General features: G+C 56.8%; 46 protein-coding genes (2 of these 46 cut by a window edge). 24 read left to right on the top strand and 22 right to left on the bottom strand.

The genetic code is table 11. The annotated features are described in order from the left end of the window. Positions 1-622: the 5' portion of an alpha/beta hydrolase gene (locus OHL22_RS15380; protein WP_263339148.1), read on the bottom strand. The gene continues 86 nt to the left of window position 1, outside the view; the window shows 622 of its 708 coding nt (coding positions 1-622); the start codon lies at positions 620-622; its stop codon lies off the left edge, out of view. A gap of 72 nt (positions 623-694) precedes the next feature. Then, positions 695-1,093, bottom strand: coding sequence for a preQ(1) synthase (gene queF, locus OHL22_RS15375; protein WP_263339146.1), 399 nt, complete (start codon positions 1,091-1,093; stop codon positions 695-697). Between the two features lie 205 nt (positions 1,094-1,298). Here queF and OHL22_RS15370 point away from each other — a divergent pair, with 205 nt between their 5' ends. The 6 genes from OHL22_RS15370 to OHL22_RS15345 all read left to right on the top strand — a co-directional run bounded on the left by OHL22_RS15370 (position 1,299) and on the right by OHL22_RS15345 (position 7,506). Beyond that, on the top strand, positions 1,299-2,543 hold the full coding sequence (locus OHL22_RS15370) for an efflux RND transporter periplasmic adaptor subunit (RefSeq protein WP_263339144.1): 1,245 nt from the start codon (positions 1,299-1,301) through the stop codon (positions 2,541-2,543). A gap of 41 nt (positions 2,544-2,584) precedes the next feature. Further along, positions 2,585-3,532: a tetratricopeptide repeat protein gene (locus OHL22_RS15365; RefSeq protein ID WP_263339141.1), complete on the top strand. Its 948-nt coding sequence runs from the start codon at positions 2,585-2,587 to the stop codon at positions 3,530-3,532. Next, entirely contained in the window at positions 3,529-4,932 is a 1,404-nt protein-coding gene (locus OHL22_RS15360) for a TolC family protein (protein ID WP_263339139.1), read from the top strand. Before OHL22_RS15365 ends, OHL22_RS15360 begins: the two co-directional genes overlap by 4 nt. 63 nt (positions 4,933-4,995) lie before the next feature. Then, on the top strand, positions 4,996-6,471 hold the full coding sequence (gene hpnJ, locus OHL22_RS15355) for a hopanoid biosynthesis associated radical SAM protein HpnJ (RefSeq protein WP_263339135.1): 1,476 nt from the start codon (positions 4,996-4,998) through the stop codon (positions 6,469-6,471). Between the two features lie 250 nt (positions 6,472-6,721). Continuing rightward, positions 6,722-7,087 (top strand): EamA family transporter, encoded by a 366-nt coding sequence (locus tag OHL22_RS15350; protein WP_317890902.1) that lies wholly within the window; start codon positions 6,722-6,724, stop codon positions 7,085-7,087. Then, positions 7,084-7,506, top strand: coding sequence for an EamA family transporter (locus OHL22_RS15345; protein ID WP_263339133.1), 423 nt, complete (start codon positions 7,084-7,086; stop codon positions 7,504-7,506). Before OHL22_RS15350 ends, OHL22_RS15345 begins: the two co-directional genes overlap by 4 nt. A gap of 72 nt (positions 7,507-7,578) precedes the next feature. On the opposite strand, the gene OHL22_RS15340 is transcribed toward OHL22_RS15345, so the two are convergent. From OHL22_RS15340 to OHL22_RS15305, 8 genes are all read right to left on the bottom strand, one after another. Further along, complete coding sequence (locus tag OHL22_RS15340; protein ID WP_263339131.1) at positions 7,579-8,904, bottom strand: MATE family efflux transporter; 1,326 nt, start codon at positions 8,902-8,904, stop codon at positions 7,579-7,581. 32 nt (positions 8,905-8,936) lie between these two features. After that, the gene (locus OHL22_RS15335) at positions 8,937-9,188 is read right to left on the bottom strand and encodes a hypothetical protein (protein ID WP_263339128.1); all 252 of its coding nucleotides are present in this window, start codon (positions 9,186-9,188) and stop codon (positions 8,937-8,939) included. Positions 9,189-9,429: 241 nt separating this feature from the next. Further along, positions 9,430-9,999, bottom strand: a complete 570-nt coding sequence (locus OHL22_RS15330; protein ID WP_263339126.1) for a hypothetical protein — start codon at positions 9,997-9,999, stop codon at positions 9,430-9,432. Positions 10,000-10,121: 122 nt separating this feature from the next. After that, positions 10,122-10,841 (bottom strand): hypothetical protein, encoded by a 720-nt coding sequence (locus OHL22_RS15325; protein ID WP_263339124.1) that lies wholly within the window; start codon positions 10,839-10,841, stop codon positions 10,122-10,124. A gap of 85 nt (positions 10,842-10,926) precedes the next feature. Continuing rightward, the gene (locus tag OHL22_RS15320) at positions 10,927-11,991 is read right to left on the bottom strand and encodes an aldo/keto reductase (RefSeq protein WP_263339122.1); all 1,065 of its coding nucleotides are present in this window, start codon (positions 11,989-11,991) and stop codon (positions 10,927-10,929) included. 90 nt (positions 11,992-12,081) lie between these two features. Next, on the bottom strand, positions 12,082-14,496 hold the full coding sequence (lon, locus tag OHL22_RS15315) for an endopeptidase La (protein WP_263339118.1): 2,415 nt from the start codon (positions 14,494-14,496) through the stop codon (positions 12,082-12,084). A 239-nt stretch (positions 14,497-14,735) separates the two neighbouring features. Beyond that, complete coding sequence (locus OHL22_RS15310) at positions 14,736-16,088, bottom strand: S53 family peptidase (RefSeq protein WP_263339114.1); 1,353 nt, start codon at positions 16,086-16,088, stop codon at positions 14,736-14,738. A 345-nt stretch (positions 16,089-16,433) separates the two neighbouring features. Then, on the bottom strand, positions 16,434-16,952 hold the full coding sequence (locus tag OHL22_RS15305; protein WP_263339112.1) for a gamma carbonic anhydrase family protein: 519 nt from the start codon (positions 16,950-16,952) through the stop codon (positions 16,434-16,436). Positions 16,953-17,085: 133 nt separating this feature from the next. Here OHL22_RS15305 and OHL22_RS15300 point away from each other — a divergent pair, with 133 nt between their 5' ends. Continuing rightward, a complete protein-coding gene (locus OHL22_RS15300) occupies positions 17,086-19,695 on the top strand; it encodes a M1 family metallopeptidase (protein WP_263339110.1) in 2,610 nt (869 codons plus the stop codon). Positions 19,696-19,903: 208 nt separating this feature from the next. On the opposite strand, the gene aspS is transcribed toward OHL22_RS15300, so the two are convergent. The 3 genes from aspS to OHL22_RS15285 all read right to left on the bottom strand — a co-directional run bounded on the left by aspS (position 19,904) and on the right by OHL22_RS15285 (position 23,889). Beyond that, complete coding sequence (gene aspS / locus OHL22_RS15295) at positions 19,904-21,802, bottom strand: aspartate--tRNA ligase (RefSeq protein WP_263339108.1); 1,899 nt, start codon at positions 21,800-21,802, stop codon at positions 19,904-19,906. A 12-nt stretch (positions 21,803-21,814) separates the two neighbouring features. Beyond that, positions 21,815-23,122, bottom strand: a complete 1,308-nt coding sequence (gene hisS, locus OHL22_RS15290) for a histidine--tRNA ligase (RefSeq protein ID WP_263339105.1) — start codon at positions 23,120-23,122, stop codon at positions 21,815-21,817. A gap of 116 nt (positions 23,123-23,238) precedes the next feature. Beyond that, on the bottom strand, positions 23,239-23,889 hold the full coding sequence (locus tag OHL22_RS15285) for a YopT-type cysteine protease domain-containing protein (RefSeq protein WP_263339103.1): 651 nt from the start codon (positions 23,887-23,889) through the stop codon (positions 23,239-23,241). Between the two features lie 264 nt (positions 23,890-24,153). On the opposite strand from OHL22_RS15285, the gene OHL22_RS15280 reads away from it, so the two are divergent. Then, a complete protein-coding gene (locus tag OHL22_RS15280; RefSeq protein ID WP_263339101.1) occupies positions 24,154-25,206 on the top strand; it encodes an aldo/keto reductase in 1,053 nt (350 codons plus the stop codon). Between the two features lie 186 nt (positions 25,207-25,392). Next, positions 25,393-26,397, top strand: a complete 1,005-nt coding sequence (locus OHL22_RS15275) for an acyl-CoA desaturase (RefSeq protein WP_377819512.1) — start codon at positions 25,393-25,395, stop codon at positions 26,395-26,397. Between the two features lie 114 nt (positions 26,398-26,511). On the opposite strand, the gene clpX is transcribed toward OHL22_RS15275, so the two are convergent. From clpX to tig, 3 genes are all read right to left on the bottom strand, one after another. After that, on the bottom strand, positions 26,512-27,789 hold the full coding sequence (gene clpX, locus OHL22_RS15270; protein ID WP_263339099.1) for an ATP-dependent Clp protease ATP-binding subunit ClpX: 1,278 nt from the start codon (positions 27,787-27,789) through the stop codon (positions 26,512-26,514). A 40-nt stretch (positions 27,790-27,829) separates the two neighbouring features. Further along, positions 27,830-28,420 carry an ATP-dependent Clp endopeptidase proteolytic subunit ClpP gene (gene clpP / locus OHL22_RS15265; RefSeq protein WP_263339097.1) on the bottom strand — a complete coding sequence of 197 codons (591 nt, stop codon included), beginning with the start codon at positions 28,418-28,420 and terminating at the stop codon, positions 27,830-27,832. A gap of 214 nt (positions 28,421-28,634) precedes the next feature. Then, entirely contained in the window at positions 28,635-30,065 is a 1,431-nt protein-coding gene (gene tig, locus OHL22_RS15260; RefSeq protein ID WP_263339095.1) for a trigger factor, read from the bottom strand. Positions 30,066-30,306: 241 nt separating this feature from the next. On the opposite strand from tig, the gene OHL22_RS15255 reads away from it, so the two are divergent. Further along, positions 30,307-30,708: a (R)-mandelonitrile lyase gene (locus tag OHL22_RS15255; protein ID WP_263339092.1), complete on the top strand. Its 402-nt coding sequence runs from the start codon at positions 30,307-30,309 to the stop codon at positions 30,706-30,708. Positions 30,709-30,720: 12 nt separating this feature from the next. Here the strand turns inward: OHL22_RS15255 and OHL22_RS15250 are convergent, their stop codons facing one another. From OHL22_RS15250 to OHL22_RS15240, 3 genes are all read right to left on the bottom strand, one after another. Beyond that, positions 30,721-30,969 (bottom strand): CPCC family cysteine-rich protein, encoded by a 249-nt coding sequence (locus OHL22_RS15250; protein WP_263339089.1) that lies wholly within the window; start codon positions 30,967-30,969, stop codon positions 30,721-30,723. 215 nt (positions 30,970-31,184) lie between these two features. Continuing rightward, positions 31,185-32,858: a neprosin family prolyl endopeptidase gene (locus OHL22_RS15245; RefSeq protein WP_263339087.1), complete on the bottom strand. Its 1,674-nt coding sequence runs from the start codon at positions 32,856-32,858 to the stop codon at positions 31,185-31,187. 276 nt (positions 32,859-33,134) lie between these two features. Next, complete coding sequence (locus tag OHL22_RS15240) at positions 33,135-34,313, bottom strand: aldose 1-epimerase (RefSeq protein WP_263339085.1); 1,179 nt, start codon at positions 34,311-34,313, stop codon at positions 33,135-33,137. Between the two features lie 171 nt (positions 34,314-34,484). On the opposite strand from OHL22_RS15240, the gene OHL22_RS15235 reads away from it, so the two are divergent. The 4 genes from OHL22_RS15235 (at position 34,485) to OHL22_RS15220 (ending at position 38,197) form a co-directional block, all read left to right on the top strand. Further along, positions 34,485-35,192 (top strand): uracil-DNA glycosylase, encoded by a 708-nt coding sequence (locus OHL22_RS15235; protein ID WP_263339082.1) that lies wholly within the window; start codon positions 34,485-34,487, stop codon positions 35,190-35,192. 152 nt (positions 35,193-35,344) lie between these two features. Next, entirely contained in the window at positions 35,345-35,728 is a 384-nt protein-coding gene (locus OHL22_RS15230) for a DUF2314 domain-containing protein (protein WP_263339079.1), read from the top strand. A gap of 57 nt (positions 35,729-35,785) precedes the next feature. Further along, positions 35,786-37,093, top strand: coding sequence for an amidohydrolase family protein (locus OHL22_RS15225; RefSeq protein ID WP_263339076.1), 1,308 nt, complete (start codon positions 35,786-35,788; stop codon positions 37,091-37,093). A gap of 48 nt (positions 37,094-37,141) precedes the next feature. Beyond that, positions 37,142-38,197, top strand: coding sequence for an isoaspartyl peptidase/L-asparaginase family protein (locus OHL22_RS15220; RefSeq protein WP_263339074.1), 1,056 nt, complete (start codon positions 37,142-37,144; stop codon positions 38,195-38,197). Positions 38,198-38,215: 18 nt separating this feature from the next. Here OHL22_RS15220 and OHL22_RS15215 read toward each other — a convergent pair whose 3' ends face one another. From OHL22_RS15215 to OHL22_RS15205, 3 genes are all read right to left on the bottom strand, one after another. Continuing rightward, positions 38,216-38,776: a BON domain-containing protein gene (locus OHL22_RS15215; protein ID WP_263339072.1), complete on the bottom strand. Its 561-nt coding sequence runs from the start codon at positions 38,774-38,776 to the stop codon at positions 38,216-38,218. Positions 38,777-38,912: 136 nt separating this feature from the next. Continuing rightward, positions 38,913-40,367 (bottom strand): nitrilase-related carbon-nitrogen hydrolase, encoded by a 1,455-nt coding sequence (locus tag OHL22_RS15210; RefSeq protein WP_263339070.1) that lies wholly within the window; start codon positions 40,365-40,367, stop codon positions 38,913-38,915. Beyond that, complete coding sequence (locus OHL22_RS15205) at positions 40,351-40,947, bottom strand: TetR/AcrR family transcriptional regulator (protein WP_263339068.1); 597 nt, start codon at positions 40,945-40,947, stop codon at positions 40,351-40,353. The genes OHL22_RS15210 and OHL22_RS15205 overlap by 17 nt, the downstream gene beginning before the upstream one ends. Before the next feature lie 230 nt (positions 40,948-41,177). Between OHL22_RS15205 and OHL22_RS15200 the strand changes: the two genes are divergently transcribed. The 10 genes from OHL22_RS15200 to OHL22_RS15155 form a co-directional block, all read left to right on the top strand. Further along, a complete protein-coding gene (locus OHL22_RS15200) occupies positions 41,178-42,443 on the top strand; it encodes an efflux RND transporter periplasmic adaptor subunit (RefSeq protein WP_263339064.1) in 1,266 nt (421 codons plus the stop codon). Positions 42,444-42,466: 23 nt separating this feature from the next. Further along, positions 42,467-43,177 (top strand): ABC transporter ATP-binding protein, encoded by a 711-nt coding sequence (locus tag OHL22_RS15195; RefSeq protein ID WP_263339061.1) that lies wholly within the window; start codon positions 42,467-42,469, stop codon positions 43,175-43,177. Positions 43,178-43,294: 117 nt separating this feature from the next. Continuing rightward, entirely contained in the window at positions 43,295-45,769 is a 2,475-nt protein-coding gene (locus OHL22_RS15190) for an ABC transporter permease (RefSeq protein WP_263339058.1), read from the top strand. A 3-nt stretch (positions 45,770-45,772) separates the two neighbouring features. Beyond that, entirely contained in the window at positions 45,773-48,280 is a 2,508-nt protein-coding gene (locus OHL22_RS15185) for an ABC transporter permease (protein WP_263339055.1), read from the top strand. A gap of 18 nt (positions 48,281-48,298) precedes the next feature. Beyond that, positions 48,299-50,848, top strand: coding sequence for an ABC transporter permease (locus OHL22_RS15180; RefSeq protein WP_263339053.1), 2,550 nt, complete (start codon positions 48,299-48,301; stop codon positions 50,846-50,848). Positions 50,849-50,868: 20 nt separating this feature from the next. Continuing rightward, the gene (locus OHL22_RS15175) at positions 50,869-53,406 is read left to right on the top strand and encodes an ABC transporter permease (RefSeq protein WP_263339050.1); all 2,538 of its coding nucleotides are present in this window, start codon (positions 50,869-50,871) and stop codon (positions 53,404-53,406) included. Between the two features lie 38 nt (positions 53,407-53,444). Continuing rightward, positions 53,445-54,146, top strand: coding sequence for an ABC transporter ATP-binding protein (locus tag OHL22_RS15170; protein WP_263339048.1), 702 nt, complete (start codon positions 53,445-53,447; stop codon positions 54,144-54,146). A 134-nt stretch (positions 54,147-54,280) separates the two neighbouring features. Next, positions 54,281-56,212 (top strand): TolC family protein, encoded by a 1,932-nt coding sequence (locus OHL22_RS15165; RefSeq protein WP_263339046.1) that lies wholly within the window; start codon positions 54,281-54,283, stop codon positions 56,210-56,212. 3 nt (positions 56,213-56,215) lie between these two features. Further along, complete coding sequence (locus OHL22_RS15160) at positions 56,216-57,637, top strand: sigma-54-dependent transcriptional regulator (protein ID WP_377819505.1); 1,422 nt, start codon at positions 56,216-56,218, stop codon at positions 57,635-57,637. Further along, positions 57,627-57,671: the 5' end (the start) of a sensor histidine kinase gene (locus OHL22_RS15155; RefSeq protein ID WP_263339043.1), read on the top strand. The gene runs 1,464 nt beyond the window's last position; the window shows 45 of its 1,509 coding nt (coding positions 1-45); it begins with the start codon at positions 57,627-57,629; its stop codon lies off the right edge, out of view. The genes OHL22_RS15160 and OHL22_RS15155 overlap by 11 nt, the downstream gene beginning before the upstream one ends.

The following is a 57,671-nucleotide window of genomic DNA, read 5'->3' as shown; positions in this document are numbered from 1 at the left end:
TCTGAAAAAGAAACTGCGCGTGCGCCGAACCCTCCAGCACAATCAACCGCTTCGGCTCCGGAGCCTTGCCAAACTGCTTCTGAATCCCCGGCAGGCGCAGCTCCTTATCGCCATCGGCATCCTGCCGCGCCACAATCCACAGAGTCGCCGAGTGCAGCTTCTCCGCTGGTTCTTCCGGCGCGGCACCCAGCATCACCACGCGCTCTATTTCGCCCGGCTGCGAGGCAATAGACGCGTCGCCCACCGCCCATCCACCTAGGCTCCCGCCCACTGCTGAGATGTGCTTTGCCCCGCTCGCCCGTAGGTAGCGCACCGCCGCCAGCACATCCAGCTTGAGCGGAGCACTCATAACATCGGTATCGCCCGGCCCATGCGATTTCCCATATCCGCGAAAATCGATCGCCAGCACGCGAAATCCCGCCGCCTTAAGCCGTTTCGCCTGCGCAGCCCAGCTTTCCTTGTTAAATTGTCCGCCATGCGCCAGCACCACGGCCCGCTCACCATTTCCGTACAGATCGGCGTATACCACGCCGCCATCCGAGGTCGGAAACGAAACCGTAGTCTGCGCCCCGGCAAAACCGGCGCCTGCCAGCATTACGAAAAGAACACACAGTCGTAGCACGCAGCCACTCTACCACTGCTTCCACAAACTAAATCGAAGCTTTAGGAGCAGCCGCGCACTTCATAAGAAAAATCAGCTCTGCGGCCTCGGCCACCGCGCTTCAACCGTTGTCGAAATCCCACCGCGCGGCCGGAAGATTCCCTTCACCACCGCCCACACCGGGTCGCACGCCTTCACCATGTCCTCCAGCACTTGGTTCACCACGTTCTCCTGAAAAATTCCCAGGTTCCGGTAGCAAAACAGATACTCCTTCAATGACTTAAGCTCGGCGCAGCGTTCGCGCGGCATATACCGGATCGTCAGCACCCCAAAGTCCGGCAGTCCTGTCTTCGGACACACCGAGGTAAACTCCGGGTCGTCAATTTCAATCTCATATCCCGGAAACTGGTTCGGCCAGGTTTCAATTGCAGGAAAATTAAAATCGAGCCCTGCCCGGGCATGCTCATCCGTATAGCGTTTTTCAACTGTCATGATTCGATTGTATGTGTCCTTCGATTTCCAGGAAATCTTCACAACTCCAGCTCATGACTACTGCAGTGTCTAAAATGCAACCCTCGCGCAATCTCCTGCACCCAAACCCATGGGAATGAGTCCTATATACTGACCTTCGGCTGATTTACTTTGAACCGAGCCCTAAACGCAACGTCTCTCGAACCGTACAGGATCGTCGTTTTACATGGCAGAGACAACCAGTAGACAGATAACGGGCCGGGTTTGGCTCTGGATCGGCGCGGCAGTTTTGCTCGTCGTCATCTTCTTTGTTGCACGTAACATGACACGTGACCGCACGCCTGTTCACGCAGCTACCGCTTCCCGGACCGAGCTTTATAGCACCGTGCCAACCAACGGCATCGTTGAGCCAGTCGAGAATTACGAGTACCACGCTCCAGCCGCGACGTCCGTTCGTGTCATCTATGCCCAGCAAGGGCAGGCCGTTAAGGCGGGTACAGTTCTCATGCAGCTTGACGATGTCTCCGCCCGAGCTCGCGTCGCCACCGCGGAGAGCGCTCTCGCCGCCGCCCAGGCTACGCTTGACGCTACGCGCAATGGTGGCAGTTTTCAGGAACAGCAATCGCTTGACTCCAGCATCTCTCGCGCACGGCTGGATCTTGCGGATGCGCAGCGTCAACTCGCCGCCCTGCAGAAACTCCAGGCATCCGGTGCAGCCTCGGCTAGCGAAGTAGCTGCCGCGCAGCAGCGGGTCGCCCTCAATCAGGACAACCTCAATTCCTTCCAGACCCGCCAGCAGGCGCGCTACGCTCCCGTTGAGCTTCAGCGAGCGCAGTCAGCAGTTTCCGATGCCCAGGCCAACCTCACCGCCGCCCGCGCCATCCTCAACCAGATGTCCTACAGTGCGCCCATCGACGGGACCGTATACTCCATTCCAGTTGGGCGCTCCGATTACGTTGAAGAAGGCAAACTGCTCCTGCAGATGACCAACCTAAGCCATCTCCGCGTCCGCGCCTACTTCGACGAGCCGGAAATCGGCGGCCTCAAGATCGGGCAGAAGATCGCTATCGTATGGGACGCTCGCCCTGGCCGCGAGTGGCACGGTCACATCACCCAGGTCCCGTCAACCATCATCACCTACAACACGCGAAATGTTGGTGAGGTTCTCGTTGCTATCGATGATCCAGATGGCGGCCTGCTTCCAGATACCCACGTTACCGTCACCGCAACCACCTCCAGCGCGCCCAATAGCCTCACTGTTCCGCGCGAGGCTCTGCACAGCGAAAATGGCAAGCCGTACGTCTACCGCATCGTGAACGATAGCCTCGTGCGCACTTCGGTTGTAACCGGCACGCTTAATCTCACCGATGTCGCAATTACCTCCGGTCTCAAAGACGGAGACGTCGTCGCGACCGGCAGCCTCAATGGCCTCCCACTCGAAGATGGCCTGCCCATAAAGGTTGTGCGGTGAGGGACATTGTATCCATTGCGTCGTGCGTTCGCTGCGTACGTTTGTCAATTCTTATCCTGCTTGCTTTACTGATTCGGCCTCTTCGTGCGGCAGATCTGGTCACGGCCGAAGCGGATCTCCAGGCTGGCAAAGCGGACGACGCCATCTCGCTCCTCAGTGCAGCCCTCCGCGCCAACCCGAGCGATCCGGAAGCCAACAACCTTCTTTGCCGCGTCGATTTCACCCTGAAGCAATTCGACCAGGCCTCCTCATACTGTGAAAAAGCTGTCCAGCTTCGTTCCGAGGACAGCAACTACCACCTCTGGTTTGGCCGTGCTCTCGGCGAACGCGCTGACCGCGCCTCCTTCATGAACGCCTTTTCGTTAGCCAAACGTACTCGCGCCGAACTCGAAACCGCCGTCCATCTCGATCCACATAATGGCGACGCTCTATCTGACCTGGGCGAGTTCTATAAAGAGGCTCCCGGAGTCGTTGGCGGTGGTATCGACAGGGCTGAAGATATTGCTAGACAACTCGACTCCGTTGAGCCTCCGCGTGCCCACATTCTCCGCGCCGAGATTGCAGAGAAACAGAAAGACCTCGCCACCGCCGAGCGCGAATACAAGGCCGCTGCCTCCGGTGCACATCCCGCCTTCGGCTGGATGCAGCTCGGTAGCTTCTATCGTCGCCAGCAGCGCTGGGAGGATATGCTAGATGCCGTCAAAAGCGGCCAGTCCGCAGCTGCTCATGACCGTCATGCCGGCGAAGCCCTCGTAAACGGAGGCTCTGTCCTGTCACGTGCCAAACGTAATCTAGATCTTGCGATTCAGCTCTACGAGACCTATCTCTCGTCGTCCATCAAGGTCGAGCAGGCCCCGGCATTCGATATCCTGATTCGTCTCGCCAAACTTCGCCAGCAGACCGGCGATGCAGCCGGAGCGCAACGCGACAGGTCCGCTGCTCTGGCCCTCGCACACGACTATAAATCCGCTCAGGAACTGAAGCCTTGAACGCAAGACAGCAGAGGACAACCCGCTCCACGTCAAGCCTGCCCTCAACACACAAGGCTACGCTCCCTTGCGTCTGTTTTGCTTTGTTTCTCGTCTCCGCCGCATGGCCCGCTTCGGCCCAGGTATCGCTAGGTACAGTTATCGCCCTCGCCCAGCGCAACAGCACCTCGGTCCGCATCGCTCAAGCCGATCTCGATAAGGCTAACGCTGTTCTCCGTGAAACCAAAGACGTCTACATTCCTAACTTCGTCATTGGCTCCAACGTAGGTCCGCCCTCCATCGGCTTCACCTTTGGATCGCCCTCCATCGCGAGCGCCACCATGCAATCGTTAGTGTTCAGCTATTCGCAGGGTCAGTACATCAAGGCGGCTCGTGTCGGCATTGAGGCCGCAACCCTCGGCCTCAAGGACGCAAAAGAGCAGGTGGCTCTCGACGCCTCGACGTATTTCATCGAGCTAGACACTGTGAATCGCGAGATCGAAGCCGCCCATCAGCAGGCCGAGTTCTCCCAACATCTCATTGAAATTGAGCAGCAGCGGACCGACGCCGGCGTTGATCCCTACAGTGACCTGCTTCAGGCGCGTCTCACAGCTGCTCAGCTCAAACTGATTTTGCTGCGTTTGGAAACCCGCTCGGAGACAGACCGTGCGCAGCTGGCAGCCCTTACCGGCCTGCCTAAAGACACTATCGTTCCTGACCACGCCAGTATCCCAGCCATACCCGCCATCAAGGCAGACGAAGCTCAGCCAGTCAACTACGGCGTTCTGTCCTCGCAGTCAGAAGCCCACTCCAAGGCCCTCCAGGCCGAAGGCGACGAGATGGCCACGCGCATCCGTCCTCTCATTGGTTTCGGAGCCCAGTACAACCGCGACGCGACCTCGCTCAATAACTACAACACCTACTTCGGCAAAGAAGGTCAGAAGTTCAAGGCTGACAACTTCAGCGCGGGATTTTCCATCCAGATACCTATTTGGGATTTCTCCAAGCGTTCCAAATCGCGCGAAACAGCCGCAGAATCTCTCCGTGCCAAAGTAGAAGCCGAACAGGCTCAACGTCAGAATGACGTCCAGATCGCTACGCTCGACGCAAACATCCGCGAATTGGATGCCATGGCCGAAATCGCTTCGCTCAAGCAGCAAATCTCTGCTGAACAGCTCAAGGCCGTCCAATCGCAGCTCCAATACGGCAACGGCGCAGGCTCCGAGCCCGGGGCAACACCCCAGCTTTCACCAAAGGCCGAGCAGCTCGCCCGCATCGACCAGAGCCAGAAGACCATCGACTCCCTCGACACCGGTTTCGACCTCGCCAAAGCCCGGCTCGGCTTGCTTCGCGCCCTCGGCCACATCTCTGAATGGCTCGATGAGTTGCAGATTCGTGAACCTGCAGCCCCTGCGAAGTAATCAAAAGACAAACACGATTCCGCCCTCAAAATTCGCCAAACTGGTAGAATAATCAGGATGTCTATGCCCTTGAAGACGCTGTTTCTCAATCCCCCTTCGTTCGAGAATTTCGACGGCGGCGCAAGTTCGCGCTGGCCTGCAACCCGCGAAATCGAGTCCTACTGGTACCCCGTGTGGCTCGCCTATCCGGCTGGCATGCTTGAGGGTTCGCGACTGCTCGACGCCCCGCCGCATCACGTAAGCGCCGAGGAAACCATCGAGATTTGTAAGAGTTACGAGTTTCTCGTTCTCTTCACCTCGACCGTGGGTTGGGAAGGGGATCAGCGCCTCGCCGAGGCCATCAAGGCCGCAAACCCCTCCATCAAGGTCGCTTTTGTCGGACCGCCGGTGACCACTTCGCCCGACAAAGCCCTCAACGAGTGCAGCGCCCTCGACTTCATCTGCCGCCGCGAGTTCGACTACTCCGTCGTCGAGTTCGCCCAGGGCAAGCCTCTGAACGAAATCCTCGGCATCAGCTACAAGGTCGACGGCAAGGTCGTGCATAATCCCGACCGTCCGCAGGTCGAAGACCTCGACGCCATGCCCTGGGCTACCAAGATCTACAAGCGCGACATGGATGTGACCCGGTACAACGTACCGTTCCTTCTGCACCCCTATATCGCGCTTTACTCCACTCGCGGATGCCCCGCGCAATGCACCTTCTGCCTCTGGCCGCAAACCCTTTCTGGCCACGCATGGCGTAAGCGCTCCACCGATGACGTAGCCGCTGAGCTCGCCTGGGCCAAGCAGAACTTCCCCGAGGTCAAGGAATTCTTCTTCGACGACGATACCTTCAACATCCAGAAGGCCCGCACCGTCGAGCTCTGCGCCAAGCTCAAGCCCCTCGGCCTTACCTGGTCCTGCACCTCGCGTGTCACCACTGACCGTGAGACTCTCAAGGCCATGAAGGAAGCAGGTTGCCGCTTGCTCATCGTCGGTTTTGAGTCCGGCGATCCGCAGATCCTCAAGAACATCAAGAAGGGCGCCACCGTCGAGCGCGCCCGCCAGTTCGCCAAGGACTGCAACGATCTCGGCCTCGTCATTCACGGCGACTTCATCCTCGGCCTGCCCGGCGAAACCAAAGAGTCCATCCAGAACACCATCAATTTCGCCAAGTCGCTGGACGTTGAAACCATCCAGGTTTCCATCGCCCACGCCTATCCCGGCACCGAGTTCTTCGATTATGCCGAGAAGAACGGCTTCATCACCAACCATGACGCCATGAGCGACGCAGGCGGCCACCAGATGGCCCACATCGAGTATCCCGGCTTGCCCAAGGAATACGTCCTCGAGATGGTCCACAAGTTCTACGACGCCTACTATTTCCGTCCCAAGGCGGCCTTCCGCGTCATCTGGAAAGCCGTCGTCAACCGCGATGTGCCGCGTCTCTACGTAGAAGCCAAAGCCTTCCTCAAGCTGCGCGCCCAGCGCAACAAGATGGTCAAGGACGCCAAGAAGCTGCAGGGCAAATCTCCCGACCCCGTCAGCGCAGGCGCGTAGGACCCTTCAGAACTGAACCTCCGGGCCTGGGTATCGCATCAGAAACCCAGGCCCGGTAATTTTTGGCCTGCTAGTACGTCCCATACATGACAATTTTCGGCGCTTCGCCTGCGGCCCTGTTCCTACTCGTTGCACGCAGCCATCCGCCAGGAGTTTTTCGCTGAAACACGCCCTCAAACCGAGCCAGTACTTCATCCTGTTCCTCGTCGCCATCTGCGCGCCTCTCGGTGATACCTGTCTCTCGCGCGGCATGAAGCCGCTGCCTCCCATCACCCTATCCCACCCGCTCGACCTCATCTCCGCAGTCTTCACCCCATGGATCGCCGCAGGCATAGCGCTCCTCATCGGCTTTTTCGCCAGTTACCTCACCGCGCTTTCGTGGGCCGACCTCACCTTTGTCCTTCCGGCCACCGCCTTCGGCAATGTCATTGTCGCCCTGCTTTCGCGCTTTTGGCTGCATGAATCAATCTCCCCAACCAGGTGGGCCGGCATAGCCCTCATCACCATCGGCGTGGGATTCGTCGCCCAGGGGCCATCCCGTACAGAAACGGCGATTGAAAAGTCTCTTAATTCTCACGCACATCCAACTGAAGCCAGCGAGGTTCACACCCGATGATCCTCGCGCAGATTGCAAGTCAGGCAGAACAGACGTCCCCCAGCGCGCTTATGGCTACAGCCATGATCGCTGCCGTAGTCCTTTCGTCCACCACGGGCGAAGTTCTCACTGCTGCTGCCATGAAATCAATTGGCGATCTCGACGATATTCGCGCCCACTCCGGTCTTAAAGGGGCCATCCGCGCCGTTGTGACGTGTCCGCTCTTTTTCGCAGGGGTCACTTTTCTTGCCCTGGCCTTTTTTGCGCTTCTTTTTGCGCTCAATCACCTGAACCTGAGTCTCGTCGCCCCGGCCTCCGCATCACTCACCCTAGTCACCAATGCCATCGCGGGCAAAATATTCCTCAAAGAAAACGTAGACCGCCGCCGCTGGACAGCCGCTGCTCTTGTTTGCATCGGCGTATATCTCCTCGCCCACTGATTTCCGGAGTTCAGAGAGTCGGTCTCAAAATCAATATCTTCTGATCTCATGAGGACTATTTCTTCATGGATCTCATGCATGGGCTGCTTCAACTTTGGAGAAACATTTGCGTTCAATGGCAGGAAGACGCAAGGCGAGAGTAACAGCGCGGAGGGCCATGAAGGCGAGCATTGCGGCCCAGAGGCCGTGATTGCCGAAGCGGGCTGAGAGGAAGATGGCGAGCAAGAGGTAGCCGAGGAAAGAGAGCAGCATGCTGTCGCGCAGCTCGGGGGTGCGGGTGGCGCCGATGAAGACGCCGTCGAGGAGGAAGCTCCAGACGGCGATGAGCGGCAGGGCGATGAGCCAGGGCAGGTATTGCGCTGCGAGGATGCGGATGGGTTCCTGATTGGTGAAGAGGGCGATGACCTGATGGCCGAGGGCCAGGTAGGCAAGCGAGATGAATGCGGCGACGGTGAAAGCGGAGACGGAGCAGGCTTTGAGGACGGAGCGGTAGTCGGTGAGGCGCTGTGCTCCGATGGCCTGGCCGACGAGTGCTTCGGCGGCGTTGGCGAATCCGTCGAGGCCGTAACCTGCGATCCAGAGGAAGTTGATGAGGACAGAGTTGGCGGCGAGGATGGCGTCTCCGCTGCGTGCCCCGGTGCGTGTGAACCAGACGTAGGCTCCGACGAGCGAGAGGGTACGGAGAAGGATGTCGCGATTGAGCGCGAAGAGGTGACGCAGGCTGGGGCCGTGGATGAGCTGGGTCCAGCGCAGGTGGGAGGGATGCGCTCCTAAGGCGAGCATGAGGGCGATGCCGATCAGGAAACCGGACCACTCGGCGGTCATGGTGGCGGTGGCGATGCCAGCTACTCCCCAATGCAGGTGGAGGACGAGTGCGAGGGCAACGGCGACATTGACGACGTTGATGGTGGCCTGGAGGATGAGGGCGGTGCGGGCGTGCTGGCGACCTAGAAGGTATCCGAGGATGGTGTAGTTGGCGAGTGCTGCCGGGGCGGACCAGATGCGGATAGTGCAGTAGATGAGGGCGTTGTGGCGGACTTCGGAGCTGGCTCCGAGGAGGGTGAGCGCGAAGGAAATGAGTGGGCGCTGGAGGATGAGGATGATGGCTCCGATGAGGAGCGCGGTGAGCAGGGCGCGGCCGAAGTGATGGATCTGGGCGTCTTCGTCTTGTGCGCCGTGGGACTGGGCGACGAGGCCGGTGGTGGCCATGCGGAGGAAGCCGAAGGTCCAGTAGATGGAATTGAAGAAGATGCCGCCGATGGCGACTCCGCCGAGGGCTGCGGGACCGGGGAGATGGCCGGAGAGCACGGTGTCCACTGTGGAGAGCAGTGGTTGGGTGAGGTTGGAGAGGATGAGGGGGATGGCGAGGAGGAAGACTCGCCGGTACCAGTAGGGCATTGGAAAGATTGTAAATATCGATAACCTCGTAATTAAGAGGAGAGATATTTACTGTAAGCGAGTGATTGTACCGTTGAGGTAGCGAGGGATTTAATGAATGATTCAAACTCTGCGAGGGCAGTAAATTGACGGATTAGAGTAGGCGGTGCATTGTCTGATCCTTCCTGTATCACCACACGACCGCCGGTAGATAGGTAGCGTTTGGCCACGTTCAAAATGACATTTAGATAGACATTAGCTTCCATGCTTTGAATATCCATCGCGTTGATCGTCAGTTTGCTCATACACTCTTCCCTGTAAAGATTGAAATCCGAATTCACAGTTTTGGACAACCCAGCCCCCAGCGGCAATTTTATTGAGTCTTCGCGACAAATATTCTCGTAGCGGCATTGTTTGCGCGGATCAACTTGTAGTGGTCGTGAGTCCCCGGTTTGATTTCGACAATCCATTCGCAGAGGGGGTCCGCTTTTGACTCAGTGAATCTCACCGAAATCACTTCGTCATCGTTGGCGAGTGTATTCTTCTTCACAGCAAACCATTGCGCTTGAATGCTAGGTATGTCCAGGAGTTTCGTGGGGCATAGCTGGCCTTCACAAGATTGATGGCATCGCTCGTTGGCGAACCATCATTACGTTCGAAAAAGATGCTGCTTGGGTCTAAGCTGGCTTGAGTTTCATCGTCTTTCGAACTGAGCTCGAACAGATTGGTTGCGGCTGCATTCAGTGGGCGAAGATCAATGAAGTCTGCGGTGGTACGGTCGTAGGACACAAGCCACTTGCATTTCACATTCCCCGACGGGCTCTCAAAGTCGACTTCAAAACAGGTTGTTTCCGCGGGATTGTTGCAGTCCATTAGGTTCCGGCTGCTCGACCACTCACCTGACGCCATTTCCGACGGCAGTCTCTCGAGTGCGTAATAGCTGGGAGTCGCCGTTGTCTGGACTCTTGCTTGCGCGTCTAGCCGCTTGATCTCATACGTTTCAGATTTCCAACCGGGCTCCGAGTCGTCAAAATGTGCAATGCTGAGCGCTAAAACTCCAATTACTAGACAAATAAAGATCGCAGCTTGTGCACTGCGAATTCGCGCTGTCTGCATACGCTCGACCTTAGTTGATCTTTAGGCGACCCGCAAGCATTGCATTCTGGATAAGTGATTTCTTCGGATCTAAGCATGAGGTCGCTCCTGGAACGCCCATTGTGCGAAAAAGCTGTATTCGTTCAGTCGTGTTCGGAGGGTTGGCCTTCTTTGGATTCGTTGCTGCTGTTACTGGGGACCATGGTGTAGTCGTATGCGACTTTGTTCATGAAGACGTCTGAGCGGAGGACGTTGGGGTCGAGGCCGGGGGATGGGGGGAGTTGGGTGATTTCGCGGTCGGTTTCGGGGTCGCGGGGCAGGGAGCGGGTGTATTCGCTGCGGAATTTGTGGCCGCAGGCGGAGTAGAGGGTGACGATGATGGTCCAGTTCTTGTCGTCTTTGAGCAGGCGCTCGTGGATCTCTACTTTTTTGTCCTGCATTTTGCTGAAGATGCGGCCGAAGGAGTCGAGGCCGAGCTCGACGCCGTCGAGGGTTTCTACGACGTGTCTGCCGTTGACAGAGATGTTGATGGCTTCGGCTGGGGATGGAGTTGAGGTCAGTACGAAGGCTTCCTGTTTCCAGGTGGAGGTGCCGTCTTTGGCGTGTTCGGCGGGGTCGCCGTAGGCTTTGGTGAACTGATCGAGCGGTGCGCCGGGGATGGTGAGGGGTTCGATGAGCTCGCCGGGGCTGGTGATGAAGTCTTCCTGGCAGCCATCGACGTGGAGGGATTTGGTGTTGCTGTGAGGGGCGGTGAGGGAGCGGGCGGTATAGGTAGCCTTGGGCCGGTAGAGCCAGTAAACGTAAGCGCCTGCTCCGGCGAGCAGTAAGAGGGCGGCGGCGATCCAGGCGCGGTAGTCGAGCATGACAGGGGTCAGAGATCAGGTTTCAGGGATCGATATTCTCTTTGAGTTTAGAGACGTTGAGCCATCGCGAAAGGGGTAACGAATTTCAGGACCACGGATGGACTGTTACGCCGCCGTGGATGCGGGATTGTAGGGTGTCTTCGAAAAACATGTAGGGGTGGGCTGGGTCGAGGGCGCTGACTTTGTTGAGCCTGTCGCGTAGCTCTTGCGGCAGATCGAAATCGAGTGAGGCGAGGTTGTCTTCGAGCTGCGTTAGGCTGGTGGCGCCGATGAGCGTGGAGGTGATGCCGGGCTGGGTTGCGGCCCAGTGGAGGGCGACTTGTGCCATGGAGCGATTTAGTTGTTTCGCAATGGATTCGAGTGCGTCGATGATGCGCCAGTTGCGCTCGGTGAACTTTTCGAAGACTGGATTGGTTGTGCCTTTCAGGACTTCGAGACGGCCTTTGCCGCCTTCGGTGGTTTGATCGCGGCGATACTTGCCGGCGAGGAAGCCGCTGGCGAGAGGGCTCCAAGGGCAGACGGCTGCGCCGAGATGCTGGGCGGCTGGGATGTGCTCGCGCTCGATGGTGCGCTCGACGAGGGAGTATTCAAGCTGCAGGGCGATGGGTTTGGAGAGGCTATGGCACTCGGCGAGTGTGGCGGCGCGGGCGTAGTACCAGGCGGGAACATCGGAGAAGGCGTAGTGGCGGATCTTGCCTGCGCGCACGAGGGTGTCGAGGGTTTGGATGACCTCTTCTACTGGAGTTACTTTGTCCCAGGCGTGGAGCCAGTAGAGGTCGACGTAATCCATGCCGAGGCGTTTGAGGGAACCGTCGAGGGCGCGGTAGATGTTCTTGCGGCCGTTGCCACCGGCGTTGGGATTGCCCTGGGTGAGATTGAAAGTGAATTTAGTAGCGATTACGAGCTTGTCGCGCAGGCCGGTTTCGGCGACGAAGCGGCCGAGGATCTCTTCGCTTTTGCCTTCGGCGTATCCATCGGCAGTGTCGATGAAGTTGCCGCCGGACTCGATGTAGCGGTCGAAGATGGCGCGTGAGACTGCATCATCGGAGCCCCAGCGGTTATTGCCGTAGGTCATGGTGCCCAGGCAGAGCGGGCTTACACGCAGGCCGGAGCGGCCGAGGGTAATGTATTCGTTCATGCGCAGGGTCATTGAGGTTCCTCAATGGAAGAGTATTTGATTATGCGGCTGAGAAAAGCCGGGATAATGTCCCGGCCTTATCTTTGGATAACTTGTGAAGGTTTATTGGTGAGCTGGCTGGCCTGCTGGTAGTTCGCTGGGCGGAATGACGGGCAGATCACTGGGTGTTGGTTCTTCGAGGGCTTTGGGAGCGCGTTCGAGGGCGAGCTTGAGTACCTCGTCCATCTGATCCACGAAGTGGAGCTTCATGTTGTTCTTGATGGTGTCGGGAAGGTCGGGGATATCGCGCTCGTTGTCCCGCGGCAGGATGGCTTCGAAGACTCCGGCGCGCTGGGCGGCTAGGAGTTTCTCTTTCAGGCCGCCGATGGCAAGGACTTTGCCGCGCAGGGTGATTTCGCCGGTCATGGCGATGTCGCGGCGGACAGGGATCTTTGCCAGTGCCGAGGCGAGCGCGGTGGCGATGGTAATGCCTGCGGAGGGACCGTCCTTGGGGATGGCGCCTTCGGGAACGTGCAGGTGGAGATCGACGTTGCGGTAGAAGTCGCGCTGCAGGCCGAGGGCTGAGGCGCGGCCACGAATGTAGCTGAGGGCGGCTTGCGCCGACTCCTGCATGACGTCGCCGAGTTGGCCGGTGATGGTGAGCTTGCCTTTGCCGTCGAGCACCTGCACTTCGGTGGTGAGGATGCTGCCGCCTACTTCGGTCCAGGCAAGGCCGGTGACGAGGCCGACTTCGGGGCTGTCGTGGACTTCAGAGCTGCGGAAGCGGGCGACGCCGAGGAAGTCGGAGATGTTGTCTCCGGTGATTTCTTCGTGATGCTTTGCGCCATTCTTGACGACACGGCGTGCGACTTTGCGGCAGACGTTGCCGATTTCGCGCTCGAGGTTGCGGACGCCTGCTTCGCGGGTATAGCTGCGAATGATGGCCATGATGGCGTCGTCCTGGAAGGTTACGTTCTGCTCGGTGAGGCCGGTGCCTTCGCGCTGCTTTTTGAGCAGGTAGTTCTTGGCGATTTCGAGCTTTTCGATCTCGGTGTAGCCCTGCAGGCGCAGGATTTCCATACGGTCCTGAAGCGGGGCCGGAATGGTGTGCAGGACGTTGGCGGTGGCGACGAAGAGGACTTCGGAGAGATCGTAGTCTACGTCGAGGTAGTGGTCCTGGAAGGTTGTGTTCTGCTCGGGGTCGAGGACTTCGAGCAGGGCAGAGGCGGGGTCGCCGCGGAAGTCGGAGGCCATTTTGTCGACTTCGTCGAGAAGGAAGACGGGGTTCTTGGTGCCGGCGCGCTTCATCGACTGGATGATCTGGCCGGGCAGTGCTCCGATATAGGTGCGGCGGTGGCCGCGGATTTCGGCTTCATCGCGCACGCCGCCGAGAGAGAGGCGAACGAACTTGCGGCCGGTGGCCTTGGCGATGGACATGCCGAGCGAAGTCTTGCCGACGCCTGGAGGTCCGACGAAGCAGAGGATGGAGCCTTTGGGGTTCTTGACGAGCTGGCGGACGGCGAGGAATTCGAGGATACGCTCCTTGATCTTTTCGAGGCCGTAGTGGTCTTCGTTGAGGACTTTTTCGGCGTACTCGATGTTGCGCGTTTCCTTGGACTTTTTCTTCCACGGCACGGCGAGGAGCCAGTCGAGATAGTTGCGGCTCACGGTGGACTCGGCGGACATGGGAGGCATGGCTTCGAGCTTGGCGAGCTCCTGCGTGGCCTTTTCCATGACTTCCTTGGGCATGCCGCTGATTTCGATCTTTTTGCGCAGCTCGTCGAACTCGCTCTTTTCGCCTCGGCCCAGCTCTTTCTGGATGGCCTTGATCTTTTCGTTGAGGTAGTACTCTTTCTGGGCGCGCTCCATCTGACGCTTGACACGCGACTGGATGTTGCGGTCGAGGTCGAGCTTTTCGATTTCAACATCAAGGACATCGGCGATGCGGGTGAGGCGCGCGGCTGGATCGAAGATGCCGAGGAGCTCCTGTTTTTCTTCGATGCCGAGCTGGAGATTGGCCGAGATGACGTCAGAGAATTTTGCTGGCTCGTCCATGCGCACGCTGGCGATCATGGTTTCGTAGTTGAGCGACTGCTGGAGCTTGACGTAGTTCTCGAATAGGGTCGTGACGCGCTGCATCAGGGCTTCGACGGCGGGCGTCATCTCGAAGTTGGATTTGCCCTTACGCACCGTGGCGACGAAGAAACCATCGGCATCGGTAACGTCGGTGGCTTTGGCGCGCTCGACGCCCTCGACGAGGACCTTTATATTGCCGTCCGGCATTTTCACGGACTGGACGATATTGCAGATGGTGCCGACCTGGTAGATCTCTTTTGCCTTGGGCTCATCGACGCTGGCGTCATGCTGCGTGGCCAGGAAGATTTTGCGGTCGCCGTTGAGAGCTTCTTCGAGGGAGCGGACGCTGGATTCGCGTCCGACAACGAACGGCGTAACCATGTAAGGGAAGATGACCATGTCGCGGATGGGCATCATGGGGAGTTTTTTCGATTCGTTCTTGTCTCGCGGGGATGAAGTCATTTGGGTTCCTTAACTTAAAGAGATGCGCCAAACTGCATCCCGTCGCAACCGGCCATGGGCCGCTGCTTAGGTAGATTGTAATACTGCGACAAATTCGAGGTGGTGGCAAATAGAAGCAATACGAGAGTGCACTCTGCGAATGCTCAAGTGCCGAGGTGATGAAAAGGAGAACGCCCGCAGACCGGATGCTCTGCGGGCGTTGATTTTCCATGTTGCCTTTTCTGGGCAGCGTTTTTGGATTACCTAAGTTTGTTGGGTGAGCCGAGGCCGGTGCACTGATCCCAGCCGATCGAGGCATACGAGCTGGCGTAAACGTTGCATGCGCCGTAAGTGATATCCGTAAACCCGCCATCCAGGAAGAGCAGGCTGTTGCCGTAGAGCTTGGTCAGTTCGGTTGGGGTTGAAGTGGCAAAGTTGCCGGTGGAGTTGAGAATGCCGGCCAGCAGCGGTGCGGCGACGCTCGTGCCACCGGCTGTGAACCAACCGGTTCCGCCGACAGGGTAGGTATTCCACACCCATACGCCGGTGTCGGGGTTTGCAACGGCGGAGACGTCAGGGACGCCGCGGAATCCCTGAAGCTGGTTGGCGATGAAGGGATTTTGAGTCTGGTATTTGGGAATCGGCTCATAGGCGCTGATGCCGCCGCCGGCCTGGGACCAACCGATTTGAGCGATGAGATTGCCAGTCTCCAGGCTGCGGGAGTCGGTGGTGCCGCCGGCGCAGAGAACGTTGGGCGACGCGCAGGGATAGCTGACGCCCGGGGCATCTCCCGAGGCAGCTACGTAGACGACGCCTGGGGTTGCGAAGAAGAGAGAATCCAGCTGGACTTCCTGGGCATGTTCTGGGCTGCCCCAGCTCATCGAGACTTGGCCCTGGCCCTTGCTGCCGGCTGGACACGTGGTGGTCATTCCGCAGGCCACCAGGTTGCTGGCGACCAGGACGGCTGGGAAGAGACCGGCACCAGAGGCGGAAGCTGCTTCCACCAGGTAGATGGTTGCGTTGGGCGCCATGGCGTGAGAGTACTCAATGTCGATGGACTCCTCAAACTCCCAGCCACCGGTGGGGTCCTCGGCCGGCTGAGTGCCGTTAGCGTATACCACGTGGAATTTTGAGGGGTCGAAGGGAAGGCCAAACTGCTGAGAGAAGTAGGCGAGATCGGCGGCAGCTTCAGGGTAATCGTAGGCGTCGACGATAGCGATGGACTGGCTTCCGCCGGTGGCGTCCTGAGTGGTCACGTTGGGGTTGCAGCCTTTGGTGTAAGGAGCCAGGCCATAAATACATGCCAGCGAAGCCGGCGTGTCAAAGCCATAACCGCTGAAGGGAGGGAGCTCGTCTGGCGTATAACCGGCCCTATAGCGCACATTGGTGTGCATGCGCACGCCTGCGTCTTCTGGGTTGGCCACGCTAGAAGCAGGGATGACGAGGGGGTGCTGCTTCGGAGGCTTGATTGGCCCCTGGCTCGAAGCCGGTAGCGCGATGGCAAGCAGGCACGCGACCGAGACAGCCTTTGATGCAACTTTGACCGCCGACAGGACTCTTTGCGGCACGAGAGAGATCCATGGATACTTCAGAGAAGAAACGATGGGTAACATTGGCCGACCTTTCGTGGTTTTATCCGGGAATCGTATGGGGGAACTCAGGGCGAACTTCTGTGAAGCGCGGAACAGTGACACGGAGGAAAGCTGAATGGTCTCGACCACGGGGAAAGTCAACTATTCCTACGGATGGAGGAAGCAAGGGCCCGAAGAGCGGTTTAGATTCCGATATACGGTTATCTAGGGGAAATGGATGCAGACACGCTATTGAGGCAGGCCGGGAAAGTCAAGCGATCGTTGGTAACAGAGGGATGTGACGGCAATAAAAAAGCCTGCCGGAGAAGCAGGCTTTTTCATTTGTTGCCGAGATTCACTGCAAGCGAGTTCGGTTTATGCGGATTTTCAGCGTCCCGTCTCTCGAAGATAGATCTCGGTGTAATCCAGGTAGTTCTTCGCATACATGCGGATCAGTTCCTGGTCTTTATCGTCGAGTTGGCGTCGCATCTTGGCGGGTACTCCGGCCCAGAGCGTTCGCGGAGGAATGATTGTTCCTTCAGGTACTACTGCGCCGGCGGCAATGATGGAGCCTTCGCCGACGCGGGCTCCGTTAAGAACGGTTGCATTCATTCCTATGAGCACCATGTCTTCGAGAACGCAGCCGTGAACGACTGCATTGTGTCCGATGGTGACCCAGTCACCTACTGTTACTGAGAACTGATAACGCTGGCCGTGAAGAACGGCGCAATCCTGCACATTCGAGTTCGAGCCGACGCGGATCGAGTGTACGTCACCACGCAGCACCGCGTTCATCCACACGCTGGAGTGCTCGCCCAGGACGACGTCTCCAATGACCTGTGCTGAAAGATCTACATAACTTGTATCCGGCACAACAGGCCGCTTGCCTTGGTAACTGCGAATCATTTGCTCCTCCGCTCCAAATCACAAGTTTATCGGAGCCGTTTGCCAAGGATGAATTTGTGGCGCGGTCGTTCCGCTTCACTTGGCTCGGGGACTGCTGACAATGGCTCCGTCGCCAAGTGCTATAACCAAATCTATGCGTATTGCCGTATCCCGCCGTCTGTGTGGCGGCCTTTTTGCATTTACCCTCTCTGTTTTCGCCTTTACCCAATGCATGCAGGCTCAGCGTCTTCCGAAGACGGTCAGGCCGGAGCATTACACGCTGACGCTCTCGCCTGATTTGCAAGCTGCGACGTTTACCGGGGATGAGAGCGTCGATGTGGTGCTTGCGGAGCCGCTGAATGCCATCACACTCAATGCGGCTGAGATCAATTTTCGCAGCGTGACAACGACGGTTGCAGGGAAGTCTCTCACGGCTAAGGTCAGCGAGGACGCAACGAAGCAGCAGGCTACGTTCGATTTCGGTCAGCAACTGCCCGCTGGTCCGTTGAAGCTGCATATCCGCTATACAGGGCTGCTCAACAACGAGCTGCGCGGGTTTTATCTTTCGAAGACGGCGAAACGCAACTATGCAGTGACGCAGTTTGAGTCGACGGATGCGCGGCGCGCCTTTCCCAGCTTCGATGAGCCGGCGATGAAGGCGACTTTTTCTGTGACGCTGGTTGTGGACAAGGGCGACACTGCGATTTCGAACACGAATATCGTCAGCGATAAGCCGGTGGCTAACGAAGCAGGCAAGCACGCGATTACGTTTGCTACTACTCCGAAGATGTCTACTTATTTGCTGGCGTTTCTGGTGGGCGACTTTCAGTGTGTTGCGGGTGAGAGCGATGGAGTGCCGATTCGTGCGTGTGCTACGCCCGATCAGGTGCAGTATGGAAAGTTCGCGTTGTCTGCTGCTGAATATGTTTTGCACTACTACAACGACTACTTCGGCATTAAGTATCCAATGCCGAAGCTGGATATGATCGCCATTCCTGATTTCGAGGCGGGGGCGATGGAGAACTTCGGAGCGATCACGTATCGCGAGTCCGATTTTCTTGTCGATCCGGAGCATGCTTCTGTTGGAGCTCTGCGGCGCGTGGGTATTGTGGTTGCGCATGAGATGGCGCATCAGTGGTTTGGCGATATGGTGACGCTGGCGTGGTGGGACAATACGTGGCTGAATGAGGGCTTTGCCAACTGGATGGAAGCGAAGCCTATCGACGCGTGGAAACCGGAATGGAATATGACGGCGGAGATTGCGAACGATCTGCAGGGGACGCTTGACCTGGATGCGCAGCGTACTACCCGTACGATTCGCGCCAAGGCTGAGACTCCGGATGAAATCAACGAGATGTTCGATGGCATCAGTTACGGCAAGGCCGGCGGCATGCTCGACATGGTTGAGAACTATCTCGGCAAGGAGACTTTCCGCCAGGGGGTGCACAAGTATCTGTTGGCGCATATGTATGGGAACGCCACGGCGGAAGACTTCTGGAATACGGAAGCCGAGGTGAGCCATAAGCCGGTGGATAAGATCATGGACTCTCTTGTCTCGCAGCCCGGCGTTCCACTTCTCACCTTTGGAGCTGCGAGTGGATCGAGTGTTCCGGTGCGGCAGAGCCGCTTCTTTCTTGATCCGACGGTGAAGACGAGTACTGCTCAGGCCTGGACGCTGCCGGTTTGTTTTAAAGCTGGTGAGAACGAACATTGTGAGGTACTGACTCCGTCGGAGTCGTCTCTGAAGACGCCATCGAATGGTCTGCTTTATGCGGATGCGACTGGCCGCGGGTACTTCCGCAGTCTTTACTCCACGGAGGCGCAGCACGATCTCGTTGCGAAGATGGAAGCCAGTCTTACGCCGGAAGAGCGTATTGCAGTTCTCGGCGATCAGTGGGCGGCGGTTCACGCGGGACGCGCGCCGATAGCTTCGTATCTTGAGGCTGTTTCCGCTGTTCATGATGACGCGAGCGCTGAGGTGATTGAGCGTGCTGCCGGGGCTCTCGACACGATCGACACGCAGATTGCGGCTACACCGGAAGAGCGCACGAAGTTCTCGGCGTGGGTACGGGGGCAGTTTGCGCCTGCGTGGAAGGCACTTGGTGCTCCGCAGGCCGACGATTCCGCGGGAAAGCGCGAATTACGTGCTGCGCTACTTGGCATTGCTGCGGGGCTTGGCGATGATCCTGAAGCGATTGCGGAAGCCAAGTCGATCGCGACGCGCAGTCTTGCTGATCCCGGATCTGTTGATCCAACTCTTGCCAACACTGCGTTGTTTGCGGCTGCCCGCAATGGCGACTCGGCGCTCTTTGATCAGTTAGTGAAGCTAAGCACTGACTCTGAAAGCGCACAGGTGCGGGCGAATGCGCTTCGGGCTCTGGAGCGATTTCGCGATCCTGATCTGGAGCGGCGGGCGCTGGACTTTGCTGTTTCGGGCAAGGTGCGCAATCAGGACGCGGCAGGCTTTATTTCGGTGGAGCTTGTACGACGGGATACGCAGGATCTGGCGTGGCAATACATTCAAGACAACTGGTCCAAGGTCAGCGCACAGTTCACTACATTTGCTGGGGCGGAGCTTGTTGGAGCGGCCGGTGGGTTCTGTTCTGCACAGCGGAGCGACGAGGTGACGAAGTTCTTTGCTACACATAAAGTTGCTGCGAGTGCGCGGGCTCTTGCGCGAGCGAAGGATCACATTCAAGACTGCATGACGCTGCGGCAGACACAACAGGCTAATTTTCAGTCGTGGCTGAGCAGCCTTAACTGAACAAAAATCTAGGCAAAACAAAAGGGCTGCCGGGTTCACAAATCCTGGCAGCCCTTCTTTTATGCTTTCAAATCGTTGCGTTGTTTAAGGCGTTTTCGATGTAGCCAGGAACAGTAAACGGGGAGAGTCGTGGTCTCCCACCCTTTGTGCAAAGGGCGCACAAAGGATGGGCACCCGAAGCATTGTCGATACTTGATTCGAAAATGCTCTAGCTTTTCAACGCCACTCTGAGATGGAGTTCGCGGAGTTGTTGCTCGGCTACTGAAGTTGGCGCGTCGACCATGAGGTCGATGGCTTTGGCGGTTTTCGGGAAGGCAATTACTTCGCGCAGGCTTGGCGCACCGGCGAGCAGCATGGCGATGCGGTCGAGGCCGAGCGCGATGCCGCCGTGCGGAGGCGTGCCGTATTCGAGTGCGTCGAGGAAGAAGCCGAAACGTGCACGCGCTTCTTCTTCTGAGATGCCGAGAGCTGCGAAGATCTGTTGCTGCACGTCTTTGCGGTGAATTCGAATCGAGCCTGAGCCCAACTCGAGGCCGTTCATCGCGAGGTCGTAGCAGTTGGCGCGAACGCTGGCTGGGTCGCTGACGAGGTTGGGCATGTCATGCTCGAATGGCGCGGTGAAAGGATGATGCGCGGGAACCCACTTCTGCGCGTCGACTTCGTACTCGAACATGGGGAAGTCGGTTACCCAGATAGGCTGAAAAGCTTCGGAGCCGTCGACCGAGATTGATGCTTTCGAGCCGCCCTCTGCGACGGTGAGCGCACCGGCTTCGGCTACGACTTTTTCTGTTACACCGAAGGCGCCGTGGCGGGCTGCGTACTTCTTGGCGAGTTCGCTGCGGAAGCTGCCAGCGGTTACCAGTACATTGATCTCGCGCTCGGAGAGGCGGCCTGGGAACTTGGTGTCGCTGGCCTTGATGTGATGCGCTGGGTCGCCGGCGACGATGATGACGAAGTCGGCTTCGGCGGCACCAGTGAGCTCGCGCACCTTTGCTGCGGATTCGGGGAATCCTTTAGCGAGACGCTTGAAGTCGTCGATGAATTTCGCGCCTTTTTTCAGATCGAAGAGGGGATGATTGTCTTCGCGTTCTTTGCGGCTGAGCTCGCCGACATTGGGAATGCGAAGGGCCACAACCGGCAGTGCAGGATCGATCTGGAGTGTGGCGAGTTGCTCGTCGGTGAAGGCCTCGCGGACGTCGGTGAGGCCGGGAAGACGCAGGTCGGGCTTGTCGCTGCCGAATTGCTTCATCGACTCGTCGTAGGTGATGCGCGGGAAGGGGGCTCTGATGGAGACTCCGGCAGCGGCGAAACCGGCGACGAGGAACTTCTCGACGACGCCGAAGACTGTTTCCTGCTGTGGAAAGCTCATTTCGAGATCGACCTGGGTGAACTCAAGCTGGCGGTCGGCGCGAAGATCTTCGTCACGGAAGCAGCGGGCGATTTGGAAGTAGCGATCGAAGCCGGAGATCATCAAGATCTGCTTGAAGATCTGCGGCGACTGCGGCAGCGCATAGAACTCACCCGCATGGATGCGGCTGGGTACGAGAAAGTCGCGCGCGCCCTCGGGCGTGGACTTGGTGAGGATGGGGGTTTCGATTTCGAGAAAGCCCTGTTCGCTGAGGCTCTCGCGAATGGCCAGCGTGATGCGATGGCGGACGGCGAAGTTGTGCTGCATCTCTGTGCGGCGCAGATCGACGTAGCGATACTTCAGACGAACTTCTTCGTTGGCGATGGCCTCTTCGGAGGGCGAGAAGGGTGCGAGCCGCGCATCGTTGAGGACCAGCAGCTCTTTGGCTTCGATCTCGATCTCGCCTGTGACCATCTTGGGATTGATAGCTGCGGCATCGCGCAGACGGACCTTGCCTATGGCGGCAACGACGTATTCGGGGCGGACGGCTTCGCCTTTTGCATGACCATCGGGGGTCAGGTCGCGATCGAGAACCACCTGGGCGATACCGCTGCGGTCGCGCACGTCAAGAAAGATCAGATTGCCGTGATCGCGGCGGCGGTTGACCCAGCCCATAAGCACTACCTGTTTGCCTGCATCCGAGGCACGCAATTCGCCGCAGAGATGCGTCCGTTCCAGCTTGCCAATAAAATCCAACACTGCGAATGTCCTTTATTTGTTTGAAGAAGCCAGATGCGCTGTCAGTTCGCTGCGCGCGATCTTGGACTGTGTTCCGGTGGAGAAGTCCTTGACCGTCAGAATACCGGAGTTGACCTCATCCTCGCCCAGCAGCACGATCTTGCGCGCTACTTTGTCTGCTGCTTCAAACGACTTTTTCAGGCGGAAGGTTCCATCACCGAGCTCGATTTTCAGGCCGGGCCGATCAGGTGTGGCGCGACGCAGCTCGCGAGCCAGTTCCAGTGCTGCGGCGTTCTGCGCTTCGCCAAGGGGAGCGATGTAGGCGTCTGCCAGTTGTGCCTTTGCGGACTTCTGAGCCTGCAGGGTGAGGACCAGCCGGTCTTCGCCCATGGCGAAGCCGATTCCGGGAGCCTTAGGGCCGCCGATGGCTTCGCTGAGGCCGTCATAGCGGCCTCCGCCGAGCAGTGCGTTTTGTGTGCCGAGGCCGGCGTCGTGGGTGAATTCAAAGGTGGTGCGGGTGTAGTAGTCGAGGCCGCGCACGAGGCGGTGATCGCGAACATAGGGCACGCCGCAGGCGTCGAGCGCGGTGCAGACGGCGGCGAAGTGCGCCTTTGAGCTCTCGTCGAGGTGATCGGCGATTTTGGGCAGGGCGTCGATGTAGGGCTGATCGTGCGGGACTTTGCAGTCGAGCACGCGGAGGGGATTGGTCACCGCGCGCCGCTGGCAGTCCTCGCACATCTGACCTACGACAGGCTTCAGAGCTTCGCGCAGTGCTTCGATGTAGCGGGGACGGTCGCTTGCTGAGCCTACGGAGTTGATCTTGAGTACCCAGCCGGTGATGCCCAGCTCATCGAGGAGGGTTGCGAGCATTTCCAACACTTCCGCATCACGCAGGGGAGACTCGGAGCCAGATGATGCCGGTCCGATGACTTCTGCGCCGATCTGGTAAAACTGCCGGAATCTACCTTTCATCGGCCGTTCGCGTCGGAACTGTGGCCCTATGTAATAGAGCTTCTGTAGCTGCCCTGTCTCGCCTAGCTTGTGCTCGATGTAGGCACGTACCACGCCCGCCGTATTTTCAGGTCTAAGCGTCAGACTCTGACCCTTTTCGCTTTGCGCCCGAGCCTTATCGTCCCAGGTATACATCTCTTTCGAGACGATGTCGGTTTCTTCACCGACTCCGCGGGCAAAGAGGGCGGTATCTTCGAATATCGGCGTACGAATTTCGCCGAAGTTGTAACGGGCGAAGACGCTTCGCGCTACTGTATCGATCCGGTTCCAGAGTTCCGTTTCCGGGGGCAGGAGATCGCGCGTGCCCCGCACTGCTTTCAATGTGGTCATAACTTATTTAGTTTAATGGAGCAGAGGGCCGTGGCTGCCTGGTCTGACCTTCAGTCGGCAAGGCAGGGTATCGTCAAGTCAGAATCGGCCCCGCTGCCAACAGCCAAATCTTCGCGCTACAGGATATACCGCATCAATATCCAGCGCGATATACCGGCATAGAAGTTGCCCAACAACCACTGGTTTACAGCTAGCAAGGCCGCTTTGTCCGGTAATTGCACTTCTCCGTAATTCGGATCGAAGATCTTAAAACTGCCGCCTCGGCTCTGGTAGGCGATTGAATGACCTCCTCCGGAAAAATAGATCAGGAGATGATAGATGCCGTCGGTGAGGGGGACAAAGCCCTCGACTCCCTCAGCAGCCATATCGTTCTCTGCAAAGCGCCTTTGTCCCGAGTAGCTGGCACCAAACGCTTTTCCGAACAACGACAGGTGATCGACGAAGTTATTCCACATCTGCGCGCCGGTCCCAAACGCACCCGTGCGGTCGGCTTCCTTGCTCAGGTTCATCGCGCCCCGAACCATCGCCATGCCAGAAGGAGACGTGAAACGGGTAAGAAAGTTCTGCCAATTACCATTTGAACCGATGTAGAGCAGTACCAGTCCCTGACAGACTCCGCCTTCAAGACCATTTCCGCCTGTCCAAGCACCGCCGCGGTTCTTAGGATTCTTGCTGCCCCATCCTGCGGCCTGGATCGCAATCGATTGATTGAACTCATCTCCGCTGCCACCCCAGTTGATGGCCGACTGAACAAAGTTGTTCGGCATAGTGATCCCCCAATAGTTAGAAAGTTCTCAAGATATTTGAGCGAAATACTGACATGCAATATGTTTACGAAACCGAATGTACACCCGAATCGCCGCGTTTGCCGTAAATTCTTGGCTATCCGGAATCCGAAGTACCGCAGTTTTCCGGTAGACTTTTTGCGGTCTGCAAAGATGAAACATTGCGCTCATGATCTCTGTCGCATCTGGTAAGACATCAATCCTGCAAACTTGCATCGACATCATTAGAGGAGCATCGAAACGCCCATGGAATACCGTCTTCTCGGAGGCTCAGGCCTCAAAGTTCCCGTCCTTTCTTTTGGCACCGGCACTTTTGGCGGTGGCAATGAGTTTTTCAAAGCCTGGGGCGAAACCGACGTGGCAGAAGCTCGCCGCCTCATCGACATCTGCTTTGACCACGGCGTTAATCTCTTCGACACGGCTGACATCTACTCCTACGGACTTTCCGAAGAAATCCTCGGCGCAGCCCTCGAAGGCAAGCGCGACAAGGCTCTTATCTCAACCAAGGCCACCTTCAGCATGGGCGATGGGCCGAACGACAAGGGCTCCTCGCGCTACCACCTGACGGCTGCGCTCGAAGCGAGCCTACGCCGCCTCAAGACCGATTATGTTGATATCTACCATCTGCACGGATTCGACGCGCTCACGCCGATTGAAGAGACTCTGAATACGCTGGATAAGTTTGTCCGCGAAGGCAAGGTGCGCTACATCGCCTGTTCCAACTTCTCCGGCTGGCATCTGATGAAGTCCCTTGCTGTCTCAGACCGGTATGGCTGGGCGCGCTATGTCGCTCACCAGGTTTACTACTCACTGGTGGGCCGCGAATACGAGTGGGAGCTTATGCCGCTGGGGCTTGATCAGAAGGTAGGCGCCCTCATCTGGAGCCCGCTTGGGTGGGGACGTCTAACCGGGAAGATCCGCCGTGGAAAGCCGTTGCCGGAGGGCAGCCGCCTCCACAAAGCTTCGGCCGAAGGGCCACAGATGGATGACGAGTATCTCTACACTGTTGTCGATGCTCTCGATGAGGTTGCCGCCGAGACCGGCAAGACTGTTCCCCAGGTTGCGTTGAACTGGCTGATTCAGAGGCCGACGGTTTCGTCGATCATCATGGGAGCGCGCAATGAGGAGCAGCTTCGGCAGAATCTGGCCGCGGAGGGATGGAACCTCACGGCTGAACAGGTTGCCAAGCTGAATAGGGCGAGCGATCAGCAGCCGGTCTATCCCTATTGGCATCAGCGTCAGTTCACCGAACGCAATCCTCCGCCTGTGCCTCTTACCACTCCCGTGGCGGGAGTCTAAAGATGATTAACCCGGGGCTGGCGACGGCTCCGGGTTTTCCATTCGGCCAACAATTCCCGCGTTTCGCATGCAACTTGTGTCAAATGACGCATTTCCTTGCGGCGAAATACCCTAATCGGACGATACAATCTGTATACCGGTCCGCCCGATCGAAGTCCGTATCCCCCCGAAAGGTTTTACCAACGGATGTCTCCTGCTTCAACGAACCTTCTGCAAGATCCCGCCTCTGCTGTAGCTGCTCCCACTGCTGTGGCCAGTCCAGCTCAGTCGCTCGGCCGCAAGTCATCCCAAACAGCCGTTCGGGATGACCTCCAGATGGGCCGCGCGCACAATGACGGCAGCATTAACTGGATCACGGCACTTTTCATCGCCGCCTTTCACATCGGGGCCATTGCGGCGTTCTTCTGCTTTAGCTGGAGTCGCCTGGCGGTAGCAGCCGTGCTCTGGTTCCTGGCCATTAACTGTGGCATCGGAGTCTGCTATCACCGACTATTGACGCACCGCGGCTTCCAGACTCCGAAGTGGGTTGAGTACATTCTCACCTTCTGCGCTACTCTCTCGCTCGAGGGTGGGCCTATCTTCTGGGTCGCTGTCCACCGCGTTCATCATCAGCACAGTGATCACGCCGGTGACCCACACACTCCGAAAGAGGGCCCTTGGTGGGCGCACATCGGCTGGTTGGTGCTGGGCAAGTCCATGCACGCCAAAACTAAAGAGCTTGGCCGCTACGTGCCCGACCTGATTCGGGACCGCTTCCACGTCTGGATGAGCAAATATCATTGGGTTTCGCTGGTTTCCGTCGGCCTGCTGCTGCTTGGCCTCGGTTCCTGGCTTGACCATGGCATCATGGGCGGCGTGAAGATGGTCCTTTGGGGGATATTCCTCCGCGTGACCTTGGGCCTCCACGCGACTTGGCTGGTAAACTCCGCCACTCACCTCTGGGGCAGCCGCCGCTTCGAAACCCGCGACGACTCCCGGAACAGCTTGTGGGTAGCGCTCGTCACCGGCGGTGAAGGTTGGCATAATAACCACCACGCTCATCCGGTCAGCGCTCGTCATGGTCTAACCTGGTACGAGTTCGATCCCAATTTCTACATCATTTGGTTCCTGTCAAAGGTCGGTCTTGCCCGCAAAATTCAGGTCGCCCGCTACGACAAGGCTAATCCCAAGCCTGCTGGCACCGGACACTGAGATTCCAAGCAAAAACTAAAGCCAATGAAATAAGAAATGCTCCTCAAAAGGGAGCATTTCTTGTCTAGGGTAAATTTTGGGAAACTTCGATCCGGATAAACACCGGTCCGGAGATCAACCAGCTTTCTCGAGCATGGAAAGCGAGAGCGAAAGATCGCGGCGCTCGACCATGTCCTTGGTGATTTCGAGGTCGCGAACTCGCTTGCTGCTTGGCAGGTGATACATCAAGTCGAGCATGAGCTCTTCGAGGATCATGCGCAGGCCGCGGGCACCGACCTTGCGGTGCAGGGCTTCGCGGGCGATAGCGCCGACAGCATCCTGCGTGAAGTGCAGGTGGACATTTTCGTACTCGAAGAGGCGCTGATACTGCTTAAGAATCGCATTGCGCGGCTTGGTTAGGATTTCGATCAGCGCGGCTTCATCAAGCTCATCCAGAACGCCCATTACGGGAAGACGGCCGACGAACTCGGGGATGAGGCCGAACTTGATCAGGTCTTGCGGCTCGGTCTGACGGAGAAGCTCAGTATCGCGCTGCGGGCGAATGGCTACGGTGTTCTCGCCCTCGCTATCGACCTTGAAGCCGAGAGTCTTCTTACCGACGCGACGGCCTACAATCTTCTCGATGCCTACGAAGGCTCCGCCGCAGATAAAGAGAATATTGGTGGTATCGACGGCGGTGAATTCCTGGTGCGGATGCTTGCGACCGCCTTGCGGAGGAACGTTGGCGACAGTGCCTTCGAGAATCTTGAGGAGAGCCTGCTGTACCCCTTCACCGGAAACATCGCGGGTGATGGAAGGATTCTCGTCCTTGCGTCCAATCTTATCGATTTCGTCGATATAAATGATGCCGGTCTGGGCGCGATTCACATCGCCGTCGGCAGCCTGGAGAAGCTTGAGAATGATGTTTTCTACGTCTTCACCTACGTAGCCGGCTTCGGTGAGGGTAGTCGCGTCCACAATGGCGAAGGGAACATCGAGCATCTTGGCCAGGGTATGTGCGAGGAGGGTTTTGCCGGAGCCAGTGGGGCCGATGAGGAGAATATTGGATTTGGAGAGCTCGACCTCATTGTTGCGGGTGTGATTCATTTGAATCCGCTTGTAGTGGTTGTAGACCGCAACGGCGAGCTTTTTCTTGGTGGTTTCCTGTCCGATAACGTACTCGTCCAGGAAGGCTTTGACATCCTGAGGTTTAGGAAGATGGGCAGGAGAAGCAGCCGGATGGGCTTCGCTGCGGTCGTCTTCGAGGATCGAGTTGCAGACGCCGACGCACTCATCACAGATGTAGGCACGGGGGTAGTCACTGGGTGACGAAATCAGCTTGGCAACTGCATCCTGCGACTTATGGCAGAACGAGCACCGTAGTGTGTCTTCAGGTCCCGTGCGTGTTTTCATGGAACTGCTTCCTCCCGAGAGAGCGGTACTGCTTTCTTAACTAAGTTCTTGGCCTGTCGATAATTTCATCGATGATGCCATATTCTTTGGCCTGCTGAGCATTCATAATAAAGTCGCGCTCAACATCCCTTTCGATCTGATCAAGAGTCTGGCCGGTGTGTTTGGCCATGAGCCGGTTAGTAATTTCGCGAATGCGGAGAATTTCACGGGCATGAATGTCGATGTCCGTCGCCTGTCCGCTCAGGCCGCCCATTGAGGGCTGGTGAATAAGGATTCGCGAATTGGGCAGAGCGAACCGCTTGCCCTTGGTTCCTGAAAGCAACAGAAAAGCACCCATGCTGGCTGCTTGCCCGATGCAATACGTGACGACATTGTTGCGTATGAATTGCATCGTATCGTATATGGCCAGCCCTGCGGTAATGGAACCGCCCGGAGAGTTGATGTACAACTGGATATCCTTCTCCGGGTCTTCGCCGGAGAGGAAAAGCATCTGGGCGACTACGAGGTTGGCGATCTGATCGTCGATGGGCGTACCGAGGAAGATGATGTTATCGCGGAGCAGACGCGAATAGATGTCGTAGGCGCGTTCGCCACGGCTCGTCTGCTCGACCACCATTGGGACTAATGCCATTCTCTTATTCTCTCACTTTTGCGACGAGTCCATTTGGACCGGGGTAAGTGATTCTCGCCGGAGGCCTACTTTTCGGTAACGAGCCCGGAGAGCCGACTTGCATGCACTGGGTCAGTTCGTTGAGGTGTAGTGATTCCGGGCCCCATAGCGTTTTCCTTAACTATAGTTATCGGCCCGAATCGCGGAAAAATCTTGCTGGCTCTGCTACGGACGGTTATGCCGCGGGCAGCCGCTGGTAAAGCACGCTGGCTGTCTTCTCACGGCGCAATTGTTCCCGGATTCTAGCGAGGCTGCCGTCTTCCGTCAAACGGGCCCGGACAGTTTCGACCGGTTCACGAGACTGCAAAGACGCCATATAGAGCTCGCGGTCGAGTTCTTCATCGCTTACAGTCACGTTCTCTGCATCAGCAATGCGATCCAGCAGGAGAGAGGTCTTGACTTCGCTGAGCGCCGAGTCGCGCTGGGCGTCACGCAAACGAGTGAAGTCGAGTTTACGCATCATATCGGCGCTCATGCCTTGCTGAGCGAGGGCGCGGAGACCGCGCTCAAGCCGGGCATCGACCTGCTGCTGCACGAGAGACTCGGGAATGGGGAAGTTGAACTTCTCATTGAGAGCCGCAAAAAGAGCTTCCCGGCCCTGCTGCTCGGCTTCGCGTTCCTTACGGGCAGTATGGTTCTCCCGAATTCGGGTTTCGAGAGCGGCCAGATTCTCGTAATCGCCGAGCTCCTTGGCGAATTCATCGTCGAGCACCGGCAGATTACGCTTCTTTATGGCCTTGACTTCGAGATTGTACGCGACAGTCTTTCCAGCGAGCTTAGCTTCCGTGTAGTCATCCGGATAGGTGACTTCGACCTTGAGCTCCTGGCCTGGCTTGGAACCTCGCAGGGCTTCAGTAAAGGCAGGAAGCGTCTCCGAACCGCTAATTTCGACGAGGGAATCCTGGCCGGTGATCGGAGGTGCTGGTTCGCCTTCTTCGCCCTGCAGAATGCCGCTGTAACTGATCTGAACCCAGTCGCCGTCTACGATGGCGCGGTCCTCTTCGACCGGCTCGATGGTAGCGCGGGATTCGCGAAGCTGCTGAAGTTCGCTCTGGACGCCGGCTTCGAAGGCTTCTCCGCTGGTTTCAACGGCTGACTTGGGGACGGTTACGTCCTGATAGCCGTCGATCGAGAACGGCGGAATCACTTCGAAAATTGCCGTACCGTCGAGCGCTTTGCCTTCTTCCAGAGTGAGATTGGTGAGGTTCGGCTGGGAAACAGGCGCTACTCCGGCGGCCTCGATGGCAGCGCGGAAGCGCTCGGGGAGCAGGGATTCAACGACGTCTTTACGGATTTGCTCTGCAAAGCGACGGCGCACAACCTGCTCGGGAACTTTGCCGGGACGGAAGCCGGGGATCTTGGCGTACTTTTTGTATTCGCGCACAACACGCGAGAAAGCTTTGTCGACTTCTTCGGCGGTGGCTTCGATCTTGACCTCGCGAACGCAGTCTGGGTTCAGGACCGGCCCGTGCTGGTGGCCTGAGTGATCATGGTCATGCGCGTGATCGTGCCCTTCATGGTCATGATCGTGATTGTGGTCGTGGGCTTCGCCGGTGTTTTCAAGCCCGGCTGCGGAGGTGTTTTCGAGGGTGTCTGCAGAACTCAATGGTGTGCCTTCCAAAGTGATGCCTCAATTGCTTTTGGGACGCGGGCGGCAAGGCAGGTGCCAACGGAGATTGCTCCGGAGCGTGCCGTGTGCCTGACGAGAACTGCGGGCAAATGGGCGTACCTTTTCATGGTAAGAGGGTTCGGAGGGGTGGTCAAACCAGGGTGCCGATTAAAAGCACGCTGGATGGCATTGACGCGAGGAACCGCGAGCGGGAAGTATCGATTGAGAGGGCAAAGTAATGGAGATTAAACGTATAGGCTCGCAGGCTTCGGGAGTGGGGCCGACCGCTTGGTTTACGGGGAATGTGCGGATCGATCCACTGTTTCAAGCGCCGGATCCGGCGCTCGTGGCTGGTGCGAGCGTAACATTTGAGCCCGGAGCACGGACGGCGTGGCATACGCATCCGCTGGGGCAGACTCTAATTGTGACGGCGGGCTGCGGCTGGGCTCAGAAAGAGGGCGGACCTGTTGAGGAGATTCGAGCGGGAGACGTTGTGTGGTTTGCGCCGGGCGAAAAGCACTGGCATGGAGCAACGCCGACTACGGGAATGACCCATATCGCTATCCAGGAGCAATTGGATGGCAAGGTGGTGGAGTGGATGGAGCACGTGACGGACCAGCAGTACCAGCGTCCGATTTGAGGATCGTCGAAATCAGATTTCCTTGGGTAGCACCTTGCGGACGTAGCGGACAAAGCTGGGATGGGCAGCGCCACAGAGCGCGTAATTTCTCCGGGCTTCGCGAAGGCTGAGTTCGCCATTCACGGTGAGCCGGACTTCTGAGTCGTTATCCGAATCCTGGCCGTCATCTTCCCACCAGCAGACAGGGCAGAGTTCGAGAGATTCGGGTTGCCGGAGAGTGCGTGCTCCACAGCAGGGGCAGCGGTAAAAGGCTTCGCTCATGCTCTCTGGAGAGACGGGATGAAGAGCACGAACGCTTACAGACCAATGCCTGAGAAACTGCGGCAGTGAGGAGAGCCACAGTCAAGATTAGCGTCGATCTCGCGGAATTCAGAGCAAACGGTGGACGATTTGGCCGGATATCTGCGCATATCCGGTTGAAGCGCCCACCGCGCTCGTCATCGCCCTGTCGCCAGGATGCGATCTTGTAGAAAATTTTAGGCGTGCAGCGTCACCGTTGGGCTGGATCCAGTGAGCCGTGCCAACGGGTTGCCGCTTTTCGAAAGCAAAGTTGCCGATCCTTGTGGGCCCTTGAGGGTGATGGTGACAGCCTGGATATTCCAGTTGTCGTCGGTCTCAAGGAAGCCGTTGTGGGAGGTAAGTGTGATGCCGACATTTCCAAAGGCAGTGAGCGGTTGGGCTTGTCCTGACAGATTGAATGTCTTGACGTGATCGGAATTGTTGCCCCAGCCCGATTCGTTCTGCGCTTTGAGGGTAAAGGTCTGTGTGCCGCCCGGCAATGCGACGCTGGCAGTCGCCGAACTGTCGCCGCGCAGGTCATCGCCGCCGGTGACAATGTCAAAGGAGATCTGATTGAACGTCTCGGCCGGTTTGGGGATCTCGGTCGGTCCGCCGACATAAAAGTAGCTACCCCAGGAGGAGCCGCTGTTCATGTCCATCTGGATTGAGTAGGGATCAGCTCCGCCGGAACTGGCCACATCGCTCGTAGCCGAGCCGTTGTTGTTAGCCATGTTGCCGGCCATATCGGATTGTGTGCGAAGCAGGCGTAGGAATGCTGCCTTGGCCCATCCGCCATCGGCCTTCCATCCACTCCCCATCTGGTCGTGGGTATTTTCGGGATTCGAGAGACTTGAGAAAACCTCACCGCCAGATCCGACCCAGTCGACGTCGATACCGAGACCACCGCTGTAAAGAGAAGCCGGATAATAGCCCATCCAGATGCCCTGTACGGCAACCCACCAGTTGACGTCGGTGGAGTTGGGCTCCTGATAAAGCTGGAATTTCATCGAGATTTCGTATTGTGTTCCGTCAAACGTACTGGTTCCGTTGATGCGGCTGCCAGGGAAGACAGAATTGCTGTACTGCACATAACCTTTGTAGAGCCGGTTGTATCCACCCTTGTTGTCGCCGTCGAATGTGTAGCCGTTGGTCGTGTAGTAGGTGAAAACATGCGGCTGCGTATCTCCGTTGAGGCTCTGGTCGATTGTGATTCCGCCCTCGAGTGACTGTAGCTGTGGCTTGGAATAATTTTGGAGCCACACCTGAAGGATTGAGTGGTCAGTACCGTTGCCACCGGAGGGAATGTTGATGGCAGGATCCCATACGTTCAGATGGCCATCCCAGCCGTAGAACTTGCCGCTCTGACTGTCGGTCTGGTGGAAGTAGCCAGCAGGATCGGGATCGGCGGGGCCGGGCTTCGGTCGGGCGCGATTCACCTTGATGCCACCTACCTTACGATGGAAATCCTTAAGGGCGATGGTACGAGTCAGGTGTGCGAGATTGGGGCGCAGAATCGGCACCGTGCCCGCAGGACCCTTCTCGATCTTGGGGTCGTCCAGCTCAAATGTAACCGCGTGAATCTTACGTTGATCGATAACTTCAACAGGAGCGCGGAGCACACTGGTTACAGCGCCGGCGACAGGTTTACGCACCGCTTCCGCGAGGTGAGGAACTTCTTTGGCATTGGCATGAGCAAGCGCAGCGGGAGGAGCAGTGGCGATCTTACCCGTTGGATGCTGGCTTTCGATTGGCACCCAGTCAATGGTTTGTCCGCTGGGTGTCGTGGTTGTCTTGACAATCTTCATTGTGCTTTGGCGCGCGTTGAGCCACTGAACAAGCTCTGGATTCAATTTGGTTTGGTCAGATGCCATGGAAGTGCTCCTCAGATCGTTTCGGTGGGGAACATGGCTGTTTCTCTATCGAATTCAGCGAGCGAATACGGTAGGTCTGCTTCAGCCCAGCGCAGGTATAGTGCTCCTGCCCTGCACAGCGTTGCAAGAGAGCAGTGATGTAAGTTTCAGGAATTATTTATCGTATGTAAGATGGACGGTCTGTGAGTAGAACAGAATGGATACTATCGCCCCAAGAAGTCAGGCTCCGCATGCAATGCACGCGGAGCCTGATTGGGCGTTCGAATTTGAGTTGGTCTAAGGAATGAAGAGGCCGAGGCGGACGTGCCACTGGGTGCTCTGGCCGGGGTGGAGCGTGACCATACCGGTGTCCATTTTGTCCCATTCTTTGCCGAAGGGGTCTCCAAAGTTGAATTGATCTTCGATGGCGATGAATTTCTGGGTCGGTGGTGCGTAGGCCTGAATCGTTTTGATCTCAGGCGAGACGCCCTCAATGCGGACGCCATATTTAGCAGCAGGATCGATGACCTTGACGACGACCACACCTGCGGTGCGGGTTAGGTGGCTCCAGTTGTCGTCGAGGAACTGATCGCCGAGAGCTTTCCCGTCGGGAGCGCGGAAATCATAAGCCGTTCCAGCGACGGGAACCAGTTGACCAGTGGGAAAGACGTTGTCGTAGTTGTCCACCTTGGCTAGTTCGCTACCCGGAATGTGCAGGCGAACCTGCGTTCGATCGCCGCTTGGCAGGTTGAAGTAAGGGTGCCAGCCAATTCCTACGGGCTCGTCTTCATTACCGACGTTGTGGGCCACGATGGAGGCGTCAAGATTGTTCCCGCTGAGCGTGATGCGGATCACAAGGTCGGTCTTAGAGAGCCAGTGGCCATTGAAGTCGCCGCCATGGATCACGCCAGAGATGGTGCCCCCATCAGGTGTGTGGGTAACCTTGAGGTCGGTCACGGGAGTCTTGAGGATGAGTCCATGCATGGCATGACGCTCAGCGCCTGTCAGTTTGCCGATGCTGTTGGCCGGAAGGTTGATGATTTTGTCACGCCACTCGGTGGTGATGGTTTTGCCGTCAGCCGAGAGCTTGCCACGGATGCGGTTGGGATAGGGAAACAAAAAAGCTGCCCCGAGGCGGTAGCCGAGATCGCCGTTGGGCGTGTCCATTTCGTTGAGCATGCGGGCGGACTCTTCAAGGCTGGGTGAGGCGAGCACGTTAATCTCTCCCTTGCCGGGGAAGTATGCAGTCACCTGCTGCAGCATCAGCGCGCGACTGGGCAGGACGGTGACGGAAGTGAATTCCGGCTTCGTAGCACCAGGAGTTGGTTTGCGGCTCAGTGTCACGGAAGGCATGCCGTTGACGGTGACGGAGGGTGATTCTGCATGGGCAGGCGAGGTCATGGTGATTCCTGTAACTGCGACGATAACGGATGAGAGGGTAACGCCCAAAATGAAGTGTGTGCGCGGTACGTTCATGCTGTAGTCCTCAGAGAATGTGATGCAACGCGACGATTCGACGCTTGGCAAACCCGAATAGAGCGGGATTGCACGTCGGGAAAGGTTTTCTCAAAGCGGAGCCATTGTACGACAGTAGGGTTGATCTGCGCGCCGTCTGAATGATCCGTTGAAGGCCGATAGAATGACGGAATGCCTGATGCGTTGAAGAAGAGTGCGACCAGTCTGGAGGTATTGAACTCGCAGATTGTGGCGTGCGAAGCCTGTCCGCGGCTGCGCGCGTACGGCGAAGCGATTGCGCGCGAGAAGCGGCGGCAGTGGCGGGACTGGAGTTACTGGGGCAAGCCGGTGCCTTCCTTTGGCGATGAGAATGCGCGGGTGCTGATTGTGGGACTGGCACCAGGGGCGCATGGATCAAATCGGACGGGGCGACCGTTTACAGGGGATGGTTCGGGAGACTTCATGTATCCGGTGTTGTACGAAGCAGGGTTTGCTTCCCAGCCCAAAGCAACGAGCCGCGACGACGGCATGAAACTTACGGATATGTGGATCACTGCAGCGGTGAGGTGCGCTCCGCCAGGAAATAAGCCAGCGCCGGATGAACAGCGGAACTGCGCGCACTGGCTGGATGAGGAAGTGTCGCTGCTTAAGCGTGTGCGCGTGGTGGTATGCCTGGGGAAGATTGGGTTCGATGCGTTTGTTGGTCATCTCATTCGGACGCGTGTCGTGGAATCGAGACGTGGACTGGAATTCAGCCATGGGGCTGAGTACACGCTGCCGAATGGTGTGCATCTGATGGGGACGTATCATCCATCGTTGCAGAACACGAATACAGGAAAGCTGACAAAAGCAATGTTCCTGAATATCTTTCAGCGGGCGCGGGAGTTGATGGAGGGTTGAGGGCGTGCATTCCAGTGCTACGGAAGAATACTCTGAGCTGTGGCCGTTTTTCGCCACCAGAGGACTAGATGCATTTTATGTTTCAATGACCGCATCGCCCTGGTTTCACCAACAAGTGAACAATCCAGACTGGAGTAGGGTATAAAGCCGATATGAAATCCATAGCTACTGACGGATGGGAACTCGTCTCGGCAGAAGATCGAAACACAGCGCATCCCAACACATTCCATATTCCAACACGAGAGCAACGAGAAACGCTTGTGCCAGGCGACGGGGCAAAACTGCTATTTGACATTGAAATCCGCGCGAACGGGGTCATCAAAGATCGAGGAGTGGAGAGGATGTGGGTAATTGTCAAAGCTCGAAGCGAAGGCGTCTATATCGGTTTGTTAGACAATGATCCCGTCACCGCAGAGAACCTTCAGTTGCAAAAGGGGGATGTTATTACGTTCGGTCCAGAACATGTTTCCGCTATTTCCACTCCGCCGCGTGACTACGTGATTGAAAAGTACGGTGTCTCCTTCTTTGAAGAGTAATGGCGGAAAATAGCCGATACCTAATCTACTGCTCAGCGTCATGCTAGTATCGCTTGCATGTTCAGGCGATTCACTTTTCCTCTTGCGCTCTCTGTTGGCGTCTTTGCTTCGGCAATTGCTTCTGCGCAGCATTCTTCGAACTCTACAGAGAAAGTTACTGTGCTACATGCGGCGCGACTGCTGGATGTTGAGCATGGGGCGATTGTTGCGCCTGGGGAAGTACTCGTGCGGGGCAACAAGATCGCCGAGGTAGGCTCATCGGTGACGCATCCGGCGGGGGCTGAGGTGATTGATCTTGGTGACCGTACGCTAATGCCGGGGTTGATTGATGCGCACGTGCATCTGTTTCTGCACCCCGGTGCGGAGGATCTGCAGACGGTCAAAGAGTCGGTGCCGTGGCGGACGATTCTGGCGGAGCAGGCGGCGAAGGCGGATTTGATGGGAGGGTACACGGCTGAGCGCGACATGGGTACGGAGGGTGCGGGTTCGGCGAGCAGCGCGGTGCGCGATGCGATCGATCAAGGGATTATTCCCGGGCCACGGATGCGGATGAGCGGAAACGCGATCAGCATTCTCGGCGGACATGAGGATGCGATCGATTTCAACCCGGCGGAACATATCTCGTCGAATGCGGATTACGCAAATAACGCTACGGAACTGGTGGAGACGATCCGGAGACAACTGAAAGAAGGCGCGGACTTCACCAAGATTTACGAGACTGGCAAAGATCATCTGAAGGATGGCAAGTTCACGACGCCGTACCAGTACACGGAGGAAGAGCTTGCCGTTGCCGTCAAGGAGACGGCGCGCGTGGGTACGCGGGTGGGTGTGCACTGCACAGGCGAGCCGGGAGCGCTTTATGCGGCGAAAGCCGGTGTAGCGTCGATCGATCACGCGGATTATCTAAGCGACGAAACGATGCGGATCATGAAGGAGAAGCAAATTTACGCTGTGCCGACGTTTGCAATTGTTGAATATTTCGGCAAGCATGCCGATCCTTCGGTAGGCGACTGGGGCGATGATTCACAGCGCTTCCACGCGGCGCAGTTCAAGCGGCAGCTTGCCGCAGGCGTGCCGTTTGCCGTCGGGTCGGATGTTGGCCCGTTTCCGCACGGGACGCAGGCACGTGAGTTGGAGCTGATGGTGCAGTTTGGGATGACACCTGCGCAGGCGCTCTACGCGGATATGATCAATGGCGCGAAGCTGTTGGACTGGTCCGATGAGATCGGGCAACTGAAGCCAGGCTTTGATGCAGATGTGATTGCGGTTCCGGGCGATCCGCTCAAAGATATCTCGGTGACTTCTAAGGTGGCATTTGTGATGAAGAACGGAGTCATCTACAGAGCAGTGAACAGTGGACAGTGAACAGGGATTAAATCTGGGGTAACTATGAGAGCTTCTAGTGTTTGGCGGATGCTTCTGTTATATGCGATGGTCGTCGTAACGATGGATTTCGGGATGGCGCAGGCTCCTGCAACTGGAAAGCACAAATGGGCAGTCGTGGTGCATGGCGGAGCCGGTGTAATCGAGCGGTCTTCGATGACGCCTGAGGCGGAGAAACAGTATCGCGCAGGGATTACTGAGGCGACGCAGGCTGCGGCCGCAGTGCTGGATCATGGCGGCTCTGCGCTGGATGCGATAGAGGCTGCAATCAAGCTGCTTGAAGACAATCCCATGTTCAATGCAGGACGTGGAGCTGTGTTTGCCGCAGATGGAACAAATCAGCTTGACGCAGCGATCATGGACGGCAAGACGATGAATGCTGGCGCTGTGGCCGACGTACAACACACGCGGCATCCGATATCGCTGGCTCGCGCGGTGATGGAGAAGTCAGGTCATGTGATGCTGGTAGGCGCAGGGGCCGACGCGTTCGCGGCACATGTGGGACTGGAGCAGGTGCCTCAGAGTTTCTTCTTTACGGAGCATCGCTGGGAGCAACTGGAGAAGGAATTGAAGAAGGAAGGTCTGCCAATCCCGGCGCGGCCTGAAGGTGCGCCGCCTGCGCCGGCGAAACCACTCGCGTTCTTTGAGTCTCCTGAAAATCACAAATACGGTACGGTGGGTGTGGTTGCACTGGATCGCGATGGCAATGTGGCGGCGGGGACCTCGACGGGAGGGATCACAGCGAAGCACTGGAACCGCGTTGGTGATTCGCCGATTATCGGCGCGGGAACGTATGCGTCGAATCAATCATGCGCTGTGTCAGGAACCGGTATAGGCGAGTTCTTCATCCGGCTAACCGTGGCGCGGACGATCTGTGCGCTGGTGCAGTACAAGGGTATGAGCCTGCAGGCTGCGGCGGACGATGTGGTGCAGCGGCAGTTAGGCGCGATCCACGGCGATGGTGGTGTGATCGCTATTGCGCCGGATGGGCAGATGGCGTGGAGTTTTAATACTCCGGGGATGTTTCGCGCCAGGCTCGCCGAGGGAGGCACCATTCAGGTGGGTATTTACCGCGACGAGCCATAGTGCAAGTTAGAGTGCTGATTAGGAAGCGGCCGTTGAATGCTTCTTCGGTTCAACTTTGATTTCGTTTACGACCTGCTGAACGTTAGGAACCTGCTTTGCCAGTTGTTCGGCCTCGTGTTTCTGTTCTGAGGTCTTTACAGAACCTTTCAGAACCAGCGTGCCGTTCTTGGCTGAGTAATCAATGCTCTGATCGTCGAGGTTCTTGTGGTCCTTGATGGCAGCCTTGAAATCATGCTCGATGCCTGTGTCAAGATTCGAAGAGACAGCACCGGCGTTGCTGTCGTCCGGCGGGCGAATACCGATTTCATCAGCAATGGTGTAATCGGGAGCGGCTTGTTTCGCAAGGTTTTCTGCCTGTGTTTTCTGATCGGCTGATTGAACATTGCCGGTCAGAGTCATGACACCTTTATCGCGGTCCTGAGAGACGCTTACAGCGCTGAGGTTATTGTTATTAAGCGAAGTGTTGACAGCGGATTTTTCATCAGGGTGATCTGCATGGGTATGGCAGCCTGCGAGAGCCAAAGCTGCAGCAAGAGTTGTTGCGGTAAACAAATAAAATGGGGAACGTACGGGCTTCATTCTTCTGTCTCCTTCCAAATCGATCCGAGCTTTGGGATGTTCTTACAAGCGGGTGCAGTTGTCCGCGAAGGAGAAGAGGATTCAAGCTTGATCAAACCGAGACAGATATAGCCAAATGCGATGAGCAAAAGCGCAATCAGAATGCTTGCTGTGTTCGATTGCGAACCATGCAATAGTGCAGGAGTACCCCCAGAAAAAGCGCAATAGAGAGCCACGCAAACCAATCTCCGAAGCGGAGATAGAGCGTGGGATCATGCCCTTCAGGAACGGTTGCAAGAAGGGTTGTGAAAGCCGACGAGTCGCTACGTGTCTCAGCCAGAATGCGACCGCGATCGTCGGTGACGGTGAGATAGCCGTTCTTTGCCGAGTGCGCGATGCTGAAACCGTTTTCGACTCCGCGCATGATGGCGATATGCCCATGCCAGCCGCGGTCGATGTTGAAGTCCCAGCCGGGATCGAAGAGCAGGCCAACCCCCGCATTGCCGTAATCGCGGGAAGGCTGGGTGAAATCCATATCCTTACAAATGGCAACGCCCCATGTCGCTTGCGGTGTGTGGATGGTGGTGATGGTTGTGCCGGGAGTGAAGATGGATTCGAAGGGCGGCAGCATGTCGTGCTTGTCATAGAGCAGAACCGGCTTGTGCGGCTGGTAGATGCGGGCTTCGTTGTATTGGACTGGAGATGCTTTATGTACGACGCCGGTAATGATGATGGTTTCCGTTGAGTCGGCAACGGATTGCAGAACGGCATCGGACGGAGCGTTGTTTGGGTCAGTAATGGTGCCGGTCTTCTCGGGGATGACGATTGCCTTTGCGCCTTGTGCTGCCAACTGTTTGGCGTAAATGGAGTAATCGTGGAAGAGACGTTCAGTAGCGGGACCTGTGGGAGCATGAAGGTTCTGATCCAGATCAGAGGCGATGAGGCCGACGGTGACGCTCTTGCCCGGTTGAGGCTGAGCTAGGCGGATGAAGCCAAAAATGAGGATGAGAGCAATTACACCGAGACTGATTTCGAGGACGCGCCATGCTTGCCTGGGCGACTGGATGCGCAGATGCCACGCGATGGCTAACGCGGATGGTAGCAGCAGAATGAAGAAGCTTAAGCCCCAGGGGCCGGTGATGGATGCGAGTTGCAGGAATGGCAGGAACTGCAGCTGTGTGTAGGCCAGGCTGCCAGCGGTGCCATGCGGTGTGTAGAGATTGCGCACGTATTCGAAAGTGACCCAGGTAGAGGGGAAGGCGAAGACTGCGCTCCAGGCCGCACCGCGAAGCAAGAGAGCGCGGAACAGGAGCGTTGCGAATGTCCATACGAGACCAACGGAAGCGAAGACAATGAACCATACGTAGCCCGGTGATTGGAGTATTTGGAAATAATGGGACATATTCATGCTGCCGAGGAGGAGCGAGTAGAAGGCGACCTGGGCTGATCTGATGCTTGTATTGCTCTCAGCGAAGATCAGGATAGGCAATGGCGCCAGCCACATGAGCGGCCACCAGGGGGCGAGCCCATTGCCGAACCAGATAAGGACAGCGCTGATTGCTATGGTCAGGATGGCTGATGCGAGATTACGAGGTTTAGCCGCGGGTGCCATGGATGTACCTCCGGAAGGATCGCTGATAGAGGGCACGAAATTCGTCAGGGGTGACGTCCATGCGCCCTCCCAGATACAGCATGATGAGGCCGTGAGATAGAGCGCCCATCTCAAAAGTGATCTCCCAGGGATCGTCGGCCCGGAAGTAGCCACTGTCCATACCTTCCTGGAGAATCTGGGCCATGAGATTAGCAGTTGGGAATTGCCCCGAGCGGAAGTCCTGCGGATACTGTCGGGCCCCCGCGCGCGGCTTGAGGAACATAAGCTCAAAGAGACGTGGGTTGTGGAGTGCGTGATCAATGTAAATATCAGCCATCTGGATGAGGCGTTGTTCAATATCGCCTGAGAAGCTGCGTTCAGTAAGCTGAGCTGCAAGTTCTGTGAATCCCTCGTTCGCGAGGGCGTTGAGCAGACCCTCTCGGTTTGGGAAGTGGCGATAGATGGCCATGGCCGTGATGCCAGTGGCATGAGCGACTCGACGCATGGTCACAGCGTCAGTTCCTTCCTCAACAAGCAAGCAGCGGGCAGCAGAGAGGATCTTGGAGGCGGTGGAAGCTGGGATAATGGTTTCGTCGACCACGTGTACAGTGTATACTAGATTGAAATTTCTACACATAATTGCAAACATTTTTGTAATGCGGTGCGTATCTGCATTTTGGAGATTGCCGATGCGGATCCAGCTTGGCTATATAGTGTCCACAAACGGACAGTTCAATCCGAGGCCGGACATCGGCTCCATCCAGCAAAGCTGCAAGTTGCTGTAAACAAATAAGCTGCGATGGCCACTGACGTGCAATGTAGGGAGTTGCAATGGATATCTCAAGACCAGACATTAAGAAGAAGAAGCGCCGCCAGCAGATTGTTTGGGCGAGCGTAGCGGTGGTTTTACTGGCGGCTACGGCCTATGCCGTAAGCCGACTGAAGCCTGCGGCTCCGACGGTGGACGCGGCAACAATCTGGCCGGGGACGGTGAAACGCGGCACGTTCGTGCGCCAGGTGCGCGGGCCGGGAACGCTGGTGCCGCGAGAGGATAGCATTATGCTCATCCCGGCGCAGACAGATGCGACGGTGGTGCGGATTCGGGTATTGCCGGGCGCGCGTGTCACGCCGGACACGATCCTGCTGGATCTGTCGGATCCGCAGCTGGATCAGCAGTTGCTGAGCGCTGAGCAGGCGCTGAAAGGCGCGAAGGCCGATTACAAGTCTATGCAGGCGACGCTTGAGAGCGCGCTGATGGACAAGAAGGCCACTGCGGCACAAATCAACGCGTCCTATACGCAGGACCAGCTACAGGCTCAAACGGACCAGAAACTGTTTCAGCTGGGCGTGGTTTCCGGACTGGTTGCGAATGCCTCGAAGAACACGGCCGAACAGTTGACGGCGCAGAAGAAGATCAGCCTGGAACAACTCGACGTAAACCAGAAAGCGATTGAGGTGCAGCTAGCCTCTTCGCAGTCCAAGGTAGACCAGGCACAAGCTCTCTACGACCTCTACAGGAAGCAGAAAGATGAACTGCAGGTGCGAGCGGGAATCAGCGGTGTGCTCTCGACGCTCGCAACTCCTGTGTCGGTGGGTCAGCACGTGGTGGCGGGAACATCGGTGGCCGAGGTAGTGCAGCCAGACAAACTGAAGGCGGCGCTGAACATCGCCGAGACGCAGGCACACGATATTGCGATCGGGCAGCCTGCTGAGGTGGACACGCACAACGGTATCGTGAAGGGGCATGTCACGCGCATTGATCCGACGGTATTGAACGGAACGCGCGTCGTTGACGTATCGCTAGATGGGGATCTTCCGGCGGGCGCCGTTCCGAACCTGAGCGTCGATGGAACGGTCAACCTGGAGACGCTGAGCGACGTGCTGTATGTCGAGCGGCCTGCCTTCGGAAATGAAAACAGCACGATCAGTCTGTTCAAGGAGAGTCCGGATCACAAGACCGCGACCCGTGTTTCGGTCAAGGTGGGCAAGGCCTCGGTGAACTACATTCAGGTGCTTCAGGGACTGCAGGAAGGCGACACCGTCGTCCTGTCGGATATGAGCAGAGAAGACGCGGTAGACAAAATCCGCCTGGAATAGGCAACAGAGAGGAACTGAGGGGAATGAGCGGAACGATTATCGAAATCGAGAACCTGACCAAGGTGTTTTATACGGATGAGATCGAGACACACGCTCTCTCCGGCGTCCACTTGACCATTGATCGCGGCGAGTATGTTGCCATGTCCGGTCCCTCGGGCTGCGGCAAATCGACTCTGCTGTCGATCATCGGGCTGCTCGACACGCCGACCGGCGGTCGCTACACGCTGAACGGCAAAGAGGTTGCGAACCTCAATTTTGCGGATCGCTCGCGCATCCGCAACCAGGAGATAGGCTTCATCTTCCAGAGCTTCAACCTCATCGGCGACCTGACGGTGGCTGAGAACGTGGAGCTTCCGCTGACCTACCGCACGGGCATGCCGTCGAGCGAGCGCAAAAAGAAGGTTCAGGAGTCGCTGGAGCGCGTGAACATGGCGCACCGCATGCGGCATTATCCCGCGCAGCTCTCCGGCGGTCAGCAGCAGCGTGTAGCTGTGGCCCGCGCGCTAGCCGGATCTCCCTCAATCCTACTGGCTGACGAGCCTACCGGAAACCTGGACTCGAAGAATGGCGAAGCGGTGATGAAGCTGTTGCAGGAGCTGCACCAGGAAGGTGCAACGATCTGCATGGTGACGCACGATCCGCGCTTTGCCGCCCATGCCGAACGGCAGATTCATCTCTTCGACGGCAAGGTAGTTGCCGAGGGTGAGTTAAACCAGTTACTGGCGGAAGTGTAGCTAATTCGTTTCCGCGGATTGCGAGTTATCGATACGTGAGTTAGGGGCTGGCAGAAGCTTGCGGGATGCCAGCCTTCACTGGCGAGGAGACTCAGTGTCTACTTCGAAGGGGGAGCCGTGTTCGCCAATTGCATACAGGATTTTCGTTATTCGCTTCGGCAATTTCGGAAGTCGCCTGGCTTTGCATTCACGGCGATAGCAGTACTCGCGCTTGGTCTTGGCGCAAATGTTGCGGTCTTCACTCTGATCGATGGCATTCTGCTGCGGTCGCTGCCCTATGCGCATCCTGATCGCCTGGTTGCGATCAATGCGCCATCAGCGAATGGTTTCACCATGTTGCTGAACTATTCGAACCTCAAGCAGTTGAGCGATGCTATGGGTTCACGCACGCAAACAGGCGTGATGCTGGATCAGTCTCGCGCCAGTGTCGTAGGTCCGGGCGGGCGGCTGCAAGTAGAGCAGGAAACTGTCTCGTCGGATCTGATGACCGTGCTCGGCGCGCAGCCTCAGATCGGGCGCAGTTTTCGCCCTGAAGAAAATGAACCGGGCCGTGAGCACGTCCTTTTGATTGGCGACGATGTGTGGCGCAGGTTGTTCAATCAGGATCCGCAGGTAGTGGGTAAATCGCTGCTGGTGAAAGGCCGGAGCTACACGATCATCGGCGTTATGCCAAAAGAGTTCTCGTTTCCCTTTGGGGGCGAAAAGCAAGTCTGGTCCCCGGCCACCATTGGTCCACAGGCGCGCTCTGCGATGGCCGGCCCAAAGCAGGTGTGGGGAACGCTGTTCGCGAGACTTCCAGAAGGCGTGACTGCGGCTTCACTCGAAGCGGACCTCAACCGCGTTCAGGCGCAGATTGCGAAAGAGGTACCCGACAGTGAGATTCCGCTCAAGCTTGAAGTAACTAATTATCAGCAGTCGCTGAATCATCAGGCGCGCAAGCCGCTGTTGTTGCTGTATATGGTTGTATTCGGCATCTGGGCGCTGGCATGTTTGAATGTGACGAGCTTGATGTTGGTTCGCGCCATCGGGCGCAGCCGCGAGATGGCAGTGAGGTCAGCACTGGGTGCAAGCCGGTCGCGGCTTCTGCAGCAGTCGATTGTGGAGAGTCTCTTACTGAGCATTGCCGGAAGCGTGCTGGGATTGCTGACAGGTCAGTTAGTACTCAAAGTGCTGTGGCATCAGATTGAGCGCAATCTGCCGCTGACGAATGAAGTGCATTTGGAGTGGCGTGTTGTTGTGAGCCTGATCATGTTGACGTGCATAACGGCACTGCTGACGGGGATTGTTCCCGCTCTGCGTGCAGCGCGTCGTAGTGTTCAGGAAGACCTGCATGGAGTGAACAGCACCGCGTCGGCAAGCCATACCCGTATGAGAGAAGGACTGGTGATAGCGCAACTGGCGCTGACACTGGTGTTTTTGGTGGGAGCGGGATTGTTTCTGCGCACAATTAGTGCGCTGCGTCAGGTGCCGCTTGGGTTTGGTCAGCAGAATGTGTTGACCGGCGGGGTGATCGTAAATCCGACCATGGATGCTGCCGATAGCGATGAAGAATCCGCACATGGACTCAATCTCGTGCAGAGCGCGTATCTACCACTTCTCGATCGGCTGCGGGCAATTCCCGGAGTGCGCGTCGCTGCATTGAGCTCCGTGCTGCCGATGCGAAGCGAGTTTGCGGTGAGTCTAGCAATGACTCTCGATCACAAGAAGACCGCGTACGCGCAGAATCCAACAGCGGATGGACGGCTGGCAACAGCAGGGCTTGTCGACGCGTTGGGTATTCCGATGATGCGAGGACGCTTCTTCGCAGAGGAAGATTCATCGACTGCCCCTGTTGTAGTCGTCATCAACGAAGCATTCGCAAACAAGTATTTTGCCGGACAGAATCCCGTCGGACATACCGTCTCAATGGGCAAAGGGCGCTTTGCCGATGCGCGCATTGTTGGCGTGATTGCCAACATGAAGCAGACGGATGTGACCAAGCCAACGAAGCCGGAGATGTATTTTTGTCTGGCTCAGATTGAGCCGGGAACGCCGCTCTATGGCATTGCCAAGGCATTCATGCAGGTGGCGATTCGTGCCTCGGTGCCTGCCGATGCGTTACGGGCGCAGTTTGATAAAGCGCTACACGACGTCGCTCCAGATGCGACCACAACCGATGTAGAGACGATCCATGAGGCAGTGGAAGATTCGTTCGGAAGCCAGACTCTGACCTCACGTCTGCTTGAAGGATTTGCTCTTTTGGCGCTGGTGATTGCCTCGGTAGGGCTGTACGGATTGCTGTCGTTTACTGTTGCCCAGCGTACGCGGGAAATTGCAGTTCGGTTCGCATTGGGAGCGCAGCAGGCCAGCATCTTGCAGATGGTATTACGCAGGGCTCAGGTGCTGATGGTAGCTGGCCTGGCATGTGGAACGACGCTAGCATGGTTTGCTGTAAAGCTGACTCAGGGTTACATCTATGGAGTGCAGTCTCATGACGCTGCCACGTTTGCATCTGTGATTGGTGTGCTGGCTGCAGCATGCTTTGTCGCAGCATGGATGCCTGCGCGGCACGCGGCTGCCATTGAGCCTGTTGTCGCGTTAAGGAGCGAGTAGGCTATGGCGGCATGGATGCAGGATTTGCGATTTGCTTCGCGGCAATTATGGAAGTCGCCGGGATTTACCGTCACAGCGTTACTCACGCTTGCTTTCGGCATTGGGGTGACTGCAGCAGTGTTGCTGGTGGTGCAAATGGTTCTGCTGCAACCTTTGCCTTATTCAGATCAGGATCAGCTCGTGGGAGTGACTTGGAGCTATCCAGGCACTCCGGCCAATGCGGAGCAGGTTGGAGCAGTCGCTGATTTTGTGCGGGCACACAACCAGGCCTTTAGTGCAACTGCAGTGATGGATGATGGCATGAGCCCTGCGAACCTGTCGGTGAATGGCGGCCATGCGGTTGAAGTACATGCATTGCGCGTGTCGAGGGATTACTTTGCGACGCTTGGCGTAATGCCTGCTATCGGTCGTGCATTCACACAAGAAGAAGACACCCCGGAGGGCCCGCGGGCTGTCATGTTGAGCGATGGATTATGGCGGCGGACACTCGGAGCTGACGCGGATATCGTCGGACGAACGGTGCGAATCAATCAGGAGAGCTTTACGGTTGTCGGTGTGATGCCCGCGAGTTTTACAGTAAGTGGCGAAACGGCACCTGGAGTAACAGGCACTCCTGATCTATGGGAGCCACTGCAGCTAAGCCCGAAGGATTCTGGCTACGACGGCGACAATTACCAGATGTATGCTCGGTTGCGCGATGGAGTTTCGCTCGATCAGGCTCAGCAGCAATTAAACGCTCTTGATGAGCCTTTTTACCAGCAATATCCCAGTTACAAAAAATGGGTGCGCGCGGGTAAAGTGCTGCATGAACTGCATGTGTGGAAACTGCAGGATGTGATGGTGAGCGATGTGCGCCGCAGTCTGCTGACGGTGTTGGGTGCCGTGATTGCAGTGCTGTTGGTAGCATGCTTCAATCTCGCTGGATTGATGATTGCGCGAGCTCTGCGCAGGTCGCGAGAGATTGCGGTGCGTTCCGCGCTCGGTGCAACGCGTGGACAATTACTTCGTTTGTTGGTGATCGAGGGGCTCCTTCTCTCTTTAGGCGGCGGTTTGCTTGCACTTGTCGTAGAACGTGTCGGAGCACAAATGCTACTGACCGCCGCGCCTCTCGAAATCCCGAAGCTGCATCATCAGCCCGGATTGTTGCCAGTTGCAGCGGCGGTGATGGTGGTTTCGCTTGCTGCAATGGTGGTGTTTTCATTGCTTCCCGCGTGGTTGATCTTGCGTAAAAGAAGTGACGAGATCAGGCTTGGCAGTCAGTCGGTAGGCCAGACCGTTTCACACGCACGTTTATCTCGTGCACTGATTGTCGGACAGGTTGCGCTGGCGATGGTGCTGGTGTCAATGGCTTCGATATTGCTCGGAACATTTGTGCACCTTCAAGCACTGCCTTCCGGCGTGGAGCCGAGGCAGCTCACGGTCTTTCAAGTCGCGTTAAAGGGAGATCATTACGCAAATACGCGCACGACAACGCAATTCGTCACAGCAGTTCTAGAACAGATTCAGCATCTGCCCGGTGTGGATCGCGTAGCAGCTGTGAATGGTCTTCCACTTGATCGCGGATTGAATATGGGCGGGTCTCCGGCTGATCGTCCGAACCTGCGGCAGGTCATTGAATTCCGTGCGATTACACCAGGATATTTTCAGACAATGGGAATATCTCTACTTGCTGGCCGTGACATAGCCGAGTCCGATCGTGCTGACAGCGATCACGTCGTGTTGATTGGGGCAGCGGCTGCAAAGAAGTGGTGGCCCGGCAGATCTCCTATCGGAGAGATGGTCCGATTGGGTGGCAACAACATCCGATGCCGCATTGTCGGTGTTGTGGCCGATGTGCAGATGCATTCGCTGGTCGAGAGTGACGGCATCGTGCTTTATGGGCCAATGACGCAGCTCGATGACAAGTTCATGGCCATGATCAACGGATGGTTCCCCACAACATTTGCGGTGAGAACAGCGGCGCATCTGAATCTCGCCGAGCCAATCGAGAAGGCTGTGGCGCAGGCGGATGCCGAGATCCCAGTGACTCGCATGACGAGCATGCAGGCTGTAATTGACGACTCGATTCAAGTACCGCGTTTCTTTTCTGTACTGGCTACTTGCTTCTCTGCTTTTGCTCTGGTGCTGACGGTGATTGGAATGTTTGGGTTGATGAGCTATCAGGTGACTCAAAGAACCAGAGAGATCGGTGTGCGTATGGCTTTGGGCGCAAGCCGTGGAGCTATTCTGCAGCGCTTTCTTACACACGGCCTGATGCTGGCAAGTGTGGGCGTTGGGCTTGGGCTTGCCATGAGCTGGTGGATGCGCCCGGTCGTCAATCATTTGTTATCTGATGCTGGCATAGATCCCGCGGACGAGATGACCGCTGCAGCATCGCATGTGATTATGAACGGCGCAGAGGGCGTATTACTGGCATTGGTTGTGGTGCTGGCAGCGAGCGTAATTGCCAGTTGGATGCCTGCACGTCGTGCGGCTGCTGTCGAACCAATGCAGGCGTTGAGAGCCGAGTAGGGAGCGAGGACGAGAACGATGAATAAGCTCTGGCAGGATGTGCGCTATGGATTGCGGCAATTGCGCAAATCGCCGGGCTTTACGCTGACGGCAGTGATCACGCTGGCGCTCGGTATCGGTGCGAATGCCGCAATCTTCACGCTTGTTCAAGGCATTCTGCTGCGTTCGCTGCCTTTCTCCGATCCCAACCAGCTCTACCGCATCGGCGATAAAGACGACTGCTGCGTGGAAGGCGGATTCGTCGGCGACAATGGCGACTTCGATATTTACTCGTACGATCTATATCTGCAGTTCAAACAGTCTGCTCCGGAGTTTGAGCAGCTAGCTGCAATGCGCGCGGGCTTTGGCGGATTCAGCGTACGGCGTGGCAACGAAATCGCTAAGGAACTGACCGGCGAATACGTGTCCGGCAATTACTTTTCAACTCTTGGCATCGGGTCTTACCTTGGCCGTGTGTTCTCTGATAGTGACGATACACCCAGTGCTGCGCCTGTTGTGGTGTTGAGTTATGAGGGATGGCAGAACGAGTTTGCAAGCGATACATCGATTGTCGGCTCGACGATTTCTGTAGAGACACATCCGTTCACAGTGATTGGCATTGCGCCACGCGGATTCTTTGGTGACCGCATCACGGGGAATCCGCCCATGTTCTGGATTCCGCTGAATACGGAGCCGACGATCTCAGGCAACGGATCGATTCTGCATCATCCCGATTCGAACTTCCTTTACGCTGTAGGACGCGTGAAGCCAGGCACTCCGATCCCAGCATTACAGGCGAAGCTCTCGGCAACGATGCGGGAGTGGATGAAGACGCGGCCTGTGTATACAGAGAATGGAGCGTCTGCTGAGATTCCGAAGCAGCACGTCACGGTTGTACCCGCGGGCGGGGGCATCCAGAATCTGCAGCAGGAAGCAGGCGACGGACTCACGATGCTCATGATTTTATCGAGCGTCGTGTTGCTGATTGCCTGTGCCAACATTGCCAATCTTCTCTTGGCGCGAGCAACAGCGCGCAAGGCAGAAGTATCACTGCGCATGGCGCTTGGATCAGGCCGATCCCGACTTGTTCGGCAGATTTTCACTGAAAGTGTTTTGCTGAGCCTCATCGGCGGCCTAGTAGGCCTTGCTGTAGCGTACGCGGGATCGCGCGTGATTCTGATCCTAGCTTTTCCGGGAGCAAAACATCTGCCGGTCAGCGCGACACCTTCGTGGCAGGTGCTCGGATTTGCATTCGGCATTTCACTGCTCACAGGAGCTCTTTTCGGAACTACTCCGGCTTGGATATCAACGCACGCGCAGCCAGCCGAGGTACTACGTGGATCAAGCCGATCAACAAGCGATCGTTCCTCGCTGCCGCAGAAGGCGCTTGTTGTATTTCAGGCCGCACTGTCACTTGTGCTGCTTGTGGGCGCGGCGTTGATGACGAAGTCGCTGAATAAGCTTGAGCATCAGAATTTTGGTCTTCACACTGAAAATCGATATGTGGCTCATTTTGATCCGCACGGAGCAGGGTACTCGTTGGATCGCCTTCCGGCCCTGTATCACGAGATTCAGAATCGATTTGAATCATTGCCCGGCGTGACCGGAGTCGGGCTTGCGATGTATAGCCCGCTTGAGGGCGATAACTGGGGTGAGTGCATTATCCAACAAGGGCATCCCGCGCCACGCCCAGGAGAGCACTGCGGCTCTACGTGGGATCGCGTGAGCGCCGGATATCTCGATGTGATTGGAGTGCCTAAGGTGCGAGGACGTGAGTTTACCGACCAGGACACGGCGACCTCGCTGCCCGTAGCCATCGTCAATGAAACATTTGTGAAGCGTTTCTTTCCCAATCAGGACCCCATCGGGCGGCACTTCGGCATTGATGACGTAAAGTATTCGGGAAGCTGGGAGATTATCGGAGTTTTCAAAGATTTCAAAATCAACAACCCAAAAGAAGAGCCGCGGCCAGTATATCTACGGCCGATGACGCAGTATTACAAGCCGTATACAGAATCTGGCTTTATCAGCACGGAAGATCAGTCTATGTATGCAAACTCGATCATGCTGCGATTTAACCGGCCTCAACAGGATGCCGATGCACTGATTCGCCGAACGCTTGCAAGCATCGATCCCAACCTGACGATCAATGATCTGCGATCGCTAGATGCTCAGGTCGCTGACAATTTCGATCAGGACCGACTGCTGGCTCGGCTCACAACGCTGTTCGGTGTGCTGGCGCTGATTCTCGCCTCGGTTGGATTGTATGGCGTAACATCCTACCTCGTCGTGCGGCGCACGAGTGAGATTGGCATCCGCATGGCGTTAGGATCGACTCGCGGACGCGTGGTGCAGCTTGTGTTGCGCAGCGTTGCGTGGCAAATCGGTCTTGGGCTGGCGCTGGGGATACCATCAACATTACTGGCCGGCCACTACATGAAAAGCCAGCTCTACGGCGTGAGTGAATATGATGCCACGGCCATGATTGCTGGCGTCGTCGTCTTGTGCTGCTGCGCATTGATCGCTGGATTTATCCCAGCACGACGAGCAGCTTCGATTGAACCAATGCAGGCTTTACGCACCGAATAGTTAAAGGTTGGAGAGGCTTCATGAACAGGATTTTTCAGGATATTCGATATGCATTCAGGCAACTGGCCAGGGCGCCAGGCTTTGCGGCCACTGTGATCGTAACGCTCGCCTTGGGAATTGCTGCGAATACCGCGATCTTCACGATCTTCGATCAGGTACTTCTGCGCATGCTCCCTGTGCAAAGCCCCAAGGAACTGGTGCGTTTCGAATGGACGGGTGCGTTTTCCGGCTCTATGAGCAGCTTTGGTGGCGAAACTCCGGGCCGCCACAATTACTTTTCTTATCCAATGTTCAAAGATCTGCGCGAGAAGAATACGGCATTTACCGATATGCTCGCCGCGGTACGCAATAGTGTGGGTGTCTCCTGGGAAAACCGGGCAGAGGACAAGGAAGCAGAGATTGTGAGTGGCAACTATTTCGAAGTGCTGGGGCTGCACCCAATCGTTGGCCGTCTCTTCACCGATGCCGACAATACGACAAAGGGCGCAAATCCGGTCGTGGTATTGGCGTATGACTATTGGAAGACGCGATTCAATTCTTCAATGGATGTATCGGGTAAGACACTACTGATTAATGGCCAGCCGTTCACAATCGTGGGTGTAGCGCCTGAGGGGTTTCAGAGCGCAATAGACAACTACACGCCGGGGGTCTTCCTTCCGATCACGATGTCAGAAGTTGCGATGCCATGGACAGCGCAGCGGGATGATCTGAATAATCACAAATCAGTGTGGCTGACGCTGATCGCACGTCTCAAGCCGGGCGTCACTCGCCAGCAGGCTGAGGCGAGTCTCGGACCTCTTTGGCATTCGCTGCGTGCTCAGGAACTGACGGGATACGGTAACACATCGGCTCAGTTCAAGCACCGGTTTCTCGATGAAACTCGCCTGTTTGTGAAGGACGACTCCACGGGATTTATGCCGAAGCGTGATGATCTGAAGACACCACTATACGTGCTGATGGGTATGGTTGGTGTGTTGGCGGCAATGTGCGCAATCAATATTGCCACCTTACTACTTCTCAGGGCGGCAGGCCGTGTGCGCGAGATCTCGATGCGATACGCGTTGGGGGCCGCGCGATCAAAGATTGTTTCGCAACTCTTTGTCGAAGGTGGCGTACTGGGTCTTTGTGGAGCGGTCGCTGGCGTGGCGCTCTCGCCGCTCATTGCCCGTGCGCTTGTTCAAATGATCGCAGATAACGACGACCCAACGCAGCAAGGGCCTTTCTCGACCGCAGTCGATCTTCGCGTGCTTCTATATGCGCTGGGGCTCTCCTTGTTGGTAACGCTGCTCTTCAGCGTAGTTCCGGCACTCCAATTTCTGAAACCCAGGCTTGCTGAAGCGTTGCGCCAGAACAGCGGAACCGCCTCGCGAGCGTCGCAGCGATTTCGCAAGATTGCCGTAGGTCTGCAGATTTCACTCACTGTGCTGCTACTGGGTTGCGCCGGACTATTTCTGCGTACACTGACGAACCTTCGCGGTCAGAATATAGGATTCGAGACAGCGCACCTGGTAACTTTCGATATCGATCCATCGTTGGCCGGCTACAGTGGTGATCGCGTGCAGCAGATTGATAAAGATGTGGTAGATGGGTTGCGCGGCTTACCGGGAATATCACAGGCTGCCGGTACAACTGACCCTGAAATTTCCGGCGACTCGAGCACATCGAACTATTCAGTGCAGGGACACATAGCTCCCGAAGATGAAAGTATGAACTTCGAGAGTCCGTGGATTACGTCCAATTACTTCGCGACGCTGCATCAGCCGATTCTTGCAGGACGTGAGTTCACAGATGCCGACACCAAGGGCAGTCCAAAAGTAGCGGTCGTAAATCTGACGTTCGCCAAGCGCTTTTACGGCTCTCCACAGAATGCGCTCGGCAGATTGATAGGAGCGGGCGCCAGTGACCACGAAAAGTATGACATCACCATCGTGGGTGTCGTTGGCGACGTGCGGCATGAAAATATGCAGGCCGCGGCGGTGGGCACCGTCTATCAGGCATATTCACAATTTACCAACACGTTTGGTCTGCAGATGTATGCGCTCACTGCGCAGAAGCCGGAATTGGTAGAGAACGAGATTCGCGAACGCATTCGTCGGCTTGATCCGAAACTAGTGGTCGATTCGATTCGCACGATGGATCAGCAGATCGATATCAGTATCTCGAATCAACGTGCACTTGCTACGCTGTCGATGAGTTTCTCCGCATTGGCGATGCTTATGACGGCGGTCGGTCTTTACGGTGTGCTGGCTTACGCGACAAAGCAACGGACACGCGAGATCGGCGTACGGATGGCGCTGGGCGCACAGCGAAGCTCCATGATTGTGTTAGTGCTGCGAGAGATGGCGCTGACCGCCACAATCGGAGTAGCGGTAGCTCTGCCCGCGGCATTTCTGCTATCAAAACTGCTGCGCAGCCAGCTGTATGGAGTGCAGCCAGGTGACCCTATTACGCTGCTGGCGTGTATCGCCATCAGCGCTCTAATGGTGGCTATAGCCGCGGCAATCCCCGCGCGCCGCGCCGCTTCAATTGACCCAATCGAAGCATTGAGAACAGAGTAGTCCTGCAGTTTTTATGAGGAACGGAGTTGAGCACAACAATGATTGAACTGAACAAAATCGAACGAAGCTATCGTACCGGGCACACGGAGACCTGGGTGCTGCGGCACGTCAATCTCACCATCAAGCCCGGTGAATTTGTAACGATCATGGGACCGTCTGGGGCAGGAAAGTCATCGTTATTGAATGTGCTGGCGATGCTGGACGACCAATGGAAAGGGGAGTTTTTCTTCGATGGCGAGCCGGTGCATCGTATGAATCGCAAACAGCGCGCCGAATTGGCGCGACGTCGTACGGGCATGGTCTTCCAGAGTTATCACCTGCTCGATGATCTCAGTGTCGCCGAGAATATCGACCTGCCGCTTTCATACAAGGACATTCCGCGTGCTGAGCGGCAGGCATTGGTTGCCGACACGCTGGATAAGTTTCAAATCGTAGGCAAGAAAGACCTGTTTCCAAGCCAACTCTCAGGTGGCCAACAGCAGTTGGTAGGCATTGCACGGGCAGTCATTCATAAGCCAAGCCTTCTGCTTGCAGATGAGCCTACGGGCAATCTTCATTCCGGGCAGGCTCGGGAAATTATGGAACTGTTCAAGAAACTCAACGAAGAGGGCACGACCATCATTCAGGTCACGCACTCGGAAGAAAACGCTAAATTTGGTTCGCGCATTATCGAACTGCGGGATGGATGGCTGTATTCCGATACCGCAGGAATTGCGCAACCGGTAGGGGTCCAATCGTGAATTTTTCGAAACGCACATCTATGTATCCGACAATCGATAGGAAGACATCCGTTACAGGCTCAACGCGATTTTTTTCGAAGGTAATCGCGTCCGTTTGCAGCGCAACGTTATTTGCACAGGGTGCGATTTCGGTTATGGCGCAGACCACTCAAAATCCTGTTCCCAACGCACCTTCAACGCAAACCGCGTCTCCAGCGCCAACACCGAACGAATCGACGACTTCGACGGTGAGTGTGCCGTTCGAGTTGTTTTTGAAGCGGTCGATGAACCCGCTCGATTTTTATCGTGGTAAGTCGGTGCCGCCCGTGAACATGGCCAACTCGCCGCGTCTCAATTCCTTCGTCAAAGACGGCAAAATCTATTTGACCCTGCGAGATGCCATCGACTTGGCTCTCGAAGACAACCTCGATATGGTCATCGCGCGCTACAACCTGCCCATCGCGCAGCTCGATGTTCTGCGTGGCGCAGCAGGTGCATATCCGCGCGGCGTCAACACAGGCGTCGTCTCCGGGACACCAGGCGGCGCGAGCACATCTGGTGGTGGTGGAGCGGGTGCGGGCGGTACCTCGCTCGGCGCTGGCGGCGCGGGAGCCGGCAATGGCGGTATTGTGACGTCGACTCTCGGGGGCGGCTCGTCGGTTTCCAACTTCGATCCTTATATCACCGTGCAGACCGACGTTGACCACCTGACGCAGGCGGTCAACAACCAAGTGCTCTACGGTGTTCCCGTCGTTCATGACAATACGGTGGCGGCGAACTTTACCTATAACCAGGCGTTCCCAACCGGCGGTTATATTCAGGCCGTCTGGAACAATAACCGTCAGACTTTCAACAGCCCCAACTATGCCTACAATCCGCAGTTTTTTTCCTTTGGCGAAATCTATGCCTCGCAGCCGCTGCTGGCCGGCTTTGGTTTCGGGCCAAACCTGCGCTATCTGCGCATCGCTCGAACCAATAAGAAAGTCTCTGATATCGCTTTCCGTGCCCAGGTAATCGCAACCGTCACGCAAATCTGCAATATTTACTGGGATCTGGTTGCTGCGTATGACACAGCGCAGGTAAATCAGCGCTCGGTAGACTTCGCCAACGAGACGCTGGACAAGAGCCGCAAACAACTCGAGCTGCAGGCCATTCCGCAGACTGATGTGCTCAAAGCGGAAAGCGACCTGGCTACGCGCAAGCAAGAATTGACGGTAGCTAGCACCACTCTCGAACAGCAAGAGCTGTACATGAAGAACGCCATTACCCGCAGCCTCGACGATCCGGTTCTTGAGGACATGCCGGTAGTTCCGGTTGATCATATTGTTACTGATACGGCAATCCCTTCGGAGTCCATTCCTGACATGATTGCGGACGCGCTCAAGAACCGCCCCGACGTGCAGGAGCAGGAGCTGAACCTGCAGAACAGCGAACTTAGCCGCAAGACGGAGCGCAACAACCTGCTGCCCTCACTCTCCGTCTACGGCTATCTTAGCGGTACCGGATACTCGGGTCCGCTCACTTCTACCGCTCCTGCTGGCACCATAACTTCATCGAATGGCTATGGAGGAGCTGCGCTGAACGCCTTCAATTATTCGTCTCCCGAATACCAGGTTGGCTTCCAGCTTGGCATCCCCCTGCGTAATCGCGTGGCAAAAGCCGACCAGTACCGCACGGAGCTTGAATACCGTCAATCGCAGGTTGGCCTGGAAGAGAAAAAGAAGAGCGTACGTATCGAAGTGCGCAGCGCGCGGTTCGCGCTGGAGCAAGGCACAAGTCGAGTGGATGCTGCACGCGAAGCGCGTGATCTCGCTGCGAAGATGCTGGATATCGCGCAGAAGCAACAACAGCTCGGGTCTGGATCGAATCAACAGACGCTTTCTGCTGAGCATGATCTGGCGGTCGCGGAAAATGCACTCGTGACGGCAGAAACTGATTTCGCTAAAGCTCGGGTTCAGATGCTCTATGTTACGGGGACCACGCTGCAAAACTATGGCATCTCGATCGAGCAGGCGAAGTCGGCTAATGGCGCTTCGGCGCCGATTGCACCGGCGTCTCCGACGGCTCCAAGCCCAACTGGACAGTAAGCAATGCAGACTGACACACTGGCGGTATCCATGAACACCGGTAATCGATCGAACGACGGAGCTGAAAGGCCATTCCGGCTTCTCATCGCCGACGACCAGCCGCAAATTCTCGAGGCTCTGCGGCTGCTGCTGAAGCCCGAAGGCTACAAGCTGGAGATGGTGCGCACTCCGGCGCTGTTACTTGAGGCGTTGATGCACGAGAGCTTTGACGGTGTGCTGATCGATTTAAATTACACACGCGACACTACTTCCGGTCAGGAGGGAATGGAACTTGTAGCTCGTATCAAGGAGATCGATGCACAGCTACCCGTGATCGTAATGACTGCCTGGGGCAATATCGATCTAGCTGTGGAAGCTATGCGGCGTGGCGCAGGCGACTTCATTCAAAAGCCGTGGGAAAATGCTCGATTATTAAGCATCCTTCGCACGCAAATGGAATTACACCGCAGCCAGCGGCGCACGCAATGGCTCGAGGCGGAGAATCGGATACTGCGCGCGCCGGGGGCACCGGACTTTATTGCTTCGGCTGAGTCCATGCGTCAGGTATTGGAGACGATGTCGCGTGTAGGGCCGTCGGATGCGAATGTATTGATTACCGGAGAGCACGGCACGGGTAAGGAAGTAGTAGCGCAAATGTTGCACCGGCTCTCGTCCCGCGCTTCACGCACACTTGTAGCTGTGAACACGGGAGCGCTGCCGGAGGGGACGTTTGAGAGCGAGCTGTTTGGCCACGTAAAGGGCGCATTCACTGACGCGCGCACAGACCGCATCGGACGCTTTGAGTTGGCGAATGGTGGCACGCTATTCCTCGATGAGATTGCGAATATTCCGGTGCGTCAGCAGGCGAAGATTCTGCGCGTGCTGGAAACGGGCGAATTGGAGCGCGTTGGCTCCTCACGCACCATTTCAGTAGACGCGCGCGTGCTCTCAGCAACAAATGCAAATCTTAGGCAAGATGCAGCCGAAGGGCGGTTTCGCGAAGATTTACTGTTTCGCCTGAACACGGTTGAAATTCACCTTCCTCCGCTGCGCGAGAGACGCGAAGACCTGCCGGCGTTGGCTGGTCACTTTCTCGCTCGACATGCGACACGCTACCGAAGACAGATTCAGGGCATCGAGCCCGCAGCTTTGCAAATGATGATGCAATACGCATGGCCGGGTAACGTGCGTGAACTGGATCACACCATCGAACGGGCTGTGTTGATGACTCGTGGAGAGCTAATCGAAGCTGTTGATCTTGGCCTTCACGGACAACGCAGTACAGCAACTGCTGCTTCGATGGACGATATGAGTCTTGAGGCCGTAGAAGCTATCCTGATACGCAAAGCCCTGGCACGGGCTGGCGGTAATGTGAGCCAGGCAGCGGAAGCGCTAGGCCTGAGCCGCGGAGCGCTTTACCGTCGCATTGAGAAATATGGCCTATAGCGAGACGACCGCGTATCACGAGTTTGACGACGAT

Origin of the sequence: Acidicapsa dinghuensis, from assembly GCF_025685685.1 — a bacterium.
Lineage (GTDB): Bacteria > Acidobacteriota > Terriglobia > Terriglobales > Acidobacteriaceae > Acidicapsa > Acidicapsa dinghuensis.
This window is presented reverse-complemented; position numbering and strand designations above follow the sequence as displayed.

What these genes read in the sequence shown, in the direction of transcription:
- OHL22_RS15180 (WP_263339053.1), top strand. Translation starts at nt 48,299, where the DNA reads ATGAATAAGCTCTGGCAGGATGTGCGCTATGGATTGCGGCAATTGCGC.
- OHL22_RS15275 (WP_377819512.1), top strand. Translation starts at nt 25,393, where the DNA reads ATGTCTCCTGCTTCAACGAACCTTCTGCAAGATCCCGCCTCTGCTGTA.
- OHL22_RS15215 (WP_263339072.1), bottom strand. Translation starts at nt 38,776, where the DNA reads ATGAAGCCCGTACGTTCCCCATTTTATTTGTTTACCGCAACAACTCTT.
- hpnJ (WP_263339135.1), top strand. Translation starts at nt 4,996, where the DNA reads ATGCCCTTGAAGACGCTGTTTCTCAATCCCCCTTCGTTCGAGAATTTC.
- OHL22_RS15345 (WP_263339133.1), top strand. Translation starts at nt 7,084, where the DNA reads ATGATCCTCGCGCAGATTGCAAGTCAGGCAGAACAGACGTCCCCCAGC.
- OHL22_RS15305 (WP_263339112.1), bottom strand. Translation starts at nt 16,952, where the DNA reads ATGATTCGCAGTTACCAAGGCAAGCGGCCTGTTGTGCCGGATACAAGT.
- OHL22_RS15210 (WP_263339070.1), bottom strand. Translation starts at nt 40,367, where the DNA reads ATGGCACCCGCGGCTAAACCTCGTAATCTCGCATCAGCCATCCTGACC.
- OHL22_RS15220 (WP_263339074.1), top strand. Translation starts at nt 37,142, where the DNA reads ATGCTTCTGTTATATGCGATGGTCGTCGTAACGATGGATTTCGGGATG.
- OHL22_RS15350 (WP_317890902.1), top strand. Translation starts at nt 6,722, where the DNA reads ATGAAGCCGCTGCCTCCCATCACCCTATCCCACCCGCTCGACCTCATC.
- OHL22_RS15230 (WP_263339079.1), top strand. Translation starts at nt 35,345, where the DNA reads ATGAAATCCATAGCTACTGACGGATGGGAACTCGTCTCGGCAGAAGAT.
- OHL22_RS15285 (WP_263339103.1), bottom strand. Translation starts at nt 23,889, where the DNA reads ATGCCGAACAACTTTGTTCAGTCGGCCATCAACTGGGGTGGCAGCGGA.
- lon (WP_263339118.1), bottom strand. Translation starts at nt 14,496, where the DNA reads ATGACTTCATCCCCGCGAGACAAGAACGAATCGAAAAAACTCCCCATG.
- OHL22_RS15235 (WP_263339082.1), top strand. Translation starts at nt 34,485, where the DNA reads ATGCCTGATGCGTTGAAGAAGAGTGCGACCAGTCTGGAGGTATTGAAC.
- OHL22_RS15160 (WP_377819505.1), top strand. Translation starts at nt 56,216, where the DNA reads ATGCAGACTGACACACTGGCGGTATCCATGAACACCGGTAATCGATCG.
- OHL22_RS15325 (WP_263339124.1), bottom strand. Translation starts at nt 10,841, where the DNA reads ATGCTCGACTACCGCGCCTGGATCGCCGCCGCCCTCTTACTGCTCGCC.
- OHL22_RS15320 (WP_263339122.1), bottom strand. Translation starts at nt 11,991, where the DNA reads ATGACCCTGCGCATGAACGAATACATTACCCTCGGCCGCTCCGGCCTG.
- OHL22_RS15340 (WP_263339131.1), bottom strand. Translation starts at nt 8,904, where the DNA reads ATGCCCTACTGGTACCGGCGAGTCTTCCTCCTCGCCATCCCCCTCATC.
- OHL22_RS15225 (WP_263339076.1), top strand. Translation starts at nt 35,786, where the DNA reads ATGTTCAGGCGATTCACTTTTCCTCTTGCGCTCTCTGTTGGCGTCTTT.
- OHL22_RS15300 (WP_263339110.1), top strand. Translation starts at nt 17,086, where the DNA reads ATGCGTATTGCCGTATCCCGCCGTCTGTGTGGCGGCCTTTTTGCATTT.
- OHL22_RS15240 (WP_263339085.1), bottom strand. Translation starts at nt 34,313, where the DNA reads ATGAACGTACCGCGCACACACTTCATTTTGGGCGTTACCCTCTCATCC.
- OHL22_RS15185 (WP_263339055.1), top strand. Translation starts at nt 45,773, where the DNA reads ATGGCGGCATGGATGCAGGATTTGCGATTTGCTTCGCGGCAATTATGG.
- OHL22_RS15200 (WP_263339064.1), top strand. Translation starts at nt 41,178, where the DNA reads ATGGATATCTCAAGACCAGACATTAAGAAGAAGAAGCGCCGCCAGCAG.
- OHL22_RS15330 (WP_263339126.1), bottom strand. Translation starts at nt 9,999, where the DNA reads ATGCAGACAGCGCGAATTCGCAGTGCACAAGCTGCGATCTTTATTTGT.
- OHL22_RS15280 (WP_263339101.1), top strand. Translation starts at nt 24,154, where the DNA reads ATGGAATACCGTCTTCTCGGAGGCTCAGGCCTCAAAGTTCCCGTCCTT.
- OHL22_RS15255 (WP_263339092.1), top strand. Translation starts at nt 30,307, where the DNA reads ATGGAGATTAAACGTATAGGCTCGCAGGCTTCGGGAGTGGGGCCGACC.
- clpP (WP_263339097.1), bottom strand. Translation starts at nt 28,420, where the DNA reads ATGGCATTAGTCCCAATGGTGGTCGAGCAGACGAGCCGTGGCGAACGC.
- OHL22_RS15335 (WP_263339128.1), bottom strand. Translation starts at nt 9,188, where the DNA reads ATGAGCAAACTGACGATCAACGCGATGGATATTCAAAGCATGGAAGCT.
- clpX (WP_263339099.1), bottom strand. Translation starts at nt 27,789, where the DNA reads ATGAAAACACGCACGGGACCTGAAGACACACTACGGTGCTCGTTCTGC.
- hisS (WP_263339105.1), bottom strand. Translation starts at nt 23,122, where the DNA reads ATGACCACATTGAAAGCAGTGCGGGGCACGCGCGATCTCCTGCCCCCG.
- OHL22_RS15170 (WP_263339048.1), top strand. Translation starts at nt 53,445, where the DNA reads ATGATTGAACTGAACAAAATCGAACGAAGCTATCGTACCGGGCACACG.
- OHL22_RS15250 (WP_263339089.1), bottom strand. Translation starts at nt 30,969, where the DNA reads ATGAGCGAAGCCTTTTACCGCTGCCCCTGCTGTGGAGCACGCACTCTC.
- queF (WP_263339146.1), bottom strand. Translation starts at nt 1,093, where the DNA reads ATGACAGTTGAAAAACGCTATACGGATGAGCATGCCCGGGCAGGGCTC.
- OHL22_RS15245 (WP_263339087.1), bottom strand. Translation starts at nt 32,858, where the DNA reads ATGGCATCTGACCAAACCAAATTGAATCCAGAGCTTGTTCAGTGGCTC.
- OHL22_RS15165 (WP_263339046.1), top strand. Translation starts at nt 54,281, where the DNA reads ATGGCGCAGACCACTCAAAATCCTGTTCCCAACGCACCTTCAACGCAA.
- OHL22_RS15195 (WP_263339061.1), top strand. Translation starts at nt 42,467, where the DNA reads ATGAGCGGAACGATTATCGAAATCGAGAACCTGACCAAGGTGTTTTAT.
- OHL22_RS15310 (WP_263339114.1), bottom strand. Translation starts at nt 16,088, where the DNA reads ATGTTACCCATCGTTTCTTCTCTGAAGTATCCATGGATCTCTCTCGTG.
- OHL22_RS15175 (WP_263339050.1), top strand. Translation starts at nt 50,869, where the DNA reads ATGAACAGGATTTTTCAGGATATTCGATATGCATTCAGGCAACTGGCC.
- OHL22_RS15370 (WP_263339144.1), top strand. Translation starts at nt 1,299, where the DNA reads ATGGCAGAGACAACCAGTAGACAGATAACGGGCCGGGTTTGGCTCTGG.